General features: G+C 73.0%; 39 protein-coding genes, 1 tRNA gene and 1 CRISPR repeat array (1 of these 41 running past the window's edge). Of the genes, 28 read left to right on the top strand and 12 right to left on the bottom strand.

What is annotated here, in order from left to right; genetic code table 11:
• Positions 1-812: the 3' portion of an NAD kinase gene (locus ACFWP2_RS33865; RefSeq protein WP_380458682.1), read on the top strand. It extends 94 nt beyond the left edge of the window; 812 of the gene's 906 nt are visible here — the last part of the coding sequence; the start codon falls outside the window, past its left edge; its stop codon occupies positions 810-812.
• A gap of 88 nt (positions 813-900) precedes the next feature.
• Here the strand turns inward: ACFWP2_RS33865 and ACFWP2_RS33860 are convergent, their stop codons facing one another.
• Entirely contained in the window at positions 901-2,400 is a 1,500-nt protein-coding gene (locus ACFWP2_RS33860; protein WP_380458680.1) for a PLP-dependent aminotransferase family protein, read from the bottom strand.
• Between the two features lie 132 nt (positions 2,401-2,532).
• On the opposite strand from ACFWP2_RS33860, the gene ACFWP2_RS33855 reads away from it, so the two are divergent.
• The 3 genes from ACFWP2_RS33855 (at position 2,533) to ACFWP2_RS33845 (ending at position 6,398) form a co-directional block, all read left to right on the top strand.
• On the top strand, positions 2,533-3,231 hold the full coding sequence (locus ACFWP2_RS33855; protein WP_380458678.1) for a YitT family protein: 699 nt from the start codon (positions 2,533-2,535) through the stop codon (positions 3,229-3,231).
• Positions 3,232-3,319: 88 nt separating this feature from the next.
• Complete coding sequence (gene recN / locus ACFWP2_RS33850; protein ID WP_380458701.1) at positions 3,320-5,053, top strand: DNA repair protein RecN; 1,734 nt, start codon at positions 3,320-3,322, stop codon at positions 5,051-5,053.
• A gap of 166 nt (positions 5,054-5,219) precedes the next feature.
• The gene (locus tag ACFWP2_RS33845; protein WP_380458676.1) at positions 5,220-6,398 is read left to right on the top strand and encodes a glycosyltransferase family 4 protein; all 1,179 of its coding nucleotides are present in this window, start codon (positions 5,220-5,222) and stop codon (positions 6,396-6,398) included.
• Between the two features lie 24 nt (positions 6,399-6,422).
• On the opposite strand, the gene ACFWP2_RS33840 is transcribed toward ACFWP2_RS33845, so the two are convergent.
• Positions 6,423-8,423 (bottom strand): glycoside hydrolase family 15 protein, encoded by a 2,001-nt coding sequence (locus ACFWP2_RS33840; protein ID WP_380458674.1) that lies wholly within the window; start codon positions 8,421-8,423, stop codon positions 6,423-6,425.
• A 719-nt stretch (positions 8,424-9,142) separates the two neighbouring features.
• On the opposite strand from ACFWP2_RS33840, the gene ACFWP2_RS33835 reads away from it, so the two are divergent.
• From ACFWP2_RS33835 to ACFWP2_RS33790, 10 genes are all read left to right on the top strand, one after another.
• A complete protein-coding gene (locus ACFWP2_RS33835) occupies positions 9,143-10,822 on the top strand; it encodes a CTP synthase (RefSeq protein WP_380458672.1) in 1,680 nt (559 codons plus the stop codon).
• A gap of 124 nt (positions 10,823-10,946) precedes the next feature.
• The gene (locus ACFWP2_RS33830; RefSeq protein ID WP_380458670.1) at positions 10,947-11,594 is read left to right on the top strand and encodes an NUDIX domain-containing protein; all 648 of its coding nucleotides are present in this window, start codon (positions 10,947-10,949) and stop codon (positions 11,592-11,594) included.
• Between the two features lie 237 nt (positions 11,595-11,831).
• The gene (locus ACFWP2_RS33825) at positions 11,832-14,033 is read left to right on the top strand and encodes a tetratricopeptide repeat protein (RefSeq protein ID WP_380458668.1); all 2,202 of its coding nucleotides are present in this window, start codon (positions 11,832-11,834) and stop codon (positions 14,031-14,033) included.
• Between the two features lie 260 nt (positions 14,034-14,293).
• Positions 14,294-15,409, top strand: coding sequence for an alanine dehydrogenase (gene ald, locus ACFWP2_RS33820; RefSeq protein ID WP_380458666.1), 1,116 nt, complete (start codon positions 14,294-14,296; stop codon positions 15,407-15,409).
• 425 nt (positions 15,410-15,834) lie between these two features.
• Complete coding sequence (locus ACFWP2_RS33815) at positions 15,835-16,902, top strand: ParA family protein (RefSeq protein WP_030245868.1); 1,068 nt, start codon at positions 15,835-15,837, stop codon at positions 16,900-16,902.
• Positions 16,903-16,943: 41 nt separating this feature from the next.
• Positions 16,944-17,531 carry a hypothetical protein gene (locus ACFWP2_RS33810; RefSeq protein ID WP_380458664.1) on the top strand — a complete coding sequence of 196 codons (588 nt, stop codon included), beginning with the start codon at positions 16,944-16,946 and terminating at the stop codon, positions 17,529-17,531.
• A 483-nt stretch (positions 17,532-18,014) separates the two neighbouring features.
• A complete protein-coding gene (locus tag ACFWP2_RS33805) occupies positions 18,015-18,965 on the top strand; it encodes a segregation and condensation protein A (protein WP_380458662.1) in 951 nt (316 codons plus the stop codon).
• 323 nt (positions 18,966-19,288) lie between these two features.
• A complete protein-coding gene (locus ACFWP2_RS33800; protein WP_380458699.1) occupies positions 19,289-19,882 on the top strand; it encodes an SMC-Scp complex subunit ScpB in 594 nt (197 codons plus the stop codon).
• Positions 19,883-19,944: 62 nt separating this feature from the next.
• Positions 19,945-21,180 carry a pseudouridine synthase gene (locus ACFWP2_RS33795; RefSeq protein ID WP_380458660.1) on the top strand — a complete coding sequence of 412 codons (1,236 nt, stop codon included), beginning with the start codon at positions 19,945-19,947 and terminating at the stop codon, positions 21,178-21,180.
• Between the two features lie 422 nt (positions 21,181-21,602).
• Entirely contained in the window at positions 21,603-22,610 is a 1,008-nt protein-coding gene (locus tag ACFWP2_RS33790; protein WP_380458658.1) for a helix-turn-helix domain-containing protein, read from the top strand.
• Positions 22,611-22,655: 45 nt separating this feature from the next.
• On the opposite strand, the gene ACFWP2_RS33785 is transcribed toward ACFWP2_RS33790, so the two are convergent.
• The 3 genes from ACFWP2_RS33785 to ACFWP2_RS33775 form a co-directional block, all read right to left on the bottom strand.
• Positions 22,656-23,018, bottom strand: coding sequence for a DUF952 domain-containing protein (locus ACFWP2_RS33785; RefSeq protein WP_224284232.1), 363 nt, complete (start codon positions 23,016-23,018; stop codon positions 22,656-22,658).
• Positions 23,019-23,176: 158 nt separating this feature from the next.
• Complete coding sequence (locus ACFWP2_RS33780; RefSeq protein WP_380458656.1) at positions 23,177-24,724, bottom strand: mucoidy inhibitor MuiA family protein; 1,548 nt, start codon at positions 24,722-24,724, stop codon at positions 23,177-23,179.
• Between the two features lie 3 nt (positions 24,725-24,727).
• Positions 24,728-27,001, bottom strand: a complete 2,274-nt coding sequence (locus tag ACFWP2_RS33775; RefSeq protein ID WP_380458654.1) for a DUF4139 domain-containing protein — start codon at positions 26,999-27,001, stop codon at positions 24,728-24,730.
• A gap of 455 nt (positions 27,002-27,456) precedes the next feature.
• On the opposite strand from ACFWP2_RS33775, the gene ACFWP2_RS33770 reads away from it, so the two are divergent.
• The 3 genes from ACFWP2_RS33770 to der all read left to right on the top strand — a co-directional run bounded on the left by ACFWP2_RS33770 (position 27,457) and on the right by der (position 31,219).
• Entirely contained in the window at positions 27,457-28,542 is a 1,086-nt protein-coding gene (locus ACFWP2_RS33770) for a prephenate dehydrogenase (protein WP_380458652.1), read from the top strand.
• Between the two features lie 288 nt (positions 28,543-28,830).
• Positions 28,831-29,544, top strand: coding sequence for a (d)CMP kinase (cmk, locus tag ACFWP2_RS33765; RefSeq protein ID WP_380458649.1), 714 nt, complete (start codon positions 28,831-28,833; stop codon positions 29,542-29,544).
• 220 nt (positions 29,545-29,764) lie between these two features.
• Entirely contained in the window at positions 29,765-31,219 is a 1,455-nt protein-coding gene (gene der, locus ACFWP2_RS33760) for a ribosome biogenesis GTPase Der (protein ID WP_380458647.1), read from the top strand.
• A 224-nt stretch (positions 31,220-31,443) separates the two neighbouring features.
• Here der and ACFWP2_RS33755 read toward each other — a convergent pair whose 3' ends face one another.
• Positions 31,444-32,352, bottom strand: coding sequence for a hypothetical protein (locus tag ACFWP2_RS33755; protein ID WP_380458645.1), 909 nt, complete (start codon positions 32,350-32,352; stop codon positions 31,444-31,446).
• Between the two features lie 336 nt (positions 32,353-32,688).
• Positions 32,689-33,543, bottom strand: coding sequence for a hypothetical protein (locus tag ACFWP2_RS33750; RefSeq protein ID WP_380458643.1), 855 nt, complete (start codon positions 33,541-33,543; stop codon positions 32,689-32,691).
• 591 nt (positions 33,544-34,134) lie between these two features.
• Here ACFWP2_RS33750 and ACFWP2_RS33745 point away from each other — a divergent pair.
• The 6 genes from ACFWP2_RS33745 to ACFWP2_RS33720 all read left to right on the top strand — a co-directional run bounded on the left by ACFWP2_RS33745 (position 34,135) and on the right by ACFWP2_RS33720 (position 39,787).
• Positions 34,135-34,929, top strand: a complete 795-nt coding sequence (locus ACFWP2_RS33745; protein WP_380458641.1) for a transglycosylase family protein — start codon at positions 34,135-34,137, stop codon at positions 34,927-34,929.
• Between the two features lie 356 nt (positions 34,930-35,285).
• A complete protein-coding gene (locus tag ACFWP2_RS33740; RefSeq protein ID WP_380458697.1) occupies positions 35,286-35,975 on the top strand; it encodes an alpha-ketoglutarate-dependent dioxygenase AlkB family protein in 690 nt (229 codons plus the stop codon).
• 218 nt (positions 35,976-36,193) lie between these two features.
• Positions 36,194-37,063: an acyl-CoA thioesterase gene (locus tag ACFWP2_RS33735; protein WP_380458639.1), complete on the top strand. Its 870-nt coding sequence runs from the start codon at positions 36,194-36,196 to the stop codon at positions 37,061-37,063.
• A 196-nt stretch (positions 37,064-37,259) separates the two neighbouring features.
• A complete protein-coding gene (locus tag ACFWP2_RS33730) occupies positions 37,260-38,051 on the top strand; it encodes a DUF1684 domain-containing protein (RefSeq protein ID WP_380458637.1) in 792 nt (263 codons plus the stop codon).
• 177 nt (positions 38,052-38,228) lie between these two features.
• Positions 38,229-39,578 carry an MFS transporter gene (locus ACFWP2_RS33725; RefSeq protein ID WP_380458635.1) on the top strand — a complete coding sequence of 450 codons (1,350 nt, stop codon included), beginning with the start codon at positions 38,229-38,231 and terminating at the stop codon, positions 39,576-39,578.
• A gap of 135 nt (positions 39,579-39,713) precedes the next feature.
• Positions 39,714-39,787: transfer RNA gene (locus ACFWP2_RS33720), tRNA-Pro, on the top strand.
• A gap of 2,895 nt (positions 39,788-42,682) precedes the next feature.
• A CRISPR array of direct repeats spans positions 42,683-43,183; the repeat unit is 24 nt; unit sequence CGGCCAACCTCCGCGCGGGCGGAG.
• Positions 43,184-43,275: 92 nt separating this feature from the next.
• Here the strand turns inward: ACFWP2_RS33720 and cas3 are convergent.
• The 5 genes from cas3 to casA all read right to left on the bottom strand — a co-directional run bounded on the left by cas3 (position 43,276) and on the right by casA (position 51,055).
• Positions 43,276-46,014 (bottom strand): CRISPR-associated helicase Cas3', encoded by a 2,739-nt coding sequence (gene cas3 / locus ACFWP2_RS33715; protein ID WP_380458633.1) that lies wholly within the window; start codon positions 46,012-46,014, stop codon positions 43,276-43,278.
• Positions 46,015-46,040: 26 nt separating this feature from the next.
• On the bottom strand, positions 46,041-46,712 hold the full coding sequence (gene cas6e, locus ACFWP2_RS33710) for a type I-E CRISPR-associated protein Cas6/Cse3/CasE (protein WP_380458631.1): 672 nt from the start codon (positions 46,710-46,712) through the stop codon (positions 46,041-46,043).
• On the bottom strand, positions 46,709-47,446 hold the full coding sequence (gene cas5e, locus ACFWP2_RS33705; RefSeq protein ID WP_380458629.1) for a type I-E CRISPR-associated protein Cas5/CasD: 738 nt from the start codon (positions 47,444-47,446) through the stop codon (positions 46,709-46,711). Before cas5e ends, cas6e begins: the two co-directional genes overlap by 4 nt.
• Before the next feature lie 82 nt (positions 47,447-47,528).
• Positions 47,529-48,839, bottom strand: coding sequence for a type I-E CRISPR-associated protein Cas7/Cse4/CasC (locus ACFWP2_RS33700; protein ID WP_380458627.1), 1,311 nt, complete (start codon positions 48,837-48,839; stop codon positions 47,529-47,531).
• A complete protein-coding gene (casA, locus tag ACFWP2_RS33695) occupies positions 48,836-51,055 on the bottom strand; it encodes a type I-E CRISPR-associated protein Cse1/CasA (protein WP_380458625.1) in 2,220 nt (739 codons plus the stop codon). The genes ACFWP2_RS33700 and casA overlap by 4 nt, the downstream gene beginning before the upstream one ends.
• 1,020 nt (positions 51,056-52,075) lie before the next feature.
• Here casA and ACFWP2_RS33690 point away from each other — a divergent pair.
• From ACFWP2_RS33690 to ACFWP2_RS33670, 5 genes are all read left to right on the top strand, one after another.
• Positions 52,076-52,399: a hypothetical protein gene (locus ACFWP2_RS33690; protein WP_380458623.1), complete on the top strand. Its 324-nt coding sequence runs from the start codon at positions 52,076-52,078 to the stop codon at positions 52,397-52,399.
• Positions 52,396-53,139 carry a hypothetical protein gene (locus tag ACFWP2_RS33685; protein WP_380458621.1) on the top strand — a complete coding sequence of 248 codons (744 nt, stop codon included), beginning with the start codon at positions 52,396-52,398 and terminating at the stop codon, positions 53,137-53,139. Before ACFWP2_RS33690 ends, ACFWP2_RS33685 begins: the two co-directional genes overlap by 4 nt.
• A gap of 769 nt (positions 53,140-53,908) precedes the next feature.
• Positions 53,909-54,412, top strand: coding sequence for a hypothetical protein (locus ACFWP2_RS33680; protein ID WP_380458619.1), 504 nt, complete (start codon positions 53,909-53,911; stop codon positions 54,410-54,412).
• A 20-nt stretch (positions 54,413-54,432) separates the two neighbouring features.
• Positions 54,433-56,991 carry a tyrosine-type recombinase/integrase gene (locus tag ACFWP2_RS33675; RefSeq protein WP_380458617.1) on the top strand — a complete coding sequence of 853 codons (2,559 nt, stop codon included), beginning with the start codon at positions 54,433-54,435 and terminating at the stop codon, positions 56,989-56,991.
• On the top strand, positions 56,988-57,671 hold a 684-nt coding region (locus tag ACFWP2_RS33670; protein WP_380458615.1), incomplete at its 3' end, for a DUF6262 family protein. The genes ACFWP2_RS33675 and ACFWP2_RS33670, both read left to right, overlap by 4 nt.

Below are 57,671 nucleotides of genomic sequence, written 5' to 3'. Positions count from 1 at the left end.
AGGCGGGTCTCCGGATCAGACTGCTGGAAGCCGAGGCGGTGGACCTGGACCTGCCGGAGGGCGTCGAGAAGGTGGCCGAGGGCCCCGGGGCGGCGGACGGCTGCGAGCTGATCCTGGTGGCCGGCGGGGACGGGACGCTGCTGCGCGGGGCGGAGCTGGCGCGCTCGCACGGGCTGCCGATGCTCGGGATCAACCTGGGCCGGGTGGGTTTCCTCGCCGAGGCCGAGCGGGACGACCTGGCCGTGGTGGTCGAGCGGGTGGTGGACGCCGACTACGAGGTCGAGGAGCGGATGACGATCGACGTCATCGTCCGCACCAACGGCGATGTGGCGCACGAGGACTGGGCGCTGAACGAGGCCTCGATCGAGAAGGCGTCGCGGGAGCGGATGCTGGAGGTGGTGACCGAGGTGGACGGCCGCCCGGTCTCCAACTTCGGCTGTGACGGCGTGGTGTGCGCCACGCCGACCGGGTCCACCGCGTACGCGTTCTCCGGCGGCGGGCCGGTGGTGTGGCCGGAGGTGGAGGCACTGCTGATGGTGCCGATCTCCGCGCACGCGCTGTTCGCCCGCCCGCTGGTGACCTCGCCGGAGTCGGTGCTGGCGGTCGAGGTGCAGCCCAAGACCCCGCACGGGGTGCTCTGGTGCGACGGGCGGCGTTCGGTCGAACTGCCCGCCGGGGCACGGGTGGAGGTCCGCCGGGGACGGACTCCGGTGCGGCTCGCCAGACTGCACCGGGCGCCGTTCACCGACCGGCTGGTGGCCAAGTTCGCGCTGCCGGTGACGGGTTGGCGCGGCCGGGCCGACCACCACTAGGTTCGGACGTGCCGAGGCCGGTGCGCGCCGGGGGTCTTCGCCTGACCCCGGGCCGCGCACCGGCCGGTCGCACCTCACCGACGGACCGTCAGACCGCCAACGGCTGGGCCTCGTCCGCCGGTTCGAGCCGTCCGCCGGCCGCCGCGTGGGCGGCCAGGTCGGCGAGGCGTTCCACGGCGGCCGGGACGGTCGCGGCGGGCACGGTGACCGGCAGGCGGATGTGGTGCTCGAAGGCGCCGTCCGCGCCGAAGCGGTTGCCCGAGGCGATCCGGACCCCGCCGCGCTCCCCGGCCCGGGCCAGGGCGGCGCCGGACAGGCCGCCGGTGGAGACCCACAGCGAGAGCCCGCCGGTCGGCATGGTGAAGCTCCAGTCGGGCAGCCGTTCGGGCAGGGCGGCGGCGAAGGCCCGCGCGGTGGCCCGCAGCCGGGTCAGCTGGTGCTCCCGGACGTCGGGCAGCAGCTCGCCCAGCAGCTCGGCGGCGATCAGCTGGTCCAGCACCGGGGTGCCCACGTCGCTGTAGACCCGCTCGGCGGCCAGCCGCCGCACCAGCGCGGGCGCGGCCCGGACCCAGCCGATCCGCAGACCGCCCCAGAGCAGCTTGCCGGCCGACCCGACGGTCACCACCTGGGCGGAGCGGTCCAGCGCGGCCATCGGTCGCGGCAGCGGCGTGGCGGGCGGGACGCCCCAGCCGAGTTCGGCGGTGGTCTCGTCCGCCAGCACGATGCTGCCGGCGGCCCGGGCGGCGGCCAGCAGTTCGCGGCGCTGCTCCTCGTCGATCAGCGCGCCGGTCGGGTTGTGGAAGTCCGGGATCACGTAGGCGACCTTGGGGCCGGCGCCGCGCAGCACCCGCCGCCACTCGTCGAGGTCCCAGGAGGGCCGCGGCGTCCACGCGTACGGCACCGGGACCAGGCGTGCGCCGGCCAGCCGCAGTGCCTGCAGGGTGTTCGCGTAGCTGGGCGCCTCGACGGCGACCCGGTCGCCGCGGCCGATCAGCGCCCGCTGGACCAGGTGCAGGCCGCCCATGGCGCCGGTGGTGATCAGGATCTGGTCGGGGGTGGTGGGCAGTCCGCGCTCGGTGAAGCGGCGGGCGACGGCCTCGCGCAGCACCGGGACGCCGGTGGGGTAGTGGCCGTGCCCGGTGGCGTAGTACGGCAGCTGTTCGACGGCCCGGGCGGCGGCCTGGCCGACCCAGGGCTGCGGGGCGGGCGGGGCGGCGACGCCGAGGTCCAGCATCCGGCCCTGCTCGTCCGGCGGGACGGGGTGCAGGGCCTCGCTGGGGGGCGGGGCGCCCTCGGGCAGGGCGGTCCAGCTGCCCGCGCCGCGCCGGCTGCGCAGGTAGCCGTCGCCGCGCAGGGTCTCGTACGCGGTGGCGACGGTGGTGCGGCTCATCGCGAGGGCGGTGGCCAGCTCGCGTTCGGCGGGCAGCCGGGCGCCGACCGGCAGCCGGCCCTCGGTGACCAGCAGCCGGATCTGCCCGGCCAGGGTGCGGTAGGCGGGGCGGCGGGCGGCGGCCGGCTCGGGGAGCCGGGCGGTGGCGAGCAGCCGGGCCAGGGCGGGCGGGGTGACGGTGGTGTGCCAGTCGACCATGGCTGAATAAGTCCACTTGCTAGGAATTGGCCCTGGAGCGGGCCGCTTTGGACTGGCCATCATGGCAGGGCGGCCGTGCCGGCCGCCACCACCGGGCGTCCCGGTGGTGCAGCACCACCGCAGGAGCACACCTTGGCCGCCACGACCAGACCCGCCTCAGCCGCCACCACCACACCGGCACCGACCGCCCGGCGCGGGCTCGCCGTCCGGGTGTTCGGAGACACCCACGCCCTCGGCCGCCGGATACCGCAGCTCTTCGTCGGTCTCGTCCTCTACGGCGTGAGCATGGCGATGATGCTCCGCTCCGGCCTCGGCCTCGACCCCTGGGACGTCCTGCACCAGGGCCTGCAGCGCACCGTCGGGCTCTCGGTCGGCGCCTGGGTGACGATCTGCGGCGCCCTCGTCCTGCTGCTCTGGGTCCCGCTGCGCCAGCGCCCGGGCCTGGGCACCGTCGCCAACGTGCTGGTGATCGGCGCGGCCATGGACCTCACCCTGCGGATCGTCGGCGGCCCCGGCGCCCTGCCCGCCCGGATCGCCCTGTCGGTCGGCGCGATCGCCCTCAACGGCCTGGCCACCGGCCTCTACATCGGCGCCCGGCTCGGCCCCGGCCCGCGCGACGGCCTGATGACCGGCCTGCACCGGCGCACCGGCCGGTCGCTGCGGCTGATCCGCACCGGCCTCGAGGTGACGGTCCTCACCGCCGGGGTGCTGCTCGGCGGCACCGCCGGGGTCGGCACCGTCGCGTACGCGCTGGCCATCGGCCCGATGGCGCAGCTCTTCCTGCGCTGGTGCACCGTGCCGACGGCCCCCGAGGACTCCCGGAACGGATGAACTTCCGGGCACGGAGTTGCCGCGCGCCGTTGTCGCTCGTCGCGCGCCGGGGGCGGAACCTCGTAAGGTCGTCTCCGTGTTGGACGAGATGCGGATACGGGATCTTGGGGTCATCGACGACGCGGTGGTCGAACTAGCCCCCGGCTTCACCGCCGTGACCGGTGAGACCGGCGCCGGCAAGACGATGGTCGTGACCAGCCTGGGCCTGCTGCTCGGCGGACGAGCCGACCCGGGCCTGGTGCGCAACGGCACCGGACGCGCCGTCGTGGAGGGCCGGCTGGAGCTGCCCGCCGACTCCCCGGCGGCGGCCCGCGCGATCGAGGCCGGGGCCGAACTGGACGACGGCGCGCTGCTGATCAGCCGGACCGTCTCCGCCGAGGGCCGCTCCCGGGCGCACGTCGGCGGCCGGTCCGTCCCGGTCGGGCTGCTCGCCGAACTCGGCGAGGACCTGATCGCCGTGCACGGCCAGACCGACCAGCAGCGCCTACTGCGCCCGGCCCGCCAGCGCGGCGCGCTGGACCGGTACGCGGGCGCCTCGGTGGCCGAGCCGCTGGCCCGCTACCGGGAGACCTACCGCGCCCTGCGGGAGGTCTCCGCGACCCTGGAGGAGCTGACCACCCGGGCCCGCGAGCGTGCCCAGGAAGCCGACCTGCTGCGCTTCGGCCTGGACGAGATCGCCGCCGCCGAACCGGTGGCCGGCGAGGACGCGGAGCTGGCCGCCGAGGCCGAGCGGCTCGGCCACGCCGACGCGCTGTCCTCCGCCGCGACCCTCGCCCACGCCGCCCTGGCCGGCGACCCGGTCGACCCGGAGGCGCTGGACGCGGGCACCCTGCTCGCCCAGTCCCGCCGGGCCCTGGACGCCGTCCGCCACCACGACGAGCGGCTGGCCGCCCTGGCCGACCGCCTCAACGAGGTCGGCTACCTGCTCGCCGACGTGGCCGGCGACCTGGCCGGCTACGCGGACGACCTGGACGCCGACCCGGTGCGCCTGTCCGCCGTCGAGGACCGCCGGGCCGTACTGGCCCAGCTGCTGCGCAAGTACGGCGGCGAGGAGAACTCGCTCGCCGAGGTCATCGCCTGGGCCGAGGCCGGGGCGGTGCGGCTCGCCGAACTCGACGGCGACGACGACCGGATCGACGAACTCGGCGCCCGGGAGACCGAACTGCGGGCCGAACTGGCCGAGCTGGCCACGGAGGTCTCGCAGGCCCGGCACGCCGCGGCCGGGCGCTTCGCCGAGGCGGTCTCCGCCGAACTCGCCGAACTGGCCATGCCGCACGCCCGGGTGACCTTCTCGATCGGCCAGGTCGACGACCTGGCCGGGATCGAGGTCGGCGGGCGCACCGTCGCCTACGGTCCGCACGGCGTGGACGAGGTGGAGGTGCTGCTCGCCCCGCACCCGGGCGCCCAGCCGCGCCCGATCGCCAAGGGCGCCTCCGGCGGTGAGCTGTCCCGCGTGATGCTCGCCGTCGAGGTGGTCTTCGCGGGCGCCGACCCCGTTCCCACCTACCTGTTCGACGAGGTGGACGCGGGCGTCGGCGGCAAGGCCGCGGTCGAGATCGGTCGCCGGCTGGCCAAACTCGCCGAGTCCGCCCAGGTCGTGGTGGTCACCCACCTCCCGCAGGTCGCCGCGTTCGCCGACCGGCACCTGGTGGTGGTGAAGACCAACGACGGCACCGTGACCCGCAGCGGCGTCAAGGTGCTGAACGACGAGGAGCGGGTGCGCGAACTCTCGCGGATGCTGGCCGGCCTGGAGGACTCGGAGCTGGGCCGCGCCCACGCCGAGGAACTGCTGGCCGCCGCGCGGGCCCCGCGCCGCCGGTAGTCGGGGTCGGCGGCCCCTCGGACATCGGCGACGCGCCCCGGGTGGCGCCGACTGTCCAAGAGGGCCGCCGACCTGGCATGGTGGCGGCTGGACACTGGCTTCCCAGCCCCGAGCGCCGCCGGGCGGGCAATCCTCGCGAAGCGGCGCGCGAACCTGATCGAGTCGGATGCGAGACGACGTGGACCATTCCGCCGCCCGGGCCACCGCGGCCGTCCCCGAACCGGGGCAGCTGCACGTGGTACTCGTCCTGGCCGCCAGCACCGGCGGCATCGGTGCGCACGTGCGCTCCCTGGCCCAGGGCCTGGTCGCGCACGGGGTGAACGTCACGGTCTGCGCGCCGGCCGGCACGGACGCGCTGTTCGGTTTCTCCCGCACGGGCGCCAGGTTCCACACCGTCGAGATCACCCCCACCGCGGGCGCCCGCAGCGACGCCACCGCGATCGGCGAGCTGCGCCGGGCCTTCACCGGCGCCGACGTGGTGCACGCCCACGGGCTGCGCGCCGGGCTGCTGTCCGACCTGGCGCTGCGCACCGCCGGCCGCTTCCCCGGCCTGCGCCCGGAGACCCCGCTGGTGGTCACCTCGCACCACGCGCTGCTGGCCACCGGCATGGAGCGCCGGTTGCAGCGGCTGATGGAGCGCCGGGTGGCGCGCGCCGCCGACCTCGTCCTCGGCGCCTCGTCCGACCTGGTCGCCCGGGCCCGCGAACTGGGCGCCACCGACGCCCGGCTGGGCCCGGTGGCCGCCCCGCCGATGCCCGAGGGCCGGCTCGCCCGCACCGAGGCCCGCACCGCGCTGCTCGGCGCGGACCCGGACCGTCCGCTGGTGCTCGCGGTCGGCCGACTCGTCCCGCAGAAGGCCTTCGGGCTGCTGCTAGACGCCACCCGGGAGCTGTCCGCGCTGGACCCGGAGCCGCTGGTGCTGCTCGCCGGGGACGGCCCGGAGGCGGGCGTGCTGCGCGAGCGGGCGGCCGCGGAGAAGCTGCCGGTGCGGCTGCTCGGCTACCGCACCGACGTGCCCGACCTGCTGGCCGCCGCCGACGTGGTGGTGATCTCCAGCCGCTGGGAGGCCCGTTCGCTGGTGGTGCAGGAGGCGATGCGGGCCGGCGTGCCGGTGGTCGCCACCGCCGTCGGAGGCATCCCCGAACTGGTCGGCGACGCCGCCGTGCTGGTGCCCCCGGGCGACCCGGCGGCGCTCGGGGGCGCGCTGCGCGCCCTGCTGGCCGACCCGGCCCGCCGCGAGCGGCTGGTGGCGGCCGGCCGGCAGCAGGCCGAGACCTGGCCGGACGAGGCCGCCACCGTCGCCCAGGTGCTCAGCACCTACGACGAGCTGGTGCAGCGCGGGTAGCGTCCGGCCCCCGCGGAGCGCCGGTCAGACGGTGGCCCGCTCGCTGCGGTCGGCGGCCGAGCCGTCCGGCTGCGCGGACAGGTACGCGGCGCCGCAGGCCGTCAGCCGCAGGGCGGTGTCGATCAGCGGGACGTGGCTGAAGGCCTGCGGGAAGTTGCCGACCTGGCGCTTGAGCCGCGGGTCCCACTCCTCGGCGAGCAGGCCCACGTCGTTGCGCAGCGCGAGCAGCCGGTCGAACAGCTCGCGGGCCTCCTGCACCCGGCCGATCATGGCGAGGTCGTCGGCCAGCCAGAACGAGCAGGCCAGGAAGGCGCCCTCGTGGCCGGAGAGGCCGTCGACGTTGTTGCCGCTCTCGTCGTGGGTCGGGTAGCGCAGCACGAAGCCGTCCTCGGTGGACAGTTCGCGCTGGATCGCCTCGATGGTGCCGATCACCCGCTTGTCGTCCGGGGGCAGGAAGCCGACCTGGGGGATCAGCAGCAGCGAGGCGTCCAGCTCCCGGCCGCCGTAGTACTGGGTGAAGGTGTTGCGCTCCGGGTCGTAGCCCTTCTCGCAGACGTCCGCGTGGATCCGGTCACGCAGTTCGCGCCAGCGCTCCAGGTGACCGCCGGACGGGGCGTCCTCGGGGGTCTGCTCCAGCAGTTTGATGGTCCGGTCGACGGCGACCCAGGCCATCACCTTGGAGTGGACGAAGTGCCGGCGCGGGCCGCGGACCTCCCAGATGCCCTCGTCCGGATCCTGCCAGTGCTCCTCCAGGTAGTCGATCAGGCGCAGCTGGAGGTGGTGGGCGTGGTCGTTGCGGACCAGACCGGTCATGTGGGCCAGGTGCAGGGCCTCGACGACCTCGCCGTAGACGTCGAGCTGGAGCTGTCCGGCGGCGCCGTTGCCGACCCGGACGGGCTGGGAGCCCTCGTAGCCGGGCAGCCAGTCCAGGGAGGACTCGGTGAGCTCGCGCTCGCCGGCGATGCCGTACATGATCTGGAGGTTCTCCGGGTCGCCGGCCACCGCGCGCAGCAGCCACTCGCGCCAGGCGCGGGCCTCCTCGCGGTAGCCGGTGCGCAGCAGGGAGGAGAGGGTGATGGCGGCGTCGCGCAGCCAGGTGTAGCGGTAGTCCCAGTTGCGCTCGCCGCCGATGTCCTCGGGCAGCGAGGTGGTGGGGGCGGCGACGATGCCGCCGGTGGGGGCGTAGGTGAGGCCCTTGAGGGTGATGAGCGAGCGGATCACGGCCTCGCGGTAGGGGCCCTGGTAGGTGCACTGGTCGGCCCACTCGTGCCAGAAGTCGGCGGTGGCGTCGAGCATCCCCTCGGCGTCCGGGGGCCTGGGCGGGTCGAGGTGGGAGGCCTGCCAGGTGAGGGCGAAGGCGATCCGCTCGCCGGCGGTGACGGTGAAGTCGGCGTAGGTGGTGAGGTCGCGGCCGTAGGTCTCGGCCTCGCCGTCCAGCCAGACCGAGTCGGGCCCGGCCATGGCGACGGTGCGGTGGCCGCCGTCGGCCTGTTCGACGCGGTGCACCCAGGGCACGATCCGGCCGTAGGAGAAGCGCATCCGCACCGCCGAGCGCATCCGCACGGTGCCCGCGACGCCCTCGACGATCCGGATCACCTGGGGGACGGCGTCCTTGCCGGCCAGCGGACGCGGCGGCATGAAGTCGATCACCCGGACGGTGCCGCCCTGGGTGTCCCACTCCTGCTCCAGGATCAGCGAGTCGCCCCGGTAGCGGCGGCGGTCGGCGGGCACGGCGGGGGCGGCGGCGGTGGGCGGGGGCACCCGCAGGTCGGTGGTGTCGGCGATGCGGGCCCGGCCCTCGGCGGCGGGGGGCGTGGCGGCGGCCGGTGCGGGGACCTCGGTCAGGACGACCTCGGCCGGGCCGATCCGCCAGAAGCCGTGTTCATCGGTGCCGAGCAGGCCGGCGAACACGGCCGGCGAGTCGAAGCGGGGGAGGCAGAGCCAGTCCACCGCCCCGTCCCTGCTGACCAGGGCGGCGGTCTGCATGTCCCCGATGAGTGCGTAGTCCTCGATACGGCCGGCCACGTGGATCTCCAGTTCGCAATGTGGTCAGGGCATCGGCGAGCGGAGGGAGCGAGCGGTCTGCGGGGCCGGAGGTCCACCCCGGGACGTCCGGCCTGCCGGGGGTGGTGGCAGGCCCTGCTGGAGTGTCCGCGGGGCTCGGTCGAGCCCCTGGAGTGGGTGGGGATGGGCTGGAATACGGGGAGGTCCGGTCGCGCATCGGGGACCGGGAGTGTCCTGACCCTCCCACGCCCTCCGCGTGCTCGTGCTGTCGGCGATGCGTCCGAGCAGCTTACGACGGACGAAAGGGGCGAAGCACGCGGGCGCAGCCCGGTGTGGCGCCGCAATTCGGCGGAAAAGCCGTGCATCGCGAGGGCGCGGCGCAGGATGGTCCGGAAGGATCACCTCCGGCTGGTCCGGCCGGAGGAGCCGCCATGGTCCGGGCGGGCACCGCGCTCTGGCCCGGTCCGGCGGGTTGTGCGACCGGTGTGACGCGTGCGCCGTGTGATGCGCCGGTGGTGCGCCCCGCGCGCCCCCTCGGTGCGGCGCGCGCGGCCCGGAACGGCGTCCGGGTCGCGTCACTGATACCCTGGTATCCCGTGGACCGGCGGGATCAAACGCCCCGGACCAGCCGAATCGACGACCCAACGAGCGCCGCGCACCGAGCCGGCCTCCCGTCGCCCGGCGAACCCCGAGCCTCCCGCCCACGTCTTCTTCGACACGCGACCCACGGGAGCCCCCTCTTGGCACAGCCCCATTCCGGCAAGGCAGCGAACGGCCGCGCCGTGACGACCAAGCACCTCTTCGTCACCGGGGGTGTCGCCTCTTCTCTCGGAAAGGGGCTCACCGCCTCCAGCCTCGGCGCGTTGCTCAAGGCCCGCGGCCTGCGCGTGACGATGCAGAAGCTCGACCCGTACCTCAACGTGGACCCGGGCACCATGAACCCGTTCCAGCACGGTGAGGTGTTCGTCACCGACGACGGCGCCGAGACCGACCTGGACATCGGCCACTACGAGCGGTTCCTGGACACCAACCTGCACGGTTCGGCGAACGTCACCACCGGCCAGGTGTACTCGACCGTCATCGCCAAGGAGCGCCGCGGCGAGTACCTGGGCGACACCGTCCAGGTCATCCCGCACATCACCAACGAGATCAAGTCCCGGATCCGCCGGATGGCGACCGAGGACGTCGACGTGGTGATCACCGAGGTCGGCGGCACCGTCGGCGACATCGAGTCGCTGCCGTTCCTGGAGGCCGTCCGCCAGGTCCGCCACGAGGTCGGCCGGGACAACGTGTTCTTCGTGCACGTCTCCCTGCTGCCGTACATCGGCCCCTCGGGCGAGCTGAAGACCAAGCCCACCCAGCACTCCGTCGCCGCGCTGCGCAACATCGGCATCCAGCCCGACGCGATCGTGCTGCGCGCCGACCGCGAGGTCCCGCAGGCGATCAAGCGCAAGATCTCGATGATGTGCGACGTGGACGAGGAGGCCGTGGTCGCGGCCATCGACGCCAAGTCGATCTACGACATCCCCAAGGTGCTGCACGGCGAGGGCCTGGACGCCTACGCGGTGCGCCGCCTGGACCTGCCGTTCCGCGACGTCGACTGGACCACCTGGGACGACCTGCTGCGCCGCGTCCACGAGCCGCAGCACATCGTCAAGGTCGCCCTGGTCGGCAAGTACATCGACCTGCCGGACGCCTACCTGTCGGTGACCGAGGCGCTGCGCGCCGGCGGCTTCGCCAACAACGCCCGGGTCGAGATCAAGTGGGTCACCTCGGACGACTGCGAGACCCCCGAGGGCGCCCGGGCGCAGCTCGGTGACGTCGACGCGATCTGCATCCCCGGCGGCTTCGGCGACCGCGGCGTCAACGGCAAGGTCGGCGCGATCACCTTCGCCCGCGAGAACAAGGTCCCGCTGCTGGGCCTGTGCCTGGGCCTGCAGTGCGTGGTCATCGAGGCGGCCCGCAACCTGGCCGACCTGCCGGAGGCCAACTCCACCGAGTTCGACGCCGCCGCCAAGCACCCGGTCATCTCCACGATGGCCGAGCAGCTGGCCATCGTCGACGGCAAGGGCGACCTGGGCGGCACCATGCGCCTGGGCCTGTACCCGGCCAAGCTCGCCGAGGGCTCCATCGTCCGCGAGGTCTACGGCGGCGAGCAGTACGTCGAGGAGCGCCACCGCCACCGCTACGAGGTCAACAACGCCTACCGCGCGGACCTGGAGAAGACCGGCCTGGTGTTCTCCGGCCTCTCGCCTAAGGGCGACCTGGTCGAGTACGTCGAGTACCCGCGCGAGGTGCACCCCTACCTGGTGGCCACCCAGGCCCACCCGGAGCTGAAGTCCCGCCCGACCCGCCCGCACCCGCTGTTCGCGGGCCTGGTCAAGGCGGCCATCGAGATCAAGACCGCGGCCTCCGAGTAATCCTCGGTCCTCCCGGTCGGCTGTCGTCGTCGACAGCGGTCGTTCACCGGACGGCGGCCCCGCGATTCCCGCGGGGCCGCCGTTCGGCGTTAGATTGTGTCGTACTGACGAAAAGGGGAGAGCGATGGACGAGCAGGGCCGCCAGGGGATCTTCGACGTGGCCGAGGAGTGGGAGGTCCGGGAGAGCGGGACGCCGTTCCAGGGCAAGGTCACCGGGGTGCGCAGCGAGGAGGTCCGGATGCCCGACGGCAGCTGGGCGCGCCGCGACTACCAGACCCACCCCGGCTCGGTCTCGGTGCTCGCCCTGGACGACGAGCAGCGGGTGCTGGTGCTGCGCCAGTACCGCCACCCGGTGCGCCAGCGGCTGTGGGAGCTGCCGGCCGGCCTGCTCGACGTGCCCGGCGAGAACCCGTGGCACGCCGCGCGGCGCGAGCTGTACGAGGAGGCCCACTGCAAGGCCGGCACCTGGCGGGTCCTCGCCGACTACTACACCTCCCCGGGCGGCACCGACGAGGCGCTGCGGATGTTCCTGGCCACCGACCTGGCGCCGGCCGAGGGCGAGCGCTACGCGGCCGAGGGCGAGGAGCAGGAGATCGAGGTCGCCTGGGTGCCGGTGCCGGAGCTGATCCGGCTGATCCAGGCCGGGGAACTGCACAACCCGACCCTGGTCACCGGCACCCTCGCGGTGCACGCCGCGCTCACCGGCCCGGACGGGCTGGACGCGCTGCGCCCGGCGGACTCGCCCTGGCCGGCCCGACCCTTCGAGGCCTGAGGCGGCCGGTCGGGGGACGGAGCGGCCGTTAGGGGGACGGCGGGCCGCCGTGCGTTGAGTCGTTGGGGTGATTTGCCGATTCGTACGACCGGATGTCACCTCTACTGAGCCGGACGGTCGAACTACGCTTCGCAGACAGGGCGCCCGTCCCGGGCCGCCTCCGCTGAGCTCCGGAGGCTGGGCACCGGAAGCCGAGCGTCGGATGCCGAGCGCGGGATGACGTCGGGAGTGGCACGGGTGGCGAGGAAGACGGCGACGATGGACCCCGGCCCCGGCGCGCCCGCCGGGGCCGTTCCGGGCCTTGAGCGGCTGCCCGCCGGGCCCGCGCTGTTCGTCGGGCGGCGCGCCGAACTGGCCGCGCTGCGGGCGGCCGCCGCCCGCCCGGCGAGCGGGCGCTGCCCGGTGCTGGTGCTGGCCGGGCGCCCCGGCTCCGGCCGGACGGTACTGGCGGCGCGCTTCGCCCGTACCGTCGCCGCCGACTACCCGGACGGCGTCCTGTTCGTCCGGCTGTCCGCCCCCGACGGCGGCCGGGTGCCGCCGGCCCGGGCCGCCCGGCTGCTGCTGGAACAGCTCGACCCGCGGACCGCCGTGCCGCTGCCCGGCGCGGGCGAGGACGGGCGGGACGAGCCCGGCTGCGTGGCGCTGCGCGAGGCGCTCGCCGGGCTGCGGGTGCTGCTCGTGCTGGACGACGTCCGGGACGCCGGGCAGGTGTGGCCGCTGCTGGCCGACGAGCCCGGCTGTCTGGTGCTCGCCACCACGGCCGGGCCGCTCACCGGGATCGAGGACATCGACCCGGTGATCCTCGGCGGGCTGGACCGGCAGGCCTCCGGGGAGCTGCTGGGCGACCTGGTCGGCGGCACCCGGATCTCCTGCGACCCGGTCGGCGGCGCCGACCTGGCCGAGGCCTGCGCCTCCCGGCCGGCCGCGCTGCGGCTGATGGCGGGGTGGTTGCGCGGGAACCCGAAGATCGCGGTCACCGAGGCGGCGCGCGAGCTCAACCGGGTGGTGGGGGAGGAGACGACGGTCGCGGCGGCTTCCGCGGAGCCCGCGGCCGGCGCCGTGCCGAAGGACAAGGAGAAGGAGAAGGAGAAGAAGGGGGAGGCGCGGCAGGAGCCGGACCGGGCACAGAGGAAGGGGGAGGGGGCGGGGAAGCCTGGCGCGGGGAAGCCCGCACCGGGGAAGCCCGTCCTGGGGAAGGCGGCGGCGCAGGGTCGGGTCGGTGAGTCCACGGCCGGTGCCGGTGCCGGCGCCGGTGCCACGGTTGCTCCCGGTGCCGCTGCCACGGCCGGTGCCGCCGCCGCGGTGACCGGGACGGCCGGTGATCCGGCGGCCTGGGTGAAGCCCGGCCCGGAGCCGGCCGAGCCGGTGCCCGTCCCCGACAACGACCCGCTGCTCGGCGCGTTCACCCTGGTGTACCGCGGGCTGCCGGCCGCCCAGGCCCGGATGCTGCGCACCCTCACCCTGGCCCCGGCGCAGACCGCCGACCCGCGCACCGCCTCGGCGCTGGTCGGCTGCCCGGTGCCGGACGCGGCCGCGACGCTGGCCGCGCTCGCCGAGCGGGAGCTGCTCGGGGAGGAGGCGCCGGCCGCCGACGGCACCCAGCGCTACCGGGTGCCGGGGCGGCTCTACCCCCGGCTGGTCCGGCTGCGGGAGCAGGAGGACCGGCCCACCGAGACCGAGCTCGCCCGGGCCCGGCTGCTGGAGCGGCTGGTCCGACTCACCGAGTCGGCCCGCGCGCTGCTCGACCCGGCGCCGGGCCCCGGCCCGGAACCGCTGCCCGCCCCGCTGCGGCTGCGCTCCGCCGCGCACGCCCGCGAGTGGCTGCTCGGCGAGCGGGAGCTGCTGCTCGGTGCGGTGGCCGACGCGATCGGCCAGGGCGACCTGGACGGTTCGGCCGGGCGGCTGGTCACCGCGCTGCTGCGCACGCTGCCGCTGACCGGGGCCGCCGCCCCCACCGACCTCTACCGGCTGCACGAGCTGGTGCTGACCGTCGCCGAGCGCAACGGCCGGCCCCGCCGGGCCTCGGCCGCGCTGCTCAACCTGGGCGACCTCCAGGCCGCGGCGGGCCGCTGGGATCCGGCCGCCGCCCGCTACCGGGCCGCCCTGGAGCACGCCCGCAGGGCCGACGACGAACCGCTCTGCGCCCGGGCCCTGGAGAGCGCCGCCAACTGCCACCGGGCGCTGGGCGACTCCGTGCGGGCCGCCGACTGGTACGGGCGGGCGCTCGGCCTGCGGCAGGCCCTCGGCGACCACGCGGCCGAGGCCCGGCTGCTGGCCCGGGTGGCCGAGGCGCACACCGCGCAGCGCCGCTTCGACGAGGCCGACCGGGAGTACCGGGCCGCCCTCGCGGTGCTGCGCCGGCTGGGCGACGAGCGGGGCCGGGAGGCCGTCGGCGCGGCCCTCGCGGACCTGCGGGAACGCGTGGACGCCGGGTGGTGAGGGGCCTTTCGGAGGTATTGTCGAAGATGCCTGGGTTGGGCGTCTTTGGTGGGTAAGTCGCAGGGGAAGCCTACGAACCTGCCAATGCGTGCGGGAAAATTATTCACTTTGGAAGGCTGACACGCCGACTGGGCTTCATTACACTCGGACTCAGTCGCGCAGCGATCCCGCCCCGGGCTGCCCCGGAGGCTTCCCCACGTGCGCGTCGCCCACCGGTCTTCTCCGGTCGGGACCCCCATGGCAAGAGGACGTGTTTAGCCGTGAAGGTCGGCATCCCCCGCGAGGTCAAGAACCACGAGTACCGCGTGGCCATCACGCCCGCCGGCGTGCATGAGCTGGTCCGTAACGGACACGAGGTCTACATCGAGGACAACGCCGGTGTCGGCTCCTCGATCCCGAACGAGGAGTACGTGGCCGCCGGCGCCACCATCCTCCCCACCGCCGACGAGGTGTGGGCCACCGCCGACCTGCTGCTGAAGGTCAAGGAGCCCATCGCCTCCGAGTACCACCGGCTGCGCAAGGGGCAGACCCTCTTCACGTACCTCCACCTGGCGGCCGACCGGGCCGGCACCGACGCGCTGGTCGCCTCGGGCACCACCGCCATCGCGTACGAGACCGTGCAGCTGTCGAACGGCGCGCTGCCGCTGCTCGCCCCGATGTCCGAGGTCGCGGGCCGCCTGGCCCCGCAGGTCGGCTCGTACCACCTGATGCGCCCGGCCGGCGGCCGCGGCACCCTGCCGGGCGGCGTGCCCGGCACCCACCCGGCCAAGGCCGTCGTCATCGGTGGTGGCGTCTCCGGCTGGCACGCGGCCACCATCGCCGTCGGCATGGGTTACGAGGTGACCCTGCTGGACCGCGACATCAACAAGCTGCGCGAGGCCGACCGCATCTTCGGCACCAAGGTCAAGACCATCGTGTCGAACGCCTTCGAGCTGGAGAAGGCCGTCGTCGAGGCCGACCTGGTCGTCGGTGCCGTGCTGATCCCGGGCGCCAAGGCCCCGAAGCTGGTCACCAACGAGCTGGTCTCCCGCATGAAGCCGGGCTCCGTGCTGGTCGACATCGCCATCGACCAGGGCGGCTGCTTCGAGGACTCGCACGCCACCACGCACGACGAGCCGACCTTCAAGGTCCACAACTCGGTCTTCTACTGCGTGGCCAACATGCCGGGCGCCGTCCCGAACACCTCCACCTACGCGCTGACCAACGCCACCATGCCGTACGTGCTGGAGCTGGCGAACCGCGGGTGGAAGGAGGCGCTGCGCCGCGACGCCGCGCTCGCCAAGGGCCTGAACGTGCACGAGGGCCAGATCACCTTCCCGGCCGTGGCCGAGGCCTTCGGCCTGGAGTCGGTCTCCCTGGAGAGCGTGCTCGCCTGAACCCCCTGACCGCCCGGCGGTCGTTCGCCCCCGACCCGATCCCTTCGGGCCGGGGGCTTCGCCGTGCCCGTGATCAGCGGGTCGACCGGCCGGGTCGCTCTGTCGTCAATATCCGTCGGTCACGTCACCCGCCCCCGGAAACGTCGGGGCCGGTGACCCTCTCATCCCTTGACAGCGGCCCGCTCGATACTCGACACATCCTGCCCACTACCGTGGATTGTGTTGCTGCGAACGCCTTGAACGGCCTAGAGTCGCAAACCGTCGGCATGCTGCCACGCTGACGAATCGACATAGAGTCCTGGATGCCCAAGGAGGTAAGACGACTTGTGAATGAGTCGACAATTGCTCCCGGGGGTGGTCAGCCAGGACTGGCGGAACTCACCGCCGGCCAGCCGAGTGAGGAGCCCGGGGCCCGGCAGCCCTCCGTGGGCTCGGCCGAGGTCGGCTCGGTCGCACTCCGTACGTTCGAAGCACGCCAGAACACAGCACAGGTGACCACGGTGACCGATCACGACGCCGACTTGGCGGCCTACGGCCTGGCCTACGGCGAGTTCGCCTACGGCGCCTACGACGACCCGGACGCCGAGTACGAGCCGGACCCGGAGTACGCCGCCACGCTGGCCCCCGACGCCGCGCGACAGCGCCGCGAGCGGGTGGGCCCGACCGGCCGTCCGCTGCCGTACTTCCCGATCCCCGCACCGGTCGCCGAGCACGGCCCCGCCCAGATCATCGCCATGTGCAACCAGAAGGGCGGCGTCGGCAAGACCACGTCGACCATCAACCTGGGCGCGGCGCTGGCCGAGTACGGCCGCCGGGTGCTGCTCGTCGACTTCGACCCGCAGGGCGCGCTCTCGGTCGGCCTCGGCGTCAACCCGATGGAGCTCGACGTCACCGTCTACAACCTGCTCATGGAGCGGGGCCTGACGGCCGATGAAGTGCTGCTGAAGACGGCGGTCCCCGGCATGGACCTGCTGCCCTCCAACATCGACCTCTCCGCCGCCGAGGTGCAGCTGGTCAGCGAGGTGGCCCGGGAGTCCGCGCTGGCGCGCGCCCTGAAGCCGCTGCTGCCCGACTACGACTACGTCATCATCGACTGCCAGCCCTCGCTGGGCCTGCTGACGGTCAACGCGCTGACGGCCGCTCACAGCGTGATCGTCCCGCTGGAGTGCGAGTTCTTCGCGCTGCGCGGTGTCGCGCTGCTGACCGAGACCATCGAGAAGGTGTGCGAGCGTCTCAACCCCGAGCTGCGCCTGGACGGCATCCTGGCCACCATGTACGACTCGCGCACCGTGCACAGCCGCGAGGTGCTGGCGCGCGTCGTCGAGGCGTTCGGCGAGCACGTCTTCCACACCGTCATCGGGCGCACCGTGCGCTTCCCGGAGACCACCGTCGCCGGCGAGCCCATCACGACGTACGCGACCAACTCGGTCGGTGCCGCCGCCTACCGCCAGCTCGCCAGGGAGGTGCTCGACCGGTGCCGCCCCGCCGAGTGAGTCTCCCGGGTGCCGACGAGCTGTTCCGGACCACGGGAGGGATGGCGCTGTCGCCCTCCCTCGCGCCGCGTCCGGCCGCCGAGGCATCCAGACCGGAGACCGCGCGGACCGTCAACGGCCAACCGGACGGCGCCGAGGGCGCCGAGTCGGCCCAGGGCGCCCGGGACGACCGGCAGGTGACGCCGGAGCAGCAGGCGGCCGCCTCGGTGCCGGCGCCCGCGCAGCCGCCCGGCCAGCGGTCCGGTGCGGCCCTCGGGCCGGCACCCGCCGCGGGTGCCGCCACCGCCGGGAAGGCCGTCCAGGGCGGCCGCGGAGCCGGCTCCGCCCCGGCGGCCCGGACGCACCAGGGTGCCGCCGAGGAGCAGCCCGGTGCCGCCGGTCGTGCCCGGCCGCGCGGCCGCGCGCCGCGCCGGCCCAGCGGGCGCGAGCGGCACGACGAGAAGATCACGGTGTACGTGTCCGCCGAGGAGCTCATGGACCTGGAGCACACCCGGCTGGTGCTGCGCGGCGAGCACGGCCTGGCCGTGGACCGCGGGCGGATCGTCCGGGAGGCCATCGCGGTCGTCCTGGCGGACCTGGAGCAGCGCGGCGAGGCCTCGATCCTGGTTCGGCGTCTGCGCGGCCGGTAGGCGGCGGGCAAGGGCGGTCGGCGGTATCCGCCGGGCGTCGAGGGGGGCGGTCCGTACCGCCCGGATGTCGAGGGGCCGCGGGCCCGGCGTGGGGAGGCCGCCGGGCGGGAGGCGGGGCCGTCGGGAGCCGTCGGGGGGCGCGCGGGGCCCGGAGGGGGCGCGAGGCGCCGAGGAGGCGCTGCGCGGGACCCTGGGCGAGGATCGGCCTCGGAGGGCCGTGCCGGGGCCGTGTCGGGCTCCGGAGGGGCGTTCCCGGGGGCGTGGGACCTTCTGGTGGAACCCTGTGGCCGGTTCGGTGGGGCGGGGGCGTGCCGAGGGGCTCGTGCGGGCCCGTGCGGGCCCGTGGGCGCCGGTCGGACATCCGGTGGAGGCCGGGTGGGGGCCCGGCGGAGGCCGGTGGAGGCCGGTCCGGGGCCCGGTGCGACGGCGTGTCGGCGGCCCCGGGGCGGGGCCGGGGGCGGGGCCGGGTGAAGATGGACCGTCATGCCCAGTACCGCCGGACCAGCAGCCGTCCCTGCCACTGCCACCAGCGTCGCCTCCGCCACCAGCTCCACCAGCACCGCCGCCGCGCGTGCGGCCGGGGACGAGAACGGGTCGCGGGGCGGCTTCCGGGTACGGCTGGACAACTTCGAGGGTCCCTTCGACCTGTTGCTCAGCCTGATCGCCAAGCACAAGCTGGACGTCACCGAGGTGGCGCTGGCCACCGTGACGGACGAGTTCATGGCACACATCCGGGCGATGGGCCCGGACTGGGACCTGGACGCGGCGACCGAGTTCCTGGTGGTGGCCGCCACCCTGCTCGACCTCAAGGCCGCCCGGCTGCTGCCCGTGGCGGAGGTCGAGGACGAGGCGGATCTGGCCCTGCTGGAGGCCCGGGACATGCTGTTCGCACGGCTGCTCCAGTACCGGGCGTACAAGCGGGCGGCGGCGCTGTTCGGCGAACGCTGGGCGGCCGAGCTGCTGCGCCGGCCCCGGAGCGCCGCCCTGGAGCCCCGGCACGCGGAGCTGCTGCCGGAGGTCGTCATCACCATCGGGCCGCAGCGGCTCGCCGAGCTGGCGGCCAAGGCCATGCGGCCCAGGCCGGCGCCGGTCGTGTACGTGGACCACATCCACTCCCCGCCGGTGAGCGTGCGCGAGCAGGCCTCCCTGGTGGTGGGGCTGCTCACCGAGCTGGGTGAGGCCTCGTTCCAGCGGCTGGTCGAGGACGCGCCGGACGACCTGGTGGTGGTCGCCCGGTTCCTGGCGCTGCTGGAGCTCTACCGGGAGCGGGTGCTCGCCTTCGAGCAGCCGGAGGCGCTCGGCGAGCTGGTGGTGCGCTGGGTGGCCGAGGAGGGCCGGGGAGCGGTCGAGGTGACGGACGAGTTCGACCGGCCGGCCGGTGAAGCGGGCGATGTGCGCGAGGCGGGCGAGGGCGAGGAGGACGGGCGGCGATGAGCGGCGGGAACGAGGGCGGGCGGCGGGTGCGGCGCCCGCTGGGGCTGCCGGGGCGGCCGCGGGCCGAGGAGTGGCTGGAGCCGGCCTTCGAGCTGCTGCCGGACCCGGTGGGGCCCGTCGAGCCGGTCGGGCCGGTCGGGCCGGTGGCGCTCGTTGAGCCTGCGGAGCCCGTCGAGCCCGTCGAGCCCGTTGTGCCCGAGGGGCGGGCAGGGGGCGAGGCGGTGGCGGAGGGGCGTGTCGTGCATCAGAAGTCGGCCCCGCCGACTTCCGGTGCAGCGGAATCCGCCGACGCCGGGCTGCGGGCCGAGCTGGAGGCCGTCCTGATGGTCGTCGACGAGCCGGTGGCGGAGGGACGGCTGGCCGGGGTGCTGGAGCGGCCCCGGGCGGAGGTGGCCGCCGCGCTGCGCGAGCTGTCCGCCGAGTACACGGCCCAGGGCCGCGGGTTCGACCTGCGGCTGGTCGCGGGCGGCTGGCGGTTCTACAGCCGGGACACCTGTTCCGCGGCCGTCGACCGCTTCCTCCTGGACGGCCAGCAGGCCCGCCTCACCCAGGCCGCGCTGGAGACTCTGGCGGTGGTCGCCTACCGGCAGCCGGTGTCCAGATCGCGGGTTTCCGCCGTCCGTGGTGTGAACTGTGACGGCGTGATGCGTACCCTGGTACAGCGAGGACTGGTGGAAGAGGCCGGATCCGAGCCCGAAACAGGTGCGATCCTGTATCGGACGACGAACTACTTCCTGGAACGGATGGGGCTCCGCGGCCTGGACGAGCTGCCGGAGCTCGCTCCCTTCCTGCCCGAGGTCGACGACGTGGAAGCGGAGTCCCTGGAGGGCACGATGATCGCGGAGGCGGTCGCCGCCGCTGCCGCGCAGGCCGCGGACGGCAGTGGCGAGGCCGGTCGGGCCGGGCCCGATCGGTAGGGGGCGGTGAGGTCGGCCGAAACGACCGCACATCCCAGACGGAACGACGTACGGACACTTTGATGCGTAGCAGTGGCAACGGCAGGAACAGCAGCGGCGGCGGGAGCGGTCGCGGCGGACAGGGCGGGGGCCGGGGCGGCAGCTCCTACGGCGGCGGCAGCGGCCGCGGCGGCTCGGGCGCGCGCGGAGGTTCGTACGGCGGTGGCGGTGGCCGCGGCGGCTCGGCTTCGGGGTCGGGTTCGCGGGGCGGCTCGTACGGCCGTGACGACCGGCGCGAGGGCCGCCGTGACGACCGGCGCGACGACCGCCGCTACCCGGACCGCCCGCTGCGGCCCGAGGAGCGCAAGTACGACCGCCCCGAGTACGGCGGCGGCCCCAACGCCACCCCGGCCCGCGGTGGCTACGCCGGCCGGCGCCCCGGCCCGGCCCCGCGCCCGCGCCGTGAGGGCCAGGGCGCCCCGGGCGACCCGCGCCGCCAGCCGCAGCGCTCCCGCGAGCTCCAGGCCAAGATCGAGGACGCCGTCCTCGCCCGGCACGACAAGCCGGCCGTCAAGCTGCCCAAGACCTTCGGCGAGCCCGAGGGCGAGCGCCTCCAGAAGGTGCTGGCCCGGGCCGGCGTCGGCAGCCGCCGCGCCTGCGAGGAGCTGATCGAGCAGGGCCGGGTCGAGGTCAACGGCAAGCGCGTCACCGAGCAGGGCAAGCGGGTCGACCCGCAGAAGGACGAGATCAAGGTCGACGGCCTGACCGTCGCCACCCAGTCCTACCTGTTCTTCGCGCTGAACAAGCCGGCCGGCGTGGTCTCCACCATGGAGGACCCGGACGGCCGCCAGTGCCTGGGCGACTACGTGACCAACCGGGAGACCCGGCTGTTCCACGTCGGCCGCCTGGACACCGAGACCGAGGGCATCATCCTGCTCACCAACCACGGCGAGCTGGCCCACCGCCTCACCCACCCGCGCTACGGCGTGACCAAGACCTACCTGGCCGCGATCCAGGGCCCGATCCCGCGCGACCTGGGCAAGCAGCTCGCCCAGGGCGTGGAGCTGGAGGACGGCTACGCGCGCGCCGACAGCTTCAAGGTGATCTCCAACGTCGGCAAGAACTACCTGGTCGAGGTGACCCTGCACGAGGGCCGCAAGCACATCGTCCGCCGGATGCTGGCCGAGGCCGGCTTCCCGGTCGAGAAGCTGGTGCGCACCCACTTCGGCCCGATCGCCCTGGGCGACCAGAAGTCGGGCTGGCTGCGCCGCCTGACCAACCCGGAGGTCGGCCAGCTGATGCGCGAGGTCGGCCTGTAGGCCCGTCCGCTCCCCCGGAGCCCCCGTCCGCACTTGCTGCGGCCGGGGGCTCCGGCGTCTCGGGGGGTGGCGCGGGTGTTTACAGGCGACGCCCATGCGCTGGTGTTCACGCGCGGATGCCCGGGTGCGCCTGTTCACGGGCGGGTCGCTACGCGCGACTGTTCACGCCCTGGTGTCCGTGCGCCGGTGTCCACGGGTGGGCGTGCGTGCGCCGGTGTCCACGGGCGGGGGTCCATGTTTCGGGCGCGTCGTGTGAGCCGGGACGCAACCGCTGGTCATGGCCTTGTCAGCGCCATGATCCGTGGCCGAGGATGGCCACCGGAGCACCGCCTCGCCCGGTGGCGGGACTGCGCCAGCACGGGGCGCGCGGGCCGGGGCGGGAGCGGGCCAACGGGAACGGGCGAGCAGGGGGAGTGGGCGTCGTGTCCGATGCAGCACTGGGGCGGGCCGGCGGACAGGCCCTCGGCGCGCTGGGACTGGCGGAGCCGGACGGGCAGGTCTACGCGGCGCTGGTGGCCAACCCGCAGTCCACGGCGGAGGAGCTGGCGGAGAGCTGCGGGCTGACCTTCCAGCAGAGCGTGCGCGCCCTGGACCGGTTGGCGCAGCAGGGCATGGCCACCCGGGCGCCGGTGGACCGGCACCGCTACCTGCCGGTCCCCCCGGACGTCGCGATCGGCACGCTGATCGGGCACCGGGAGTCGGAACTGCGCTACGCCAGGGCCGAGATGCACCGGCTGATGGACGCCTTCCGGGAGGCCTCGCGGTACACCGACCCGGCGCACTCGGTGGAGGTGCTGACGGGCGGCGAGGCGATCGCCCAGCGGCTGGAGCACATCACCGAGACCAGCCGGTACCAGGTGCGCGGCTTCGACCGTCCGCCGTACATCCAGGACCCGGTGGCGCCGATGCCCCTGCAGCGGCGGCGGCTGCGCGAGGGGGTGAAGTTCCGCACGATCTACGACCGGGAGGCGGTGGCCTGGCCGGGGCGGCTGGAGAAGAACATCCTGGCCGGCGTCGCGGACGGCGAGGAGGCGCGGGTCCGGCCGGCGCTGCCGATGAAGATGATCATCTCGGACGACCGGATGGCGATCATCCCGATCAGCGTCGGCGACAGCGTGCTGGACGCCGCGTACGTGATCCACCCCTCGGCGCTGCTCCAGGCGCTGGACACGCTGTTCGAGGCGGAGTGGGAGCGGGCCGTGCGCCTGCAGGCGGAGGCCGGCGCCGCGGACGGCGCGTCGGGGCCGGAGGCCGACCACCGCAAGCTGCTGGGCCTGCTGGCGGCCGGGCTCACCGACGAGTCGATCGCCCGCTCGCTCGGCTGGAGCGCCCGGACCACCCAGCGCCGCCTCCAGAGCCTGATGCGCTCGCTGGGCGCCACCACCCGCTTCCAGGCCGGGATGGCGGCCCGGGAGCGGGGGTGGCTGTAGGAGGCGCTACCCCGGTCGGGATCGTCCCCCCGGGTGACGTCCCCGTCAGCTCCAGGGGCTGAGCGAGGCCCAGCGGCCGTCCGGGCCGCGCTCGACCTTCTCCAGGCCGACCACGGCGGTGCGGTTCAGCCGCCCGTAGATGTGCGGGAACAGCACTCCGGGGGTGGCCCCGGGCGGCGGTGCGCCGTGCGGGGCCTCCCACTTCACCATCGGCTCCACGAGCGACTCCTCGATCAGCAGCACCATCAGCGGGTCGGGGGTGTCGGCGAAGAAGGCGTTGGCCACCGCGAGGGCCGTCTGCTCGTCCGCCGAGCAGTGGATGAACCCGTCGGTGAGCAGTGACGCGGTGGCGTACGGGCGGCCGGGGTCGGCCAGCCAGTCGTCCAGGGGAGCGAGGTGGAGGATCATGCTTCCTTTTCTACCCGTTGTCTCCGGTTTGGTCCTGAGCGGCCGTCATCGGCACGGCGGTGTCCGCCGGTGTCCGCCGGCGCCCGCAGGCCGCCAGTAGGTCGCCAGTAGGTCGCCCGCGAGCCGCCCGACGGGCGACCCGGGGGCGGCCGTAGCGGTCAGAGGCCGGCCACCTTGGCGGACGCGGACACCTCGTACACCAGCGTGAGGGTGCGCCGGGCGCCCGGGGCGAGCGGGACGTCCCAGCGGACGATGCCCTCGGCGTCGAAGGAGTCCGGCGCCGGGGAGCACTCCTCCTTGCGCAGTCGCACCTCGACCGCCGACACCTCGGAGACCGGCACCCGCTCGCGCACCGTGACGATCCGCTCGTCGCGCTCCTCCGGGCCGGAGAAGCGGGACAGGTGCAGCCGGACCGTCCGGGTGGTGGTCTGGCGGCCGGTGAGGCCGGCCGTGGCCTGGCGCTCCTCGGTCTCCCGGACCACCCGGTAGCCGTCCGAGCTGCCGAAGGACAGTTCGGCGTCGGCGCCGGCGGCGGTGAAGCGGAGCTCGCCGCGGCCGGTGAACCCGCTGCCGCGGACCAGCTCGACCGGGCCGGCCAGCAGCGGGTGCCCGGCCGTGTTGCGGAACCGGACCACCTGGGTGACCAGCGGGGACAGCTCCGGGGCGCTGGCGTACTCGCTGCTCGCCGACCCGGTGAAGGCGCCCAGCGGCACCCGGTGGGCGCGGCCGTCGGAGGGTACGGTCGCGGTCGCGGGGGCGGGCAGTACCCGGACCTCGCCGCCGTCGTCCACGCCCGGGACCCCGGAACCCGGGCCCAGGGTGGCGACCGCCTCCTCGCGCAGCTCGACCTCGACCGTGCGGCGCTCCTCGTCGGTGCGCTCGCGCAGCACCAGGACGTCCTCGGCGACCGCGGGCGGGGCGGTGGCGAGGGCGGAGCGAGCGGTGGAGAAGGTGAGCCGGACGTTCGTCCAGTCCTCGCCCGTGCGCTGCCAGACCACCGCCTCCGACTCCAGGCGCAGGTCGGTGCCGTCCAGGGTCGCCCGGTAGGAGGGCCGCCACAGGGCGCAGGGCACCAGGTGGGAGACGGTCAGCTCGGCGGGGCCGGGCCGCGCCGCCTCCACGGTGAGCTCCAGGTGGGCGGTCAGCTCGGCCGGTTCCTCCTCGGCCTCGTCCAGCGCGATCAGGGCCTGTGAGCGCTCCTGCTCCAGGCGGCGCAGCCGGGAGTGGGTGGCGCGCAGCTCCTCGCCGTAGCGCTCGCGCTCGGCGTCCACCCGGCCGAGCTCCCGGGCCCAGCGGTTGGGTTCGAGCTCGCCGAGGCCGGCGCCCTCGCCGATCTCGCGCAGCAGGTCGGCGGAGAGCTGGGCGAGCAGTGCCAGCCGGGCCTCCAGCCGGGACCGGGTCTGGTCCGCCAGCCGGGTCTCGGCGTCGAGCCGGTGCAGCCGGTGGCGCAGCTCGGAGTCCTCCGGCCCGGGCGGCAGCGGGGCGCGCGGGGCCCAGCCGCGCACCAGCCGGGCGTCCAGCACCCGGACGCCGTCGGTGGCGGATTCGGCGCGCAGGGTGCGGTCGACGGCGAGTGCGGTGAGCGGGCCGAGGCGCAGCCGCTGCACGCCCGCGGTGAGCCCGACCGTCGTGGTGCGTTCGACCTGGCCGCGGTCCTCCAGGCAGGTCACGGCGGTGACGGGGAGGGGAAGGGTCTCGACGGTCATCGCTCAGTTCCTCCGGTTTCCGCCGACGATGGCCTTTCCGGCCGGGATCTTGATCAGGTAGCCGCCGTCCAGCTCGGTGCGTCCGCCCGGCGGCAGGTCGACGCGCCAGAGCCGGGTGCTGGGCGGGCAGTCCGGCGTGGAGACGGTCGGCGCGTGCCAGTCGGCCCGCTCCTCGATCCGGATCTCGGCGTCGGACGTGACCGGCACCCGCTCGCGGACCTCCACCGTGACGGCGCGTCCGAGCCGGTTCGCCAGCTGGACGTGCACCCGGTGGTCGAGGACGGTGCTGTTGCCCTTCAGCATGCCGGTGGCGGACTCGCGCAGCTCGGTGCGGCGCGCCACCTCGATGCTCTCGGCGACGCCGATGCCCAGCCGCCGGGTGCCGCCGGGCGCCAGCGTGGGCAGGGCGGCGGTGAGCAGGAACTCGTCGTCCACGGTGACCTCGGCCGGACCGGCCAGGACGGCCTGGTCGGTGCGGTTGGCGAGCACCAGGGTCGCGTACACCTTCTCCTCGACGGCGGGGACGGTGACGTACTCGGGCCGGACGGCGAGGGGGATCTCACCGACGGTGACGGTGTGCCAGGTGCCGTCGGACGGGATGTCGGCGGGGGCGGCGGCGTCGAAGCGGTGGTCGAAGGAACCGGCCGACTCACGGGGCGCGACGGCGTGCCGGGGCAGGGCGAGGGCGCGCAGCTGGACGGTGCCGCTGTCACCGGCCCCGCCGAACGCTGTCCAGTCCTGTTCCGCGCGGCGGATCCGCTCGGGGCGGGGGTGCAGGGTGCCGCGCCGGGCGGCGGGCTCCTCCGGGCCGGCCAGGACGAGGTCGGGGTAGTCGAGCAGGGTGGCGTCCGGGGCGAGGCCGGACGGCGGCGGGGGCGGGGCGGCGTGGCCGACGCGGCGGCGGGCCTTCGCGGACGGTCGACCGCCCGGAGCCTGCGGCACCGGGGCCGAGGCGGCGACCGGGACGGGCACCGGCGGCGGGGCGCCGTAGCCGGCGAAGCCGCCCGGGGCGCCCGGTGGCGGGGGCATCGGCTCGTCGGCGCTCAGCAGGCCGCCGCCGTACGGGCCGCCGCCGTACGGGCCGTCGGCGATCGGCTCGTCGGCCGCGAAGGCCGCCTCGGCGCGGGGGCCGCCCGGAGCGGCGCCTCCGGCGCGGGCGGGGCGGGTGACGGGGGCGGCGGGGGCCGCGGGGGCGGGCGTCAGGGCGGAGACGGCGATCGGGCGGTGGCGCGGGACGGGGCGGTCGGTGTGCGCCGCGTCGTAGCCGGTGAAGAGGTCGCTCAGACCGGCCGGGGGCTCGCGCCAGCCGGAGGGCGGCGGCGCGGGCTGGCTGCGACCGATCCGCAGCGAGGCGAGCCGGGGCAGGTCGGTGCGGCGGTCGAGGTCGGCGGTGGACAGGGCGAGGCGCACGCCCGTCCAGTCCTCGCCGGTGCGCTGGGCGACGGCGGCGCGCAGGACCAGGTGGGCGGTGTCGGAGCCGGTCCGGTAGGAGAGCCGGTAGGCGGGCACCCAGCGGGCGGCGGGGACGCCGTACTCCAGTTCCAGTTCCAGTTCCAGCTCCTGGTCCTGGCTGAGGTCCTGGTCCTGGACGAGGTCCTGGTCCGGGTTGAGGTCGGGGTGGGCGCCGTCGGGGGTGCCCCCGGTGGTGAGCGTGAGCAGGACGGTGGTGCTGGTGCCGACCGCGTCGACCCGGTCGGGGGTGGACGCGCGCTCCAGCCGGTCGGCGGCCAAGTCGCGCTCGTGATCGGCGAGTTCCAGTTCCCGGGTGAGCTCCTCGGCCCGCCTCTGGAGCCGGGACAGCCGCTCGTCGACGAAGTCGGCGAGCTCCAGCCACGCGTCGGCGGGCGTGCGGCGCAGCGGCTCGTCGCGTCGGCGCTGCGGCGGGACGGCCCGCAGTGCGGCGGTCTCGGCGATCGAGGCCAGGACCAGCCGGTGGCGTTCGGCGAGCACGCTGCGGCGCTCGGTGGCCTCGTCCAACACCCGCTTCAGGTCCGGGAGTTCGTCCGGCTCGCGGAGTTCGGGGAGCAGCTCCAGCCGGGCCTCGGTGACGGCGGTTCCGGCCGGTCCGGCGAGCACCCGGGCGCGCAGCGAGCGGCCGTCCAGGGCGGCGGGCAGGCCGGTCAGCCGCAGCCGCCCACCGGGTGGGACCGGGACGGTGGCCCGTCGGCGGCACACCGCGCCCTCGGCGTACACCACGACGGAGTCCAGGACCGACGGGTGGGCCGGTACGGTCGGCGGTTTCGACTGCCCGCTCCGGCCGTTGTGCTGATCGTCCATGCGCAACCCCTTCGTTCGCGTGTTCCCCGCCGTGGTCCCCGCCGCGTGGCGCCGGTGGCGTGGTGCTCGTCCTGTGGTGCTTGTCGTGCGGTGGTCGTCGTGTGGCGCGCGTTGCGTGGTGCTCGTCGCGTCGTGCTTGTCATGCCTCGTCGTGCCGCTGTCGGTCTGTTTCTTCCGCGTTGCCCACATTCCGTGCCGTCGGCGCCGTCCCCCCGGGCGGCCAGTCTGCCCGGCTTCGGTGCGGGCGTCGCAGGATTTCCTGGTACGGCGTGTGTGCTGAGGGGGACGGGGGTGGGCCCGCGGCGGTTGCCGGTGCCGGAAGCTGCCGGGCCGCCGCTCCGGTTGCCGGGTGGTGGGTGGGGACTTCGGCGGCGTGGATGAGGGAGGATGGGGCGCGGGTGCTCCCGGACGGTTCCGGCACCTGTCGAGAATCGTGATGAGGAGAGCGACCCGCCATGCGCACTGCCGTCGTCGTCGGCACCGGACTGATCGGCACCTCCGCCGCGCTCGCGCTGACCGCTCGCGGTCTGACCGTCCATCTGGAGGACGCCGACCCGGACGCGGCCCGCACCGCCGAGTCGCTCGGCGCGGGCATCACCGACCCGGTCGACGGCCCGGTGGACCTGGCGATCATCGCCGTCCCGCCCGCCCTGGTCGGCAAGGTGCTCGCCGACTGCCAGCGCCGCAACCTGGCGCACTGGTACACCGACGTCGCCAGCGTGAAGGCCGGTCCGCGCAGCGAGATCGCCGAGCTCGGCTGCGACACCGCCCACTACATCGGTAGTCACCCGATGGCCGGCCGCGAGAGGTCCGGCCCGCTGGCCGCCCGTGCCGACATCTTCGAGGGCCGTCCCTGGGTGCTCACCCCGACCGAGGACACCGACACCGAGACGCTCAACGCCGCGCTGGAGCTGGTCGCGCTCTGCGGCGCGGTGCCGATCGTGATGGACGCCGCCGAGCACGACCGGGCGGTCGCCCTGGTCTCGCACGCCCCGCAGCTGGTCTCCTCGCTGGTCGCGGCCCGGCTGGAGAACGCCGACGAGACCGCCATAAGGCTCTCCGGCCAGGGCGTGCGCGACGTCACCAGGATCGCCGCCTCCAACCCCGGCATGTGGGTCGACATCCTCTCCGCCAACGCGGGCGCGGTCGCCGACGTGCTGGAGGGGGTCGCCCGCGACCTCGGCGAGACGGTCACCGCGCTGCGCGCCATGGAAGCCGTCGAGGAGAGCGAGCGCCAGGCCGGCGCGGCCGGGATCGTGGAGGTCATGCGGCGCGGCAACACCGGTCAGGCCCGCATCCCCGGCAAGCACGGTGCGCCGCCCACCCGGTACGAGACCGTGGCGGTCGTGCTGGGCGACCAGCCGGGCGAGCTCGGCCGGCTGTTCGGGGAGGTCGGCGAGGCCGGGGTCAACATCGAGGACGTCGTCATCGAGCACTCGACCGGGCAGCAGGTCGGCTTCGTCCAGCTGTCGGTGGCGCCGACGGCGGTGAAGCGGCTGACGAAGGCGCTGCGGGCGAGCGGGTGGAGCGTGCGGGACTGAGGGTCCGGGTGTCCTGAGTTGTCCCGGGCGTCCTGGGCGTCCCGGATGCTCTGGGTGTCCCGAGTGTCCTGGGCGCTCCGGGTGTCCTGGGTGCTCTGAGTGCGCTGGGCTTTCCGGGGGAGCGGCCTCGTCCGTAACCGGTATCACTCATGGTGCCGGTTACATGCCGGCCGGGCCGGACGGCGGCGGAGAGAGTCACGGCGGCGGTCCATTAACCTTGAGGGAGACAATCCCCGGCCGTCCGCCTCCCCAGGCTCCGGCTCCCATGCTCAGAGAGAGGTTCGCCCCGTGGACACTGCCGACCGAGCGCACGCCCCGGTCGTCGTCGCCATCGACGGACCCTCCGGCTCCGGCAAGTCGACCGTCTCGCGGGCGGTCGCCGCCCGGCTGGGCCTGAGCTTCCTGGACACCGGCGCCATGTACCGGGCGATGACCTGGTGGATGCTGGCCAACGACGTCGACGTCGACGACCCGGAGGCGGTGGCCGTCGCGTGCGGCAAGCCGGTGATCGTCTCGGGCACCGACGCCGACGGCCCCACCATAACGGTGGACGGCCAGGACGTCTCCGGCCCGATCCGCGGCCCCGAGGTGACCGCCAAGGTCAGCGCCGTGTCCGCGGTGCCGGCCGTACGGTCCCGGCTGGTGGAGCTGCAGCGCGGCTGCGCCGAGGTCGCCGAGCGCGGCATCGTCGCCGAGGGGCGTGACATGGGGACCGTGGTGTTCCCCGACGCCACCGTCAAGGTCTTCCTGACCGCGTCCGAGGAGGCCCGGGCCTCGCGCCGGGCGGCCGAGCTGCGCGCCAAGGGCGTGGACGAGGCGACCATCACCGCGATGGCCGCCGACCTCGCCCGCCGCGACGCCGCCGACTCCTCCCGGAAGACGGCCCCGCTGACCCAGGCCGCGGACGCCGTCCTGGTGGACACCAGCGACCTCACCCTGGAGCAGGTGATCGACCGGATCGCCGGGCTGGTGGAGGCGCGGGCCGGACTGTCCTCGGTCTGACCGGCCGACGACCGGCTGCCGTCCCGTGACGGTCGGCCGACGGCCGCCGATCGGCGACTGTCGACCAAGGGCCGCCGGCCAACGGCCGCCGACCAGCCACTGAAGTGAACCGCGGGCCGTCGAGGCGCCGCGGAGACAACCCATCGCGCTGCCCCGAGTGGGGCAGGTACGCACGGCACGCCCCTGGGAAGGGCCGGGCCGGGAAACGGAACAGACGAACATGACCGCAGAGCACGCCGCCACCGGCCACGGTGAGCTGGACGCCGCCGACTACGCCGAGTTCATGGCACTCGCCGCCGAAGAGGGCTTCGACCTCGACGGCCTCGACGCCGTGGACGGTGCCGAGCACGTCCGACTGCCGGTGCTGGCCGTGGTCGGCCGCCCGAACGTCGGCAAGTCGACCCTGGTGAACCGCATCATCGGCCGCCGCGAGGCCGTGGTCGAGGACAAGCCAGGCGTCACCCGCGACCGGGTCACCTACGAGGCCAGCTGGAACGGCCGCCGCTTCAAGGTGGTCGACACCGGCGGCTGGGAGATCGACGTCCTCGGCATCGACGCCCTGGTGGCCGCCCAGGCCGAGCTGGGCATCGAGCAGGCCGACGCGGTGCTGTTCGTGGTGGACGCCACCGTCGGCGCCACCGACACCGACGAGGCCCTGATCAAGATCATCCGCCGGGCGGGCAAGCCGACCGTCCTGTGCGCCAACAAGGTCGACGGCCCCTCCACCGAGGCCGAGGCCGCCTACCTGTGGTCGCTCGGCCTCGGCGAGCCGTACCCGGTCTCGGCCCTGCACGGCCGCGGCTCGGGCGACCTGCTGGACGCCGTCATGGACGCGCTGCCCGAGGCCCCGCCGCAGACCTTCGGCGACGCCGCCCCCGGCGGCCCGCGCCGCATCGCGCTGATCGGCCGGCCCAACGTCGGCAAGTCCAGCCTGCTGAACAAGGTCGCCGGCGAGGAGCGCGTCGTCGTCAACGAGCTGGCCGGCACCACCCGTGACCCGGTCGACGAGATGATCGAGCTCGGTGGCAAGACCTGGAAGTTCGTGGACACCGCCGGCATCCGCCGCCGCGTCCACCTCACCGCCGGCGCCGACTTCTACGCCTCGCTGCGCACCGCCGCCGCGCTGGAGAAGGCCGAGGTCGCGGTCGTCCTGGTCGACGCCAGCGAGACCCTCGCCGAGCAGGACACCCGGATCATCTCGATGGCCGTCGAGGCCGGGCGCGCCGTCGTCGTCGCCTACAACAAGTGGGACCAGCTCGACGATGAGCGCCGCTACTACCTGGAGCGCGAGATCGAGCGCGACCTCGTCCAGGTGCAGTGGGCCCCGCGGGTCAACGTCTCCGCCAAGACCGGCCGGCACATGGAGAAGCTCGTCCCGGCGATCGAGACCGCGCTGGAGGGCTGGGAGACCCGCATCCCCACCGCGCGCCTGAACGCCTTCCTCGGCGAGCTGGTCGCCGCCCACCCGCACCCGATCCGTGGTGGCAAGCAGCCGCGCATCCTGTTCGGCACCCAGGCCGGCGTTCGTCCGCCGCGCTTCGTGCTGTTCGCCTCGGGCTTCCTGGAGGCCGGCTACCGACGCTTCGTCGAGCGCCGGCTGCGGGAGGAGTTCGGGTTCGTGGGGACGCCGATCTCGATCTCGGTGCGGGTCCGGGAGAAGCGCAAGAAGAAGTAGAAGTAGCAGTAGTCGTAGTCGTAGGGGTAGCAGCGGGCAGGAGTGACCGGTCCGCTGACCTACGGCCGGAGGGCCTCGCCATGGTGGTGGCGGGGCCCTCCGGCGTTTTCGGGGTGGGGGCCGCCTTCGGCGCTGGCGCTGGCCCTGGCGCTGGTCAGGCGCGGGCCTCCGTGGTGTGTAGGGCGGGCGGGCGTCGGCGGTTCTCGGCGGTAGGTCAGCGGTGGTCAGCGGTGGTCGGCGGTGGGGCCCGGAGGCAGGGAGAGCATCTGACGGTGCCGGCCGCCAGAGGGCCGGGTGGGGGCGAGGCCGTCGACCGTGCCCATCACCGGGGCGGGTGCGGGCGGCGCCGGGGGCGGGGGTGCGGGGACCGGCATCGGGTGCGGGGCCGCGCCCAGGTAGCCGGTCGCGACCCAGCCCTGGCCGTTGGTGAACTGGGCGGCGGAGAGGGCGGGTTGGTCCTGGGAGGGGGCCGTGGCGGTGTGGCCCGGGCCGTCGCCGACGGGGGCGGGGGCAGGGGCGGAGGCGTGTGCGGGGGTGGTGACGGCGGGCTCGGCGTGGCCGCCGGAGTGGCCGTGGTGACGGCCGGTGAGGTGGCTTCCGGCGGCGTGCGTGCCGGAGGGATTGCCGGCCGTGTGCGTGGCTGGGTGACTGCCGGGGTGGGTGTTGGTGTGGGTGTTGGCGTGGGCGGACCCGGTGTGAGCGCCGTTGTGGCTGTGGCTGTGGCTGTGGCTGTGGGGCTGGGCACCGGCGTGGCCGTGCTGCTGGCCGCCGGTCGGTCCGGATCCGTGGTGCTGGGGGCCCGGCATGAACTGGGGGAGGCCCGGCACGTGGCCCGCGAGGGTGTGGAAGGCCTGCTGCTGGGGCGGGTACGGCTGCTGTTGCTGTTGTTGCTGCTGCTCGCCGAGCAGTGGGTAGCTGTCGCGGACCGCGAAGCCGGTGAACTTCAGGTCCTCCTCCCCCGAGCGGTCGCCGGGCAGGGCACGGAAGAGGCGCCGGTACTCGGAGTACAGCTCGTCGTAGATCGGCGTGGCGGAGTGCGGGTGCTCGGCGTCGTACGACGGGCGCATGCCCGGGATCGAGCGCGAGGCGGTGGCGGACCGGCCGGGGGACGCGGAGACGTCGTAGCTGTACACGTAGGGGCCAACGAGCGAGAGGGGCGGGGGATGCGGGACGTGGGAGCGTGGGCGCCTCTACACGCCGGAGCGTGGAGGGGGAGGAAGCGCCGGTCGGAACGTGGACGCGCCGGTGTGCCGACCGTACGGTGCGCCGGGTCGGGTTGGGCAGTGCGGGGGCGCAAGGCCGTGGTGGTAGCGACGGCGACGCGCCGGAGTGCGGACGAGCGGGCACGCTGACACGGGGACGCGGACGGGCACGGGCAGGGCGTGCCGGGCGCGCGCACGCCGGAAGGCGGCCACGGGGGTGGGTGGCCGCCTTCCGGCGGGTCGGGCGGGGCAGGGCGCCGAGCCGGATCAGGTGCCGGCGAGCGGGAGGGAGGCGGAGACCACCTGACCCAGCGCCACCGCCCGCTCCAGAGCCTGCCGCAGCAGGTCCTCGCGGGGCTGCCGGCCGACCATGCCGGCCGGCACGGCGTACATCGTCACCTGGGACAGCTGGCTCGCGGCCATCCGCCAGGCGTCGGTGACCTGGAGCGGCTGGTGCGCCTGCCACCAGCCGGTGCTGCCGCCGGCCGCGGCGGGCTGGAGGATCGCGTGCAGCTTGCCCATCGCGACCAGGACGGACCAGCCGGGCAGCTGATCCGGGGTCTCGTCCAGGTCGGTGACGGGCTGGAAGCCGGCGTCCTGGAGCAGGTCGAGGAACTCGTCCTCGCCCGAGGTGCTGCCGGGGCGGCCGACCGGCCCGGTCGGCTCGACCACCAGCGAGGCGTGTCCGACCTTGCCCTGCAGCACCAGCCCGCAGGTGATGCCGAGGATGGCGGCCTGGCCGGGCGCGGCCGGCTGGGTCGGGGCGGGGCCGGGGGGCGCGGCCGCCGGGGACGGGGCCGGAGCCGGCGCGGGGGCGGGGGCGGCGAGGTCCGGGCCGCCGGGCTGGGACTGGCTGATGCTGCGGACGGCGCCGGCCAGCTGCTCCTCGGAGACCGGTACGACCTGGGAAGGGATGCAGCGGGCGTGCGCGAAGGCGAGGACGGCGGTCTCCTCGCCGATGAACAGCACGGTGCTGGTGGGCTCCACGTGCGCGTCGCCGGGGGTCCGGCAGGAGGTGCACTCGTAGCCGTCGGGGGCGCGGTCGCCACCTAGCAGGCGGTCGGCCTCGTCGTCGCCGATCTCGGACCGGACCTCGTCGCTGACGTCGAGCATGCGCGGCACAGGGTCTCCTCGGATGGGTGCGGATGGGGGTTCGGGGGCGGACACGGAGAGGTCGCCATGCCCAACGGGCCCTTGTGTCAGGCGTCACGGGTGCCCGTCGAGGCTGACGGGAATTGCGTCGGATCCGACCGCACGGCGTGTTCCTGTGGTCGCAATCTGTCGATGTCGGTGCCGGGACTGCCGGAATCAAACAGTGAGGTGAGTCACGTGGCGCGGATGTTTGATCTAGGAATCGACGGCTAAAGCGGACATTTCGGGCATGATTGCCTGGTCATTACCGCCGGTAACCCTTGGCTGAGCTGGGAAGACCGTTGAAGTTTTGGCTTCCCCGCCGACCGGCTCGTAGCTTCTTCGTCGGCGCAACGAGCGCCACCCGGGTTCACCCCCGACGCACAGCCCCCCGGTCCGCCGGGTGCGGCAGGTGCCCGCCGACGCGATCGCTCGAACAGGTCGCCGGCGAGTGGCTGGGTGGCCGGGGCGGCAGCGGCACGTCCGACACGTGCACGGCCGTCCGACGGACGCGGCAAGCGATCACGGCCCTTCCGAGGGTCTGGTTCCGCATGCCCGCCCGGGGCTGTCGAGAGGAACCCCATGACCTTCCGTAACGAGACCGCCGCTGCCACCATCTCCACCGCCACCAAGCGCAACCGCGTTCGGATGGCCGTTGTGGCGGGCGCCGCTGTCGCGGCCCTGCCGGTGGCCGGCCTCGTCACGGCCACCTCGGCCTCCGCCGCCTCCGTCTCTACCTGGGACGCCGTCGCCCAGTGCGAGAGCGGCGGCAACTGGGCCATCAACACCGGCAACGGTTTCTACGGCGGTCTGCAGTTCACCTCCAGCACCTGGGCCGCCTTCGGCGGCACCGCCTACGCCTCGCAGGCCAACCTGGCCACCAAGGCGCAGCAGATCGCCGTCGCCGAGAAGGTCCTCGCCTCGCAGGGCCCGGGCGCCTGGCCCGTCTGCTCCGTCAAGGCCGGTCTGACCAAGGGCGGCGCCCCGGCCGCCGTCGACACCTCGGCGGGCTCCACCTCCGGCTCGACCGCCGCCAAGCCGGCCCAGACCCCGAAGGCCGCCGCCAAGCCGGCCGAGGCCCCGAAGGCCGCCCCCAAGGCCGCCGAGGCCCCGAAGGCCGCGCCGAAGGCTGCCGAGGCCCCGAAGGCTGCCGCAGAGAAGTCCGCGCCGAAGGCCGACCAGGGTGCCAAGTCCTGGAACCGCTCGAACGACGCCAAGCCGGCCGCCAAGGGCGACTACACCGTCAAGGCCGGTGACACCCTGAGCTCCATCGCCGCCGCGCAGGGCCTGGACTGGCACGACCTGTACCAGAACAACGCCAAGGTCATCGGTGGCAACCCGGACCTGATCTTCCCGGGCCAGACCCTCAGCATCTGAGGTCTGCCCGGGCACTGAGGTCCTGTGCGTGGCCGGCGTCGGTCGCGCGGTGCCCGATCGGGTACTGATGTGCCTCGGTGTCGGTGTGCCCCCGTGCCGACCTGCCTCAGTGCCGACGTGCCCCAGTGCCGACGTGCACGGCTTTCACGGCCGCTTCTCCGCCGCGCGGGTCCTTCCGCCGGTCGGGGGAGCGGCCGTCGGCGTTTCGCGGCGTCCGGGTCCCTCCGGCTTGCGGGAGGTCGGAGCCGCTCGGGGGTGCTTCCGGCGGTGGCGGTGGCGGTGGCGGTGGCGGTGCCGGTGGGGTCGGGGGCCGGGCCCGGGCCCGGGTCGTCGCGGTGCGGGAGGATGGTGGGGTGATCCAGGGCGAGCTGTTCAGCGACCCGGGCGGGTCCCCGGCCGCGCGCGAGCGCTCCGAGCCGGCCCCCGGCACCGTCCTGCTGCCCGGCTGGCTGGACCTCGACTCGCAGCGCCGCCTGGTCGCCGCCTGCCGGGAGTGGGCCCGCCCGCCGGCCGGCCTGCACGCCGTGCGGATGCCCACCGGCGGGATGATGTCCGTCCGGATGGTGAGCCTCGGCCTGCACTGGTACCCGTACGGGTACCGGCGGGTAGCCGAGGACGGCGCGCCCGTCAAGCCGTTCCCGCCGCTGCTCGGCGGGCTGGCGCGCAGGGCCGTCGCCGAGGCGTACGGAGCCGCGCTGGGGGAGGTCGCGGGCGCGGCGTCGTACGAGCCGGACATCGCGATCGTGAACCACTACGCGCACGGCGCGAAGATGGGGCTCCACCAGGACCGCGACGAGCGGGCGGACGCACCGGTGGTCTCGTTCTCGCTGGGCGACGACTGCGTCTTCCGGCTCGGGAACACCGAGACCAGGACCCGGCCGTGGACCGACCTGGAACTGCGCAGCGGGGACCTGCTGGTGTTCGGCGGTCCGGCCCGGTTCGCGTACCACGGGGTGGTGCGGACGCTACCGGGCACGGCCGATCCGGCGCTGGGCCTGGTCGGGCGGCTCAACATCACGGTCAGGGAGTCGGGCCTGGGGGAGTAGGCCCGGGAAGCGGTGGGGTCGTCTCCCGCTGCCCGTGCCTGCTCGTGTCTGCCCGTGGCTGCCCGTGTTCGCTGGTGCCCGATCGTGTCCGCTCGGCTACTCGTCTACTCGTTCGAGTGAACCGGGAGTTCCGGACGGCTGAGCGGGAATGACCTGGGTCGCCGGACAATTCGAGTGAGCTGGAGAATTCGTTCGGAATCCGGAGAGGAAAAATACGCATGGGAACCCCTGTCGACGACCTTGTCGATCTGCTCGACCTTGAGCAGATCGAACTCAACATCTTCCGTGGGCGCAGCCCCGAGGAGGCGCTGCAACGGACGTTCGGCGGCCAGGTCGCCGGGCAGGCGCTGGTCGCGGCAGGGCGCACGGTGGACGACAAGCGCCCGGTCCACTCGCTGCACGCCTACTTCCTGCGCCCCGGGGTCCCCGGCCTGCCGATCGTCTACCAGGTCGACCGGATCCGCGACGGCCGCTCCTTCACCACCCGCCGGGTGCTCGGCATCCAGGGCGGCCGGTCGATCTTCGCGCTCACCGCCGACTTCCACAGACCCGAGGAGGGCGGCATCGAGCACCAGTACCCGATGCCGCCCGTCGCCGCCCCCGAGGACCTGCCCAGCGCCCTGGACGAGGTCGGCTCCCGGCTCGGCGAGCTGCCCCCGTTCATCAGCCGCCGCCAGCCCTTCGACATCCGCTACGTCGACCGGCTGCGCTGGACCAAGGAGGAACTGGAGGGTGTCGAGGCGCGCAGCGGCGTCTGGCTGCGCACCAACGGCCGGCTGCCGGATGACCCGCTGATCCACGTCTGCGCCCTCACCTACGCCAGTGACATGACGCTGCTGGACGCCGTCCGCGCCCCGGTCGAGCCCTTGTGGGGCGAGCGGAACTTCGACATGGCCTCGCTCGACCACGCGATGTGGTTCCACCAGCCGTTCCGGACGGACGACTGGCTGCTGTACCAGCAGGAGTCCCCGATCGCGCACGGCGCGCGCGGCCTCGCACGCGGGCAGATCTTCGACCGGCACGGCCGACTGGTCGTGTCTGTGGTGCAGGAGGGGCTGTTCCGTCCGCAGAAGCGCCGCGACGGGTAGGAGATGGACGGGTAGGTGCTGTGTGGCCGGTTCCGTGCTCCGTGTTGTGCCGCGTGTCGGCGCATTGCCGCCGTGTTGCGGTTTCGACGGTTTCCGGCCGACGGGAATGATCCGTCCGAGCGGACGGTGTTGTGGATGACCGAGAGGGGCGGCCCGAACAGCGGACCGTCCGCGAACCGACCGGGAGGGTGGACCGATGACGGCGACAGCCGCGGAGGACTGGAAGCACTGGAGCGACGGCCGGGCGGCGTCGGTGAGCGCGCAGCACGGACAGCTCGCACTCACCGGCACGCACTGGCTGGAGCCCGAGCCCGCCGAGATCCCCGGCCTGCCCGGGCACTGGTGGGCCGACGCCGAGGGCGTCCGGGTCCGGGCGGCGGCCTCCGACGGCATCACGGTCGACGGCGCCGGCGAACCGGTGGACGGCGAGGTGCTGCTCCGCCCGGACACCGACCCGGCCGCCGACACCGCCACCCTGGGCGCCTTGCTGCTCGTCCCGATCGAGCGCGAGGGCGAGCTGGCGCTGCGGGTCTTCGACCCGGCCGCACCCCGCCGGATCGCGTTCGCGGGCATCTCCGCCTACCCGTACGCGCCCGAGTGGGCCGTGCCCGCCGTCTTCACCCCGTTCGAGGACGACGACGAGCGGTCGGTCGTGGTCCCGAACGCCGACGGCCGGGAACGCCCGCTGGCCGTCTCCGGGCAGATCGCCTTCACCGTGGCGGGCGAGCACCGCACCCTGACCGTCAGCCGGTCCGGCGAGCTGCTCAGCGGCGTGATCGCCGACGCCACCAGCGGCATCGACACCTACCGCTTCCGCTTCATCACCCTGCCCGCGCCCGACGCCGAAGGCCGCACCGTCCTCGACCTCAACCGGGCCTACCTGCCGCCGTGCGCCTTCTCGGACCACTTCATCTGCCCCTTCCCGCCGCCGGGCAACCGGCTGGACTTCGCGGTGGAGGCGGGGGAGCGGCAGGTGCTGAGCCGGTAGCGGGTGGCCGGGAGCGGGTGGCCGGGAACTCGTAGCCCGGGGCTCGTAGTCGGGAGCGGCCCGGGCGGGGTGGGAGCGGCCCGGGCCGGAGCTCTGCTCGGACCGGCCCCGGCCGGAGCGTTGCAGGGACCGGCCCCGGTGCGAGGCCGTCCGGGAGCGGCGCGGAGCATGGGGGCTATGTCAAACGGTCAACATTCCACGCCGCCCCCCTCACCCGCCTCCCCCTCGTCTCCCGCGCCCTCCTCGTCCTCCCCCTCGCAGTCCGCCGCCGAGCCGGAACCCGATCCCGACACACCCTGGTACCGGCGGGCGTTCGCCGACCTCAGCCCGCTGCGCGACCTCCCCGACTACCGCAGGGTCTGGGCCGGGCAGGCCGTCTCCTCCATAGGCCAACAGATGACGGCCGTCGCCGTCGCCGTCCAGGTCTACGACCTGACCGGCTCCGCCTTCGCGACCGGCCTGGTCGGCATCTTCTCCCTCGTCCCACTGGTCGCCTTCGGCCTCTACGGCGGCGCGATCGCCGACACCGTCGACCGGCGCAAGCTGGGCCTGATCGGTTCGGCCGGCCTGGCGGTCGTCTCCGCCGTCCTGGCAGCGCAGGCACTGGCCGGCCTCGGGCTGGTCGCCGTCCTGTACGCCGCCGTCGCCGTCCAGGCCGGCTTCTTCGCGGTCAGCTCGCCCGCCCGGTCCGCGATGATCCCCCGCCTGGTGCCCAGCCACCAGCTCCCGGCGGCGAACGCCCTGAACACCGTCAGCATGAACCTCGGCCTCACCGTCGGCCCGATGCTCGGCGGCGTCCTCATCGGCACGTACGGCGCCCAGGCCGCCTACCTGATCGACACCGTCGCCTTCACCGGCACCCTCTACGCGATGTGGCGCCTGCCCGCCATGCGCCCGCTCGGCGACCGCAAGGGCCGCGCCTCCGTCCTCGACGGCCTCCGCTTCCTGCGCGAGCAGCCCAACCTGCGCACCAGCTTCCTCGCCGACCTGGCCGCCATGGTCTTCGGCATGCCACGCGCCCTCTTCCCGGCCATCGCGGTCACCTTCTACGGCGGCGACGCCGGTACCGTCGGCCTGCTGGTCTCCGCCCCCGCCGTCGGGGCCCTGATCGGCGCGCTCTTCTCCGGCTGGGTCAGCCGCGTGCACCGCCAGGGCGTCGCCGTCCTCACCGCCGTCGCCGCCTGGGGCCTGGCCATCGCGGCCTTCGGCGCCCTCCACAACCTCTGGCTCGGCCTCCTGCTGCTCGCGGTCGCCGGCTGCGCGGACACCGTCAGCATGATCTTCCGCAACACGATGATGCAGGTCGCGGCCCCGGACGAGATGCGCGGCCGCCTCCAAGGCATCTTCATCGTCGTCGTGGCCGGCGGCCCCCGCCTCGGCGACTTCGAATCCGGCACCGTCGCCGCCCTCACCAACCCCGCCACCTCCGTGATCACCGGCGGCCTCGCCTGCGTCGCCGCCGTCCTCCTCCTCGCCGCCCGCCGCCCCGCCTTCCTCACCTACGACGCCCGCCACCCCACCCCCTGACCCACCCACCCCCGAACCTGGCAGCGAGCACCCCCCGACGTGCTGTATTGTTTTCCACGTCGCCGGGACAACCGGAGACAAGGTCGAGAAGCCCACAGCAGAGCCCCCCAGGCCCCGCTGCAGGCACCGAGACCACGGGACGTGGCGCAGCTTGGTAGCGCACTTGACTGGGGGTCAAGGGGTCGCAGGTTCAAATCCTGTCGTCCCGACGTGAGTCGGAAAGGCCGTTGGCCGGGAGAAATCCCAGGTCAGCGGCCTTTCGCATGACGCCCCGTCAGTGAAACGAGCCACCTGCGAACACCCCTAAACGATCTTGCTGGGGACCAGCTGGGGACCAGGATCCTTCGGGCGAGCCCTGACGGGCTGCTCCCGGGGACCAGCTGGCCGAAGGCTCACCTGCCCCTTCCCAGCCAGGATATACACGGCCGGTGCCGCCCGAGTAGTCCCTTCCGGAATTCCCGCTGTCGCTCGTTGCGGTGCGGTGGCCCGCACGGAGGAGTTCCGGAAGTTCGCCCAAGCCGAGGCGATCGGCCGGGATATCGGGTTCGTCGTTATTCATCGTCAGCGGCTCACGGAACCCAGATCTGGGGTAGCTCGCGGAATGCCGGAGCGGCGTACGACGGCTGGTCGCCGCACGCTGGGCCGTTGTTGGATCCCCACAACAGCGACACCAGGGCGGAGCGGGGCGCAGCGTGCGGCAGGAAGCCTGTGGTCGGCTGCGGCGTCGCGGCTGGCCGCGCCCTTCGCTGAGCGTCCCGGGGGCGCTACGCCGTGACGGCCCCGGTGTAGCCACAAGCGGGCTTCCGGACAGCGAGCACGATGCAACTGACTGGCCGAAGAACCTCCGCGCCAGCGGAGAGCATGCATGCAGCTGGACGTTCGTGCCAACGCCCATCGGCCAACTTCCGCGCGGGCGGAGAGCGCGCCGGCGAGAACGGCATTCCGGTCGAGGCCGACGGCCAACCTCCGCGCGGGCGGAGCGCATTGGGGTAAGGAATGCTAGGCGCCCGCTCCAGCTGAGGCCAACCTCCGCGAGGGCGGAGAGGACTGGCTTCCGTTCATGGCTCTCGACGTCGCCGCCGGCCGACCTCCGCACGGGCGGAGAGCATTGTTCCCACGGAACGAACTTGATTCCGCTGTCCGGCAGACCTCCGCGCGGGCGGGGGCGCGACGAGGCAGCCATGTACCTGATGATCCTGGCGAGCCTACCTCTGCGCGGGCAGAGGGAACCGGCACCGGCGAATCGGCGTGGGTGGGGCACCTCGGCGACGGACCTTGGCGAGGGCGGAGGGCACTGAACCTTGTTCTCGGGCCAGCCGACCACATTCGGTCGACCTCCGCGCGGGCGGAGGCACTTGGGCGCACTGAATGTCACGTCCACCTATGTCGGCCAAGCTCTGCGCGGGCGGAGAGGACTGCGCCGCTGACAGTGGTTACGTCTTCGACTGCGGCCAACCTCCGCGCGGGCAGAGAGGACTGCATCACGACCCGACCGGCGACCAGGCACCTTGGCCAACCTCCGCGCGGGCGGAGAGGGCATCACCATCGCGGGCGAGGCCGTCACGATTCACCGGCCAACCTCCGTGCGAGCGGAGAGGACTGGCTTCCGTTCATGGCTCTCGACGTTGCCGCCGGCCGACCTCTGCATGGGCAGAGAACACCTCAAGTCAGATGCTCGGAGGACCGCCCTCTACGGCAGACCTCCGCCGCGTGGGCGGAGCACCCAGCCGATGCGGCGGCAAGCGGCACAGGGGACCGACAGACCTACGCCGCGTGCGAAGAGCGCCACCGCACCGAGTAGTCGCCGAAACCGATCGGTGGCAAACCTCCGCACGGGCGGAGAGGGCTGGGAGCTGGACCTGGTGGTCCGTGAACAGCACCGGCCAACCTCTGCCGCGTAGGCGGAGAGCACATCACCGCGCAGTACGTCCGTCTCTTGGTGTCCGGCCAACTTCCGCGTGGGCGGAGGGCACAAAGCTTGCGCTCGTCCCCGTTGGGACTGCTATGGATTACCTCCGCCGGGCGGAGAAGATGCCGTCTGTATCATCCTGGTGTGGATGGCCAGCGGCCAACCTCCGCGCGGGCAGAGGGCACTCGGCAACGGGTACCAGCAGGGCCTGAACACGGGCCAACTTCAGTGTGGGCGGACAGCATGCCCTGGCCGTCATCCGGCCAAGGACTCGGTCGGCCAACCTCCGCGTGGGCAGAGAGCAGCGTGCTGTCCGCCGGAACGAGTACGGATACATCGGCCAACCTCCGCGCGGGCGGAGAGCACGGGGCCTTCGATGCAGTGATCGCCAACGTCCCCGGCCAACCTCTGCGCGGGCGAAGGGCGTGGGGCAGCCGTGGTCGTGATCGGTTTCGTGTACGGCTAACCTCCGCGCGGGCGGAGAGGACTTGAACCTGACCGGCTTCGTCGGTCGCGCCAGGCCAACCTTCGTGCGGACGAAGGGGGTGCCCTGATGGAATTGCAAGTCACATCCGGCGCCGGTCAACCTCCGCATCGACGGAGAGTTCAGGTACCACTCCATCGGTTTCGCGCCCTCCTCAGGTCAACCTCCGCGCGGGCGGAGGGCACGCGATGGTCAGCGCGCAGCGGGAGGCGTTCTGCGGCGAACCTCCGCGCGGGCGGAGGGCACATGTACGCCCCGAAGGACGAGGCCGCGAAGATCGGCAAACCTCCGCGCGGGCGGAGAGGACTCCAACCACATCGCCACCAAGGCCAAGCAGGACGGAAGACCTCCGCGCGGGCGGAGGTACCTGCTGATCGGCGTCATCCAGATGGTGATGATCGGCCAACCTCCGCGCGGGTGGAGGGTGCGCCAGCGCTCACTTGAGCCGGTGGTGCAGGGCCGGCCAAGCTCCGCCGCGAAGGCGGAGAGCACAGCTTGATCGCCGTCATGAACATTGTGGCCGTTGGCTGACCTCCGCGCGGGCGGAGAGCATGAGGCCGACGTCACCATTGACCTGCGCGACCACGGCCAACCTCCGCGCGGGCGGAAGACCTCCGCGAAGTACCTCGGCGACACGATGGACCATGGTCAACTTCTGTGCCGCGCGGGCGGAGCGGACCTGGCGCCGTACTCGTCCTCCAGTTCGCGGTCCGGCCAACCTCCGCGCAGGCAGAGAGGACTCGACCTTCTCGCACTGCGCCGCCAGCGACAGCGGCCAACCTCCGCGCGGGCGGAGAGGACCTGATCGGCTCGAAGACGAACTTGGCCTGCTCCGGCCAACCTCCGCGCGGGCGGAGAGGACCACCCGGAGACGGAGAAGCCGCTGGCCCGCGTCGGCCAACCTCCGCGCGGGCGGGGGCGCGACGAGGCAGGCATGTACCTGATGATCCTGGCGAGCTTACCTCTGCGCGGGCGGAGGGCACCGGCACCGGCGAATCGGCGTGGGGCACCTCGGCGACGGACCTCCGCACAGGCGGAGAGCACTGTGAAGCAGGCCGCTGTCTGGAACTACGACGGTCAACCTCCGCGCAGGCGGAGGGTCATCCTGACACGGACTCTGGTTGTGCAGCCTGACCTCCGCGTGGGCGGAGAGCACTGTGCGGCAATCTGCGCTTGCAGGGCGGGGTTCGGCCAACCTCCGCGTGGGCGGAGAGGACCCTTCGCGACCTGCGGTGCTGGGAGGGCTTTGCTGTTTCTTTTATCAAGGAGCGTGGGCTGTTTGGACCTGGTCTGACTCTACGTGGTCAGCGTCTGGTGGTGGTGAGTCCGAGGGTGGGGTGGAGGTGGAGGGTGGTGGTTGGGGTTCGGTAGGGGCGGGTTCCTGTTGAGGTGGCGGGTTGAGGGAGGAGAGTGAGGTGGCGTAGGCCTCCGATGGTTCGCCATCCGGGAGGTGGGGCGGTGTCGGGGTCGTGGTGTTGGAGGAGGTCGGCGCGGATGGGGAGGGTGAGGTTCATGAGGTGGCGGATGGTGTGGAGGTCGTCGGAGTTGATGGTTTCGGGTAGCGGGGTGGTGCAGCGGCGGTTGAGCCAGCGGGTGCCGTCGGGCTGGGTGTAGACGGGCAGGATGCGCAGGCTGTCGGCGCCGAGGCGGGTGGCGGGGTCGTCGACAAGGCCTTCGGAGAGGAGGTGGAGGTCGTGGACCTTGCTGGGCGGGTTGATGGCGGTGATGGCGGCTTGGGCGGTGCGCTGGTGGTCCTGGACTTCGCGGGCGCGTCCGTCGGGGGTGGTGAAGTCGTCCGCGTACACGGCGTCGATGAGGTTCTGGACCTGCTGAGGCACGGCGAGGGAGACGGTCCCGGTCTTCGTGGGATCGAGATCGCGCAGCTGCTGGCGGGTGTTGAGGAGCAGGCTCTTGTCGTAGATGTGGAGCCAGGCGGGCGGCATGGCGCCGGGCGGGGTGAGGACGACGAGGGTGGGGTGCTGGGCCCAGGTGGGTCGGTCGGTGCGGTTGTGTCGGTGGCCGCGGCCGGCGCGCTGGAGGAGCTGGGCTGCGGGGGCGAGGTCGGAGATGACGAGGTCGAAGTCGACGTCGAGGCTCTGTTCGCAGACGGGGCTGCTGACGACGACGAAGGGGCGGTTGGGCCGGGTGCGGCCTCGTCCGGTCCAGCGTTCGATGCGCCGGGTGATGGCGGTGCGCCGGTGGGCGGGCAGTTGGGAGTGGAGCAGGAGCAGACGGGGGGTGTCGGGGCCGGTTCCCCAGGTGGCGCGTAGGAGTTGGTGGGTGTCCTGGGCTGCGGCGACGGTGTTGCAGACGACGAGGGCGCTGCCGGTGTGGGTGTCGTGTAGCGGTGCGAGGGCGTCGAGGAGCGCGTGGGTGCGGCTGCCGCCGGTGGTGGGGTCGTCGTCGTTCGAGGGGGTGGCGTCGGGCATGGTGATGGTGAGCTGGTGGGCGCGGCTGGAGGGGATGTTGTCGAGGGAGACGGTGGTGGTGCCGGTGGCGTCGGTGTAGGACCAGCCGGGGTAGGCGGGCTGGATCTTCTCCGGTGTGGCCTTGGGGTTCTGGCCGGTGCGGTAGGCGTTGATGAGGCTGGTGGCGGTGCGGCCGGTGAGGGTGGCGGACAGCAGGACGACGGGGGTGCCGAGGGCGCCGAGCCATTCGAGGAGGCGGGCGGTGAGGTAGTGCTCGTAGGCGCCGTAGGCGTGGGCTTCGTCGATGACGACGACGTGGCGGGACAGGCCGAGCCAGCGCATCGCGTTGTACTTCACTGGGAGGACGGCGGTGGCGGCCTGGTCCCAGGTGCCGGCGCAGGCGTGGGTGAGCAGGCCGCGGTATCGGCCGCGCAGCCATTCATCAACGGTGGCGTGGTCGCAGTGCGCGGTGTCGCCAGCGGGGTTGTAGTCGGCGTGGTACCAGGCCGCGGAGTGGAGGAGGGCGGTGGGGTGGCGGCGGCCGGTGAGGGTGGCGAGGTGGCGGCAGTGGTCGCGCAGGCGTTTCCACATGGCGTCGGTGGTGGCCATGGTGGGCAGCAGGATGCAGGGGCCGGCCGCGCCGCTGGCCGCGGACATGATTGCGCTGGCGAGGAGTGCTGATTCGGTCTTGCCGTCGCCGGTGGGGGCGGTGACGAGCAGCAGGCCGGGCCCGCCGTTCTTGATGAGGGCGGGGAGGTGCTGTTCGAGGTCTTCCTGGAGCGGGTGGAGGGGGTGGCCGGTGAGGTGGGGGAAGAGGCCGGTGAAGTCCGTGGTCTTGGGGCGGGGTGCGGTGGTGAGCTGGGCACGGCGCAGGGCGCGGGGTGCGGCGCGGCGGGCGGCGGCGAGGTGGGCCGTCCAGTCGCCGGGGTTCTTCTTCCACTGGCGCTGGCGGGCGCGGATCCAGCCGATCTGGGAGACGAGCCAGTCGGCGAGCATGACGGTGCCGGTGACGAGGACGGCGGCTGGTGCGGGGGCGACCCGGTTGGGCATGACCGGATCGCCGAGGTGGTCGGCGGTCAGCTGGAGCAGTGCTTCGCGTTGGGTGTGCCACTGGTCGCGGCCGAGCCCGGGGGCGGCGTTGAGGGGGCAGGTGAGCTGGTTGCCGTGGTGGGACAGGGCGGGGTGCCACAGGCCGTGGTGGCCGCCGAGGATCTGGGCGAGTTGGTGGGCGACCAGGCGCAGGGGGCGGTCGTCGAGGGGGAGTTGGTGGGTGCGGTGGAGGAGGTCGGGTAGGGCGAGGTGGACGCCGCGGTCGTGGCGCAGGCGTTCGCCGGGTGGGGCGGCGGGGTAGCCGGGGGTGCCAGTGAGCTGGTCGGCGTCTCCGAGCTGGCGCAGGAACGTCGGACTGATCTTGGCGAGGTCGTGGAGGGCCGCGAGGAAGACGACCAAAGTGCGGGCCTGGTCGTCCGTCAGGCCCCAGCCGGCGGCGATGACGCGGCGCTGGGCGGGGGTGAGGTAAGTGTTCCACAGGCGTTCGGCCATGGCGCCTGCGTCCAGGGCGTGGCAGCCGGTGGGATAGGGCTCTTTGAGGCCGTGTTCCTTGGCGGGCAGGCGAGGGTCGAGCGGTGCGGGCACGTTGGTCGTTCTCCGGGGCGGGGTGGTCAGGCGCGGTTGGGGGCGATGGAGAGCATGCCCAGGCCGAAGGCGCGGCCCTGGCCGATGCCCTGGCGCAGCGCCGTCTGGAGGGCGTCGGGGTCGGTGATGGTGGCGGTGCCTTCGAAACGGGTGACGCGGTAGGAGATCCGCTTGCCGCTGTCGCGATTGGCCGTGACGGCGGGTTGTTCGAGGTCGAGGACGACGTGAGGCTGGAGTCCGGCGAAGGTGGCCTGGCGGTGCCACCAGTCGATGGCGTTCTGCCCTTGCAGGGGTACGCGCTTGCCGCGGGGGCGGGCGACGCCCGGTTCGTGCGGGGCCCGGACGGCGCGGGCGGGGTGGGCGTCGATGCGGTACTGGACGGTGCGGCCGGTGCCGGCCCAGTTCAGCAGCGGGGTCAGGTCGCGGTATTCGACGTCGGTGTTGGTGTAGCCGTTGGGGAGGGCATTGCGGTTGATGGCGATGGCCGACTGGATGAGGACGGTGGTGGACTGGTCGGTGCGTTCCAGGCGGAAGAGGATGCGGGCGGCGGCGCGGGGCTCGGCGCCGAGCTGGTCGGGGAAGAGGGCCTGGATGCGGCGGTGGAGCGAGCCGCGCTCCTTGAGGTCGTCGCGGGCCTCCTGGGAGTAGGGGTTGAGGGAGAGGCGCGCGAGGTGGAGGCCTTCGGTGAGGGCGGTCATCGGGCGTTCTCCAGGTAGTCGGTGAGGGCGGTGAGGTAGGTGGTGCCGAGGCCGGCGTCCGGGGCGGGGATGTGACGGGTGCGATACCACACGTCGCGGTCGGTGAAGTGCCGCCCGGGCAGGGGCTGGTCGCGCAGCTGGCGGTCGGGCCGGGCACCGGGCTCGGGGGCGGTGTCGTAGACGAATCCGACGCTCTGGCGCTCGTCCCAGGGTGCGGGGGCGGGGCGGTGCAGCGGGATGTGGTCGAGGGCGGCGACTGGGTCGGGGTGGGTGGTGAGGAAGATCGGCACGTCGGGCGGGCAGGAGCGGCGGCCCAGGTAGGGCCCGTACACGGGGTTGGCCAGGGCGCGGGCGGCGTGGGCGATGGTGTCGGCGGGGCCGGTGATGGCCAGGGTGAACGCGGCGCCGGCGCGGTAGGCGCGTTCGGTGACCATGGTGCTGGTGCCCTCGTCGCGGGGGCCGCCCTCGGCCTTGGGCACGGCCAGGTGCGCGGGCAGGCCGCCGCCGATGGTGTGGAAGTCGACCTCCCGCGCGCCGGGGCGGTCGATGCGGATGGTGAAGCGCAGGTGCTGCAGGTCGGGGTTGGGGTGATCGCTGGAGCGGCCCATCGCGGAGGCGATCAGGCCGATCAGGGCGCCGCGGGTGGGGTGCTTCTCCGTGGGATGGATGTTGTGTTCGGCCTGCAGACCCCAGGACTGCCAAGGCGCGGACATGTGGGCGAGGATGCCGGTCATCGGGGCCTCCAAGGACGACGGGGTGGGGTGCCCGGGCCGCCGGTGGGCGGCGGGCACCCCGTGAGCAGAGGTGCAGGAAGGGCTACTTGGTGGGCGTGCCGAGGTCGGCGATGGCGCCGGTGATGCCGTCGATGAGGTCGTCGAGGCCGCCCAGGCGCTTGCCCAGGGCTGGGATGTCGTCGTCGGTGAGGCCGGTGTGGGCGTGGAAGGCGCGTCCCCTGGTGCCGAGGAAGCGGTCAGTGGCTGCGGCGTGCTTGCCGAGCGCGGTGAGGGAACCGGGCAGGAAGCCGCCCTCCTCGGCGGCCCGGACCGGGGTTTCGAATGCCCCGACCAGGTTGATCGGACGGTCGGTGCGCACCGCGGTGTAGACGAGGTGCGGCAGGGTGAACGCGGCGGTGTTGTTGCCCTTGGCCGGCAGCACGGTGGTGATGAACGAGCGGGTGAACGCCTCCAGGACCTCCCGGGCGGTGGCCTCGTCGCCGTCGAGGTTGCGGACCAGCTCGTGCCAGTTCAGCGAGGCGTAGCGGTAGTAAACGCCGGTGGTGTACCGCTGGTCGCCGATGTGTCCGGCGCCGGTCTCGGTGCCGCCGGTGAGGACGTCGTCGACCGCGGAGAAGAAGTCGACCTGGACCGACAGGCGGTGGGTGGTCAGGCCGTGGGCGACCTGGACGGCGCCGTTGACGCTGGACTCCGCCTCGTTGGCGAGCATGCGGCCGTAGGCGGCGACGGCGGCGTTGCGCGAGCGCAGGATCGCCAGCACCAGGGCCTTCAGCTCCTTCGGGGCGTGCTTGGCCATCACCGTGCCGGCGGCGGACTCCGCCTCCTCGTCCTCCTCGTCCGCCTCGGGCTGGTCGTCGACGTCGGCCGTGTCGCTGCTCTTGGCGGGCCGCTTCTTCTTGGCCTTGGCGAGTTCGGCTTCGACCTTGGCCAGGGCCCCGGCCAGCTGCTCGCGCTCGGCCTCCGCGAGGTCGGCGAATTCGGTGAGGGCCGCTTCGGGCAGGAACAGCAGGGCGTTGGTGCCGCCGTTGTCCGCGACACCCAGGCCCTTGACGTGGGCGCAGTAGATGAGCATCTGGGCGGCGGCCAGGGCCTCCGGCGCGTCCCATCCGCGTTCCGCGAGGATCGCCGCGACCTCCTTGGGCACCTGCCGGGTGCGCAGCGCCCGCACGCCGAGGGTCCTCTCCACATCGGTGCGGGTGTGGCGGCGGGTGTTCTGCGCGGACAGCCGCCCGCGCACCGTCGCGCCGTACGAGGCGGTCTTCGGCGCACCCTGGCGGTCGCGGTTCAGGTTGGAGTACGGGAAAGACTGGATGAGGTGGACGTCGACGTGGACCGTCTGCGCCGGGTCGAAGACCGTGCCCGTGGTGGCCTCGGTGTCCTTGGTGGTGGTCATGCGGCGTTCTCCTTCGAAGCGGTGGCGGGGTGGAAGGCGTGGATCCAGTCCAGGCGGATCGCATCGGCGTGGCGGGGCCAGCGGGTCAGGTCGCGCAGCAGCACGGACCAGGTGACGGGGACCTTCTGCGAGCGCAGCTGGCTGATCGCGCCGGGAAGGGTGAGGACGAGGTCGTCGAGTTCGAGGCCGGCCAGGGAGAGCAGCGCGTCGCGGGCGTTGCCCGCGCGCATGCCGCGGTTCGCCGCCTCGCGGTAGGTCCAGCCGAGGTTGTGCCGCAGAACGCCCGGCCGCGGCGGCCGGGGCCTGCGCGTTCCGGCGGTCCTGGGGTTCGGGGCGTCATGGAAGGCGTAGAGGCAGGCGATCAGGATGAACAGCCGGGCCTGCCGCGGATCGACGATGGACGCGCGGACGCGGTCGGTGGGCTCGGCGTCCAGCAGCACCTCGATGAGGTGGAACGGGGCGCCCTCGGTCAGATCGCAGGCCGGGCCGTCGGCGAGCCGGGCCCGGCCGCCGGACGTCGAGCAGACCTTGGCGACCAGACGCAGGAAGCCGTCGAACACCTCCAGCGGACTGGGACGGCTGGAGGCGGCCGTTGCCGTGGGCAGCTCGGCGGGCGCGGTGTCGGCGGTCACGGGTTTGGCCTTTCCACGGCGGGAAGCGATAGGCGAGACGATGGAGCGGCGGTGGGCGGCGATCGGATCCATGCCGTCGACCGTGGCGGCCTGCGGCGCGGTCACGGCGTCGTAGACCTGCAGCGCGATCCGGCGAAAGCCCGGACCGGACGGCCGCGGCCCGTCCTCGACGGCGTCCTCGGCCGTGATCGCAGCCCAGAACGGCGCCTCGGCCCGGTCCCAGAACGCGGCGTCCGCCGCCTCCGCCCATGCGTTCTGCTTCGGGTTGCTGCCCATGTCCCGCCATGCGGCCCGCAGCGCCGCGCCGAGCGACTTGGCGGCCTCCTCGGCGGCCTGGCGGGTCCGGCAGACCAGCGCGGACCGCTGCGGATCACGTGACGGCAGGTACGGGGCGACCGCCACCGGAGTGGTCTCGGCCCACCAGTGCTCCATGCCACCGGCCTGCGCAGCCTGCTGGCAGCCCAACACCCGCACCCGGACGTCGGACAGCACGTCCAAGACCTTCGGCGGCAGGTCCGCGAACGTGCTCAGCCAGACCGGCGGCACACTCGACACCTTGCCGCCCGCCGACGCGTCCTTCGCGTGCGCGAGCGCATCAAAGTCCCGCAAGAGTGACCGGCCGGCGTTCGCCAGCCGGGCCTTGCCCGCCGAGGTCGTCATGGTGAACGGATCGACGGCCGCCGGCAGATCGGTGCGCGTACCCCAGGCGATCCAGCACGAAGTCGTCTCCGCACCAGCCATCCCGGGCGCCAGCTGCACGGAGTGAGCCGCCCGGCCTGTCAGCAACGACACCGGCCCGCACGCCGCGACGGGAGCCAGCGGATCCGGCAGCTCCTCGCGCTCCCATGGCGCCAGGTCCTCACCCGGCAGCTGCGGCCACCGCGACGGCGGCGGACACCCCAGCACCAACGACGTGAACAAGCTCCCGCCCACCGGGAAGTACGAGATCGTCCGCCGGTTGGGTCCCGCCTTCGACGACTTCGTGCTCTGTCCACCGTGGCTGCGCAAGGCGGCCATCCCGCATGGCCCGTAGTCCCGCCACGCCAGCAGCCACCCGAACGCGTCCGCCGATGCCACCGGCACCTCCTGCGGCACCCGGTTGCGCCACGGTTGCGTGTTGCCCGACGGGCGGGTCATCGCCAACCGCCCTGGCGCCGAGGTCTTCGTGCACTCGGCAGCCAGGCGCGGGTCCTGGAGGAACGGCTTTGCCGGGTCGTACAGGTCGAACCGGCCCAAGAACTGCTCCAGGTAGCCGTCCACTGCTGCCGCGTCGAAGTAGCCGGCCAGCAGCAGGGCCTGCTGCACGTCCTGCCACTCGTGCTCGTCCGGCACGTCCAGCCCCGTCACGCGCACGGTGAGAGCGGTCAGGAACCGCCTCAGAGCTGCTTCGACGGCAACATGCGGCACCTGCAGGTCGGCAATCAGGTGAGCGGCCAACAACACCTGGCGCACGCTCATCTGGACGGCCTCGCCCGGGAGGGCGCCCGGCAGTAGTTCGGCCACCTCTCCCTTGTCGGCATCGGCGCGAATCCGTACCAGGACGCACGGCGAAGCCACTACACTGAAACTGGGCAGCGAAGGCAAGGCGCTACTCCTCCTCGACAACTAATAGACGGCTTCCCGGAGTTGGCGGAACGGGCTCTTCACTGCCGAGGTCGGGCGGGCCGCCGGATGGGCGATGGAGGGAACATAGGCTCGTCAGTAATTTCTGACAAATCATCAGAAAACTTGTGCGAATCGCTACTTGGGGGAACTGTCGGACCGTCCGTGTACCGTGAGCGAGGCCGCACGCCACGTCCCTTGGGGGCGAAGTGCGTTGGCGGGTGGGGGAGTTGATGTCAGCTGCTGTGGGCGTTGGCTGGCCGGCGGGCGCGGCCGGGGCGAATGGTCGACTCTGGATCGCGAGACGGACATGCAGGGCCTTGGTAGTTTTTATACGTACTAATAACTCACGGCTGCTGGCAGTGGCAAGTGTCCGAGGCTGGTGATAGTGGGGCGGCCACCCCGGCCTGCCGATGATCCGGTGGGCTCCTGGCAGCGTCTCGGATGTTCCCGGGGAGACCCGGTCGGCGGATGCGCCCCTGTGGCGTGAATCACAGGATCGGGGGCACTGGAAGCCTTGGTGATGGTCGTCGAGGAACAGTCATCGAACAGCCTCGATCGCGACTCCTCAACGGTCGGCCGCTGGCCGATCTCGGGAGGTGAGGTGGTTCCACTTCCTCACGCGGCGGCGAGAAGGTACGTGAGCCTGCTTTGTAGCGTTCCCGCATGCCACGAACCACGCTGAGCGGCGCCGACCGCGAACTGCGGGCCTCGCCGCAGCCGACGGGTGCCCGTCAGCGCCACCCAGCTCAAGTACTGGCGCAGGCGAGGACTGCTGCCCCGCACCGAAGCGGGAGTACCTCGGCCGAGCCGGTACCAGGACGGTCTATCCACCGGCTACACCCGACCTCGGTCGCCCGAGCCGGTTGGGATCCCAGGCCGTTGCCCCCGGTCCGGGTAGTCACGTCGGGTGAACAGGGCTCCATCGCGAGGCTGCAGGCTATGCGCGGGCCGTATCCTCCGACGCAGGCGGTCGCAGGGGACGGTTGAAGGAGCTGATGCATGGCCGAGCAGCGTGGCGGGGCGTCAAGGCAGGCGGATCCGTCCGGCCTCGTGATGGAGTTCCAGCATGCCTACCGATTGCTGGATCCCGGCACAGATGATGTTCACCAATGGCGCGTAAGTGTGACCGATGCCGGTGGCGGTCAGGTCGGGCTACTGGGCGTCAGTCGCTGTCGGCCATGGGGTGTCGGCAACTTCAGCGATCGTCTCAGGGACGAGAGTCCGCTGCTCGCTGTGATCGCCTCCGAACTCCTCACGCCGGACGGCGACCCGAACGAAGGTTCGACGGTGCTGTGGAGATGGCGGTTGGGGACTTCCTCGTGATCGAGCATCTCGACCTGGCGGCGCCGTACGATACTCCGCTGGTCGCGGCTGCGGTGGTGGCGAGTGCCGCCGACCGGCTCGCCGGTGACTGCGGAACGATCGTCATCCCCCGATCGACGTTCGGCCTCGAGGGCGGCGAGCTTCTCGATGAGGCGGGTGCGCTGCTCCAGGCGTTCGAGTTCAGCGACCGCTTGCGACTGATTGACACCGCGCTCGCCGCCTCCGAGGAGGCCAGCCGACAGGTCAGAGAGCGGCTTGGGAGACGGCGTGTCGAGCGCTGGGAGGAAGGCCCGGATGAGGAGGCTGACGAGGACAACTGGCAGCTGAGTGCGCGCACCGCCACCGTACTGCAGGCAGCCCTGGAGGATCTGTCGCAGCAGGCTTGGGAGGAGGTCGTGGCACTGGACGATGAGCCCCTGGTCCGAGGAGCCGCCGGCCTGTTTGCGGAGCTCCCGCCGCTGACGTTCCATCGCCCCCGTGCTTGGCGCAAGCACATGGCCCGCGCGTTCGGTGATCTCTGCGCTGATCTCGATGCCGGGAAGACGCCCTACCCGCGGTGCACCGGCGAGGAGATGGCCCTGCATCTGGCGATCCGGCAGGCCAAGACGCTGCTGCATGACCGCCCTAACCGGGTCACGGACCTTGTGCATGAGCTGCCAGTCAGCGAGGACGACTTCGACTGGGAGGCATGTCTGGACCTCCTGTTCGAGGACTTTACCGACTACCCAGCGGCTGCCTAGTTGTGCCGTTAGGTGGATCTTTTGTCCTGATGCGGCATCATTTACCGATCTGCAAGGAATCCTCCGCAACATACAGGACAGGCACGTACGGGCGGAGTGATGGTGCGTCAATCGGCGGTTCTGCAGGACCTGCGAGTCCAGGAGCTGAAGCGGGCTGGCGGCGGCTCGACCTACACGATCGTGGGGCCCGATTCGTTTGTGGTTGACGAGGCCGACAGCTTCCTACGACTGCACGATGGGGTGGGCTCGCAACGGACCTATGCCTACTTCCTCGTTGATCACCTCCGCTGGCGAGTGCGGGAGGGGCTGACCACCGAGTCGATGACCCTCTTGGATCTTCACCGGTACATGGGGGCCGTGGGGGCGCGAGTGCCGATGCCGTTCGGGTTGCCGTGGAGGGTGCCGCCGAAGCGCCCCTACGATGCGTCGGCGCTCGGGGTCGCGGCGGCCTGCCTCAAGGGCTTCTATGTCCACTGCTGCACGGCCTTCGGGATCAACGACGAGTTGCGGCTCGCACTGGCCCTCCAGCGGCTTCCCACGCAGGCGGACCGGGACCGTGCCCTGGTGGGGCATGTCATGGCCCGGGTGCCGGCCAACCCCCTGACGAAGAACGGACGGAACCGAGGGCGTCTGCGGCGGCGGCATCCGAAGATGTTGCCGGAGGGGGCCCGCCCGGAACTGGTGACAGTGGTTAACACGGCCCGTGACCAGATGGTCGTGACGTGGCTGTCCGACACGAGCCTGCGGATCGGCCCTGACCGGGCTGCACTTGGTCGATCTCCACCTGCGGGACAACGCTCCGTGCGGCGAGTGCCGGAGCCCGCACCTGCACGTCTGCCACCGCTGGGGCAACCCGAATCGGGCTGCTGCGAAGATCAAGCCGGACTGGCGCGTGGTGGACGGGGTGATCACCGGCGGCGAGATCTACCGGGCCAGCCCGGCGATGATCAGCAGCTACTTCAAGTACATGACCACCGAGTACGCGAAGCACGCGGCTGGGCACGGGATGCTGCTGATCCAGCTCTCGGGCCCGAACCGGGGCATGCCCCGGCGGGCCGGCCAACGCGCCGACCTGCCGGGCCGGATCACGCCGAAGGCATTCCGGCATCAGTTCACCAACGACATGATGGATGCCTCCGGCGGAGATCCGCTGGTCGCGAAGGCGGCCGGGAACTGGGCATCGGCCAAGATGGTCGATGAGGTCTACGGACATCCGGACTTGCACTCACCGGAGTTCAGCGTCGCGCTGAAGAGCGTGTGGGGTGAGGAGTGACAGCTCTCCACCTTCTGCCGATGGTGTCGAACGGCACCGCGGTGTCACGCACGACCACCGATCGCCTGGAACTGATGCGGGCACTGATCGCGTCGCCGACGTTCGACCCGCTGTTCCGGGAAGACGTCATCTGCATTCCCGGACATCACCCGGGCTACGGCTGGCTCTGCGGGATTGGAGGTTGCCAGCGGGCGGCGGACGGCACCAGGGAGTTCTGCCAGGCACACAAGGCTGAGTGGTCACAGGTGAAGGCGTCGGGCGGCAACATCGCCGAGTTCCTCAGCGTCGCCCAGCCGCTGAAGCCGCTCTCGTGGCACGCGGCCCCAGCCTGCCTGGTTTGCCCCGGCATCCCGGCCTTCAGCGGCAACCAGCTCTGCCACCTGCACGAGAAGCAGTGGTACCAGCGCCGCAAGGACCACACTAAACGGACGGGACAGGCACTCGCCTTTGACTCCTGGCTCGCCCAGGCCAGGAGTTATCCCGGGTTCGGCGGCTGCCGGGTCGTGTCCTGTCCCGAGCTGGCAGGCTTCCCGCTGGGCCTGTGTTACCGCCACCAGAGCCACTATCAACGCGAGGGCCGGCCCGGCGGTGCCCGCATGCCGACGAACTGGTCCAGGGCTCTGGCGAAATACGGGTGCGTCGAGATCATCTACACCGACGAGTCGCTGTTCCGACAATGGTGCTCGGAGACCGGGCCCCCTCGGCGCGCGAACGGCAGGGTGTCGCTTCTAGGACTGCGGCCACCGGCCAAGGCCGAGATCCAGTGGACGATGTTCCACCATGTCCAAGGCGGCAGCGAACGCTCCTCCTGGCCGTTGTCCTGGATCCAGCGAGCCGCCGAGTGCTGCAGGGAACAGGACGTGAACTCCCTGGTCGACCTCGACCTGGACGCCTGCGTCCAGCACGCTCGGCAGATCGCCCAGGGGATGCTCAGACACCTGCGGCTCGTCTACTTCACTCGTGAGGACACGAAGGAAGCCGGCTTCATCGAGACCGATCACTTCGGCGTCCGCTTCCCGCACACCGAGAGCCACATCGACCTCGCCGGAATCTCGCAGAGGTGGCTGCGCGACCTGCTCTGGGACGACCTGGCGGCGGAGTTCATCGCTCACCCACCCCGCTCCCGGTGGCCGATCGACCAACGGCGGCGCGGTGTCATCGAGTTGTCCGCCTTCCTCTTGGCCCGCGCACCCGGAGGCGGGAGCGCTCCTGAGGCGTTGACCGACGCCCATATGGTCGACTTCATCGCCGATCAGCGGCACCGGGCCAAGAACGGACTGCCGTCACTGGGACTTCGCAAGCAGGGCCGCAACGGCACCAGCGCGATGTCGGACGGAATCGCCTGCGACAACCTGAACGGAGTCCGGCGCCTGCTTCGCGACGCCCTGGAGAGCGGCGCCTCGGAACGAATCGGCCTCGGCCGCGAATTCATCGTTGCGCTGCCCAGGAATCAGAAGAAGGTCGGGCGCCGCAAGCCCTTCTCCGACGACGTCGCCAGGGCCCTGGCCTCGCTGGCCAACCTCGCCGCCCTGGAGGCACTGGACAGCGGTGACCGCGGCCTTCGGGACATCTGGGAGAGCCTTGTCGTCACCGGGCGACGCTGCGGCGAGGTGCTGAACGTCCGCCTGGAGTGCATCGACCGGCACGGCGAAATCCCGATGTTCTGGCACGACCAGACCAAGGTCGGGAACTTCGACGAGGGCATCCGCATCTCCGAGCGGCTCTTCCAGCGTCTGCTGGCCCGCCAGGCCAAGACCACCGACCGGTTCGTCCAGCGCAACGGCCGCTTGCCGACCGACGCCGAGCGGCTGGAACTGGCCCTGTTCCCTCGTGCGACCTGCAACAGGCGGGGCACCAAGGGCGTCCCCTACGGCTGGTTCTCCCCGCTGTTCAGCACCTGGGTCAAGGGCCTGGACCTCCGGGCGGTCGCGCACCAGGCCCGCCACACCCTGGCGACCAACCTCCTGCGGGCCGGCGCGAACCTGACTCACGTAAAGCGTTACCTCGGCCAGATCTCGGAGGCAATGGCCGAGCACTACGTCCACATCGCCAAGACCGACCCCCGACTCAACGCCGCCCTCGAAGCCGTCTGGGTCGCGGGCCCCGGCGCCTTGGAACCCGGCATTCTGCTGTCGGACACCGAGCCGATGAGCAGAGAACGCGCCGAAGCCCTCCTCATCGACCTCAGCCGCATGTCCACTCCTGCCGAAGGCGGCTTCTGCACCTTCCAACCAGTCGTCAACGGCGACGCCTGCCCCTGGAACCTCAACTGCCACAACTGCGACAAGTTCGTCATGTCCGGAGCCGACCTCGTCTACTGGCACCGCAAGCGCGAGCAGTGGCGCATGCTCGCCGAACGCGCCCACGACCCCGCCACCGCCGACTTCCTCCACGAAGTCTTCGAGCCCATCGCCCGCGCCATCGACGGCCTGGAAAAGGCCCTGGCCGCTGTCGGCCTGTTGGAGGACGCGCTCGCGCTCGACCTCCGGCGCCCCCAGGACTACTTCGGCCGCGTCTGGAGCACGGCCTTTCAGGCCCAGAAACTTGCCAACCATGCCGCAGGAGACGATGCCCCATGAGACCGGAGTCCACCGCGGCGGCCATCGCCGCCCGGCGTCGACAGACCGAAGACAAGCTGGCCCGCGTCGCAACGGCTATCGGCCAGCTCCGCCGCGAACGCGGCGGGCTCACCGTCCGCGGCCTCGCCCAGCGCGCCGGTGTCTCCGCCACGTTCCTCTACGAGAATGCGGAGGCCCGCGCACTCGTCCAGAACGCTGTCGCCGATAGTCGCAGTCGCCGTGATCGTCATACTCAGCAGCAGCACGACCAGATCGAGGTGACCTGGCGCGAGCGGGCGCTGAACGCTGAGGCCGAGCTGACCCGAACCCAGAAGGAGGTCTTCAGCCAGCGGCAGCGGATCGGAGAGCTCATGGGCCAGATTCGCGACTTCGACCAGATGGTCCCCGGCGAGTCACTTCAGTCACTGACCACCGAGAACACCACCCTCAAACACCGCGTCCAGCAACTCACTCGGGGGCACCGCACCCTACAGGAACGCCTCGAAGGCGTCCGCTCCAACCTCCGCTTCGCCGACAAGCGCATCGCCAACCTCGAAGCCGAGCTGATCGACGCCCGGCTACAGGCCAACGCAGCGCAGCATCTACCTAGTGCCGCATCAGGCAAGGTTCGCCCCGTTGATGTGTCGTCCGGTTGCTGCGCCGGGCGGCACCGGGTGGTCAGAATGATCACGTGGCTGAAC

This window comes from Kitasatospora sp. NPDC058444 (genome assembly GCF_042721415.1).
Lineage (GTDB): Bacteria > Actinomycetota > Actinomycetes > Streptomycetales > Streptomycetaceae > Kitasatospora.
This window is presented reverse-complemented; position numbering and strand designations above follow the sequence as displayed.

Bases quoted from the DNA above. Each gene is read 5' to 3' on its own strand.
- ACFWP2_RS33780 (WP_380458656.1), bottom strand. From the start codon at position 24,724: ATGACCGTCGAGACCCTTCCCCTCCCCGTCACCGCCGTGACCTGCCTG.
- cas6e (WP_380458631.1), bottom strand. From the start codon at position 46,712: ATGACCGCCCTCACCGAAGGCCTCCACCTCGCGCGCCTCTCCCTCAAC.
- ACFWP2_RS33775 (WP_380458654.1), bottom strand. From the start codon at position 27,001: ATGGACGATCAGCACAACGGCCGGAGCGGGCAGTCGAAACCGCCGACC.
- ACFWP2_RS33800 (WP_380458699.1), top strand. From the start codon at position 19,289: ATGGTCGTCGACGAGCCGGTGGCGGAGGGACGGCTGGCCGGGGTGCTG.
- der (WP_380458647.1), top strand. From the start codon at position 29,765: ATGACCGCAGAGCACGCCGCCACCGGCCACGGTGAGCTGGACGCCGCC.
- ACFWP2_RS33745 (WP_380458641.1), top strand. From the start codon at position 34,135: ATGACCTTCCGTAACGAGACCGCCGCTGCCACCATCTCCACCGCCACC.
- ACFWP2_RS33725 (WP_380458635.1), top strand. From the start codon at position 38,229: ATGTCAAACGGTCAACATTCCACGCCGCCCCCCTCACCCGCCTCCCCC.
- ACFWP2_RS33700 (WP_380458627.1), bottom strand. From the start codon at position 48,839: ATGACCACCACCAAGGACACCGAGGCCACCACGGGCACGGTCTTCGAC.
- ACFWP2_RS33770 (WP_380458652.1), top strand. From the start codon at position 27,457: ATGCGCACTGCCGTCGTCGTCGGCACCGGACTGATCGGCACCTCCGCC.
- ACFWP2_RS33690 (WP_380458623.1), top strand. From the start codon at position 52,076: ATGGCCGAGCAGCGTGGCGGGGCGTCAAGGCAGGCGGATCCGTCCGGC.
- ACFWP2_RS33785 (WP_224284232.1), bottom strand. From the start codon at position 23,018: ATGATCCTCCACCTCGCTCCCCTGGACGACTGGCTGGCCGACCCCGGC.
- ACFWP2_RS33730 (WP_380458637.1), top strand. From the start codon at position 37,260: ATGACGGCGACAGCCGCGGAGGACTGGAAGCACTGGAGCGACGGCCGG.
- ACFWP2_RS33830 (WP_380458670.1), top strand. From the start codon at position 10,947: ATGGACGAGCAGGGCCGCCAGGGGATCTTCGACGTGGCCGAGGAGTGG.
- recN (WP_380458701.1), top strand. From the start codon at position 3,320: ATGCGGATACGGGATCTTGGGGTCATCGACGACGCGGTGGTCGAACTA.
- cas5e (WP_380458629.1), bottom strand. From the start codon at position 47,446: ATGACCGGCATCCTCGCCCACATGTCCGCGCCTTGGCAGTCCTGGGGT.
- ACFWP2_RS33795 (WP_380458660.1), top strand. From the start codon at position 19,945: ATGCGTAGCAGTGGCAACGGCAGGAACAGCAGCGGCGGCGGGAGCGGT.
- ACFWP2_RS33805 (WP_380458662.1), top strand. From the start codon at position 18,015: ATGCCCAGTACCGCCGGACCAGCAGCCGTCCCTGCCACTGCCACCAGC.
- ACFWP2_RS33845 (WP_380458676.1), top strand. From the start codon at position 5,220: ATGCGAGACGACGTGGACCATTCCGCCGCCCGGGCCACCGCGGCCGTC.
- ACFWP2_RS33675 (WP_380458617.1), top strand. From the start codon at position 54,433: ATGGTGTCGAACGGCACCGCGGTGTCACGCACGACCACCGATCGCCTG.
- ACFWP2_RS33810 (WP_380458664.1), top strand. From the start codon at position 16,944: ATGGCGCTGTCGCCCTCCCTCGCGCCGCGTCCGGCCGCCGAGGCATCC.
- ACFWP2_RS33735 (WP_380458639.1), top strand. From the start codon at position 36,194: ATGGGAACCCCTGTCGACGACCTTGTCGATCTGCTCGACCTTGAGCAG.
- ACFWP2_RS33860 (WP_380458680.1), bottom strand. From the start codon at position 2,400: ATGGTCGACTGGCACACCACCGTCACCCCGCCCGCCCTGGCCCGGCTG.